53 protein-coding genes, 1 tRNA gene and 1 other RNA gene (2 of these 55 only partly in view) are annotated in these 55,375 nt (G+C 71.0%); 24 read left to right on the forward strand and 31 right to left on the reverse strand.

The features are described 5' to 3' along the window. The 10 genes from AB6A69_RS07325 to AB6A69_RS07370 all read right to left on the reverse strand — a co-directional run. A protein-coding gene (locus tag AB6A69_RS07325) for a DUF3772 domain-containing protein (protein ID WP_371060279.1) crosses the window boundary here: on the reverse strand, positions 1-353 show its start. The gene continues 2,038 nt to the left of window position 1, outside the view; only the first 353 of its 2,391 coding nucleotides appear in the window; it begins with the start codon at positions 351-353; the stop codon falls past the left edge of the window. Between the two features lie 4 nt (positions 354-357). Beyond that, a complete protein-coding gene (locus AB6A69_RS07330; protein WP_371037664.1) occupies positions 358-1,392 on the reverse strand; it encodes a cysteine synthase A in 1,035 nt (344 codons plus the stop codon). Between the two features lie 72 nt (positions 1,393-1,464). After that, positions 1,465-2,598: an NUDIX domain-containing protein gene (locus tag AB6A69_RS07335; protein ID WP_371060280.1), complete on the reverse strand. Its 1,134-nt coding sequence runs from the start codon at positions 2,596-2,598 to the stop codon at positions 1,465-1,467. After that, positions 2,595-3,035: a TrgA family protein gene (locus AB6A69_RS07340; protein WP_371037666.1), complete on the reverse strand. Its 441-nt coding sequence runs from the start codon at positions 3,033-3,035 to the stop codon at positions 2,595-2,597. The genes AB6A69_RS07335 and AB6A69_RS07340 overlap by 4 nt, the downstream gene beginning before the upstream one ends. Beyond that, positions 3,035-4,243, reverse strand: a complete 1,209-nt coding sequence (locus AB6A69_RS07345) for a class I SAM-dependent methyltransferase (RefSeq protein ID WP_371060281.1) — start codon at positions 4,241-4,243, stop codon at positions 3,035-3,037. Before AB6A69_RS07345 ends, AB6A69_RS07340 begins: the two co-directional genes overlap by 1 nt. A gap of 79 nt (positions 4,244-4,322) precedes the next feature. Continuing rightward, on the reverse strand, positions 4,323-5,744 hold the full coding sequence (locus AB6A69_RS07350; protein WP_371060282.1) for a deoxyribodipyrimidine photo-lyase: 1,422 nt from the start codon (positions 5,742-5,744) through the stop codon (positions 4,323-4,325). 51 nt (positions 5,745-5,795) lie between these two features. After that, complete coding sequence (locus AB6A69_RS07355) at positions 5,796-7,019, reverse strand: aminotransferase class V-fold PLP-dependent enzyme (protein ID WP_371060283.1); 1,224 nt, start codon at positions 7,017-7,019, stop codon at positions 5,796-5,798. A 132-nt stretch (positions 7,020-7,151) separates the two neighbouring features. Beyond that, positions 7,152-8,810 (reverse strand): BCCT family transporter, encoded by a 1,659-nt coding sequence (locus AB6A69_RS07360; protein ID WP_371060284.1) that lies wholly within the window; start codon positions 8,808-8,810, stop codon positions 7,152-7,154. Between the two features lie 66 nt (positions 8,811-8,876). Beyond that, positions 8,877-9,290, reverse strand: coding sequence for a universal stress protein (locus AB6A69_RS07365; RefSeq protein WP_371054371.1), 414 nt, complete (start codon positions 9,288-9,290; stop codon positions 8,877-8,879). A 260-nt stretch (positions 9,291-9,550) separates the two neighbouring features. Continuing rightward, complete coding sequence (locus AB6A69_RS07370) at positions 9,551-10,540, reverse strand: MDR family oxidoreductase (RefSeq protein WP_371060285.1); 990 nt, start codon at positions 10,538-10,540, stop codon at positions 9,551-9,553. Positions 10,541-10,763: 223 nt separating this feature from the next. Here AB6A69_RS07370 and ssrA point away from each other — a divergent pair. From ssrA to AB6A69_RS07395, 5 genes are all read left to right on the forward strand, one after another. Continuing rightward, positions 10,764-11,118: a transfer-messenger RNA gene (ssrA, locus tag AB6A69_RS07375) on the forward strand. A gap of 163 nt (positions 11,119-11,281) precedes the next feature. After that, positions 11,282-11,782, forward strand: coding sequence for an SspB family protein (locus tag AB6A69_RS07380; RefSeq protein WP_371054373.1), 501 nt, complete (start codon positions 11,282-11,284; stop codon positions 11,780-11,782). Positions 11,783-11,849: 67 nt separating this feature from the next. Then, positions 11,850-13,241, forward strand: coding sequence for a class II fumarate hydratase (gene fumC, locus AB6A69_RS07385; RefSeq protein ID WP_371060286.1), 1,392 nt, complete (start codon positions 11,850-11,852; stop codon positions 13,239-13,241). Next, positions 13,238-13,414, forward strand: coding sequence for a DUF4169 family protein (locus AB6A69_RS07390; protein ID WP_371060287.1), 177 nt, complete (start codon positions 13,238-13,240; stop codon positions 13,412-13,414). The genes fumC and AB6A69_RS07390 overlap by 4 nt, the downstream gene beginning before the upstream one ends. After that, positions 13,411-13,641 (forward strand): ribbon-helix-helix domain-containing protein, encoded by a 231-nt coding sequence (locus AB6A69_RS07395; protein WP_371060288.1) that lies wholly within the window; start codon positions 13,411-13,413, stop codon positions 13,639-13,641. The genes AB6A69_RS07390 and AB6A69_RS07395 overlap by 4 nt, the downstream gene beginning before the upstream one ends. Positions 13,642-13,660: 19 nt before the next feature. Here the strand turns inward: AB6A69_RS07395 and AB6A69_RS07400 are convergent, their stop codons facing one another. From AB6A69_RS07400 to AB6A69_RS07415, 4 genes are all read right to left on the reverse strand, one after another. Next, positions 13,661-14,560 (reverse strand): fructose bisphosphate aldolase, encoded by a 900-nt coding sequence (locus tag AB6A69_RS07400; RefSeq protein WP_371060289.1) that lies wholly within the window; start codon positions 14,558-14,560, stop codon positions 13,661-13,663. A 60-nt stretch (positions 14,561-14,620) separates the two neighbouring features. Continuing rightward, on the reverse strand, positions 14,621-15,973 hold the full coding sequence (locus AB6A69_RS07405; RefSeq protein WP_371060290.1) for a cytochrome P450: 1,353 nt from the start codon (positions 15,971-15,973) through the stop codon (positions 14,621-14,623). After that, positions 15,970-17,208: a hypothetical protein gene (locus AB6A69_RS07410; protein ID WP_371060364.1), complete on the reverse strand. Its 1,239-nt coding sequence runs from the start codon at positions 17,206-17,208 to the stop codon at positions 15,970-15,972. The genes AB6A69_RS07405 and AB6A69_RS07410 overlap by 4 nt, the downstream gene beginning before the upstream one ends. Positions 17,209-17,272: 64 nt before the next feature. Further along, positions 17,273-18,022 carry a cytochrome c biogenesis CcdA family protein gene (locus AB6A69_RS07415; RefSeq protein WP_371037680.1) on the reverse strand — a complete coding sequence of 250 codons (750 nt, stop codon included), beginning with the start codon at positions 18,020-18,022 and terminating at the stop codon, positions 17,273-17,275. 93 nt (positions 18,023-18,115) lie between these two features. On the opposite strand from AB6A69_RS07415, the gene AB6A69_RS07420 reads away from it, so the two are divergent. Next, positions 18,116-18,340 carry a sulfurtransferase TusA family protein gene (locus AB6A69_RS07420; RefSeq protein WP_371037973.1) on the forward strand — a complete coding sequence of 75 codons (225 nt, stop codon included), beginning with the start codon at positions 18,116-18,118 and terminating at the stop codon, positions 18,338-18,340. A gap of 10 nt (positions 18,341-18,350) precedes the next feature. Here the strand turns inward: AB6A69_RS07420 and AB6A69_RS07425 are convergent, their stop codons facing one another. From AB6A69_RS07425 to purC, 7 genes are all read right to left on the reverse strand, one after another. Continuing rightward, on the reverse strand, positions 18,351-20,987 hold the full coding sequence (locus AB6A69_RS07425) for a ribonuclease E/G (protein ID WP_371060291.1): 2,637 nt from the start codon (positions 20,985-20,987) through the stop codon (positions 18,351-18,353). A gap of 420 nt (positions 20,988-21,407) precedes the next feature. Next, entirely contained in the window at positions 21,408-22,742 is a 1,335-nt protein-coding gene (locus AB6A69_RS07430) for a sigma-54-dependent transcriptional regulator (protein WP_371037682.1), read from the reverse strand. Between the two features lie 7 nt (positions 22,743-22,749). Next, positions 22,750-24,513 carry an ATP-binding protein gene (locus AB6A69_RS07435; protein ID WP_371060292.1) on the reverse strand — a complete coding sequence of 588 codons (1,764 nt, stop codon included), beginning with the start codon at positions 24,511-24,513 and terminating at the stop codon, positions 22,750-22,752. 36 nt (positions 24,514-24,549) lie between these two features. Then, positions 24,550-25,218, reverse strand: coding sequence for a phosphoribosylformylglycinamidine synthase subunit PurQ (purQ, locus tag AB6A69_RS07440; protein ID WP_371060293.1), 669 nt, complete (start codon positions 25,216-25,218; stop codon positions 24,550-24,552). An 11-nt stretch (positions 25,219-25,229) separates the two neighbouring features. Further along, entirely contained in the window at positions 25,230-26,273 is a 1,044-nt protein-coding gene (locus tag AB6A69_RS07445; protein ID WP_371054380.1) for an alcohol dehydrogenase catalytic domain-containing protein, read from the reverse strand. Continuing rightward, on the reverse strand, positions 26,273-26,503 hold the full coding sequence (gene purS, locus AB6A69_RS07450; protein WP_371037686.1) for a phosphoribosylformylglycinamidine synthase subunit PurS: 231 nt from the start codon (positions 26,501-26,503) through the stop codon (positions 26,273-26,275). The genes AB6A69_RS07445 and purS overlap by 1 nt, the downstream gene beginning before the upstream one ends. Positions 26,504-26,677: 174 nt before the next feature. Further along, positions 26,678-27,439, reverse strand: a complete 762-nt coding sequence (purC, locus tag AB6A69_RS07455; protein WP_371037687.1) for a phosphoribosylaminoimidazolesuccinocarboxamide synthase — start codon at positions 27,437-27,439, stop codon at positions 26,678-26,680. A 156-nt stretch (positions 27,440-27,595) separates the two neighbouring features. Here purC and AB6A69_RS07460 point away from each other — a divergent pair, with 156 nt between their 5' ends. Both AB6A69_RS07460 and bmt read left to right on the forward strand, forming a co-directional pair. Then, a complete protein-coding gene (locus AB6A69_RS07460; protein WP_371037688.1) occupies positions 27,596-27,910 on the forward strand; it encodes a DUF1476 domain-containing protein in 315 nt (104 codons plus the stop codon). Between the two features lie 100 nt (positions 27,911-28,010). Beyond that, the gene (gene bmt / locus AB6A69_RS07465; RefSeq protein ID WP_371060294.1) at positions 28,011-29,027 is read left to right on the forward strand and encodes a betaine--homocysteine S-methyltransferase; all 1,017 of its coding nucleotides are present in this window, start codon (positions 28,011-28,013) and stop codon (positions 29,025-29,027) included. A 42-nt stretch (positions 29,028-29,069) separates the two neighbouring features. Here bmt and AB6A69_RS07470 read toward each other — a convergent pair whose 3' ends face one another. Then, complete coding sequence (locus AB6A69_RS07470; RefSeq protein ID WP_371060295.1) at positions 29,070-30,161, reverse strand: PA0069 family radical SAM protein; 1,092 nt, start codon at positions 30,159-30,161, stop codon at positions 29,070-29,072. A 194-nt stretch (positions 30,162-30,355) separates the two neighbouring features. Between AB6A69_RS07470 and AB6A69_RS07475 the strand changes: the two genes are divergently transcribed. Further along, positions 30,356-31,063, forward strand: a complete 708-nt coding sequence (locus AB6A69_RS07475; RefSeq protein ID WP_371037690.1) for a corrinoid protein — start codon at positions 30,356-30,358, stop codon at positions 31,061-31,063. Between the two features lie 122 nt (positions 31,064-31,185). Next, complete coding sequence (locus tag AB6A69_RS07480; RefSeq protein ID WP_371060296.1) at positions 31,186-31,854, forward strand: DUF1638 domain-containing protein; 669 nt, start codon at positions 31,186-31,188, stop codon at positions 31,852-31,854. Between the two features lie 98 nt (positions 31,855-31,952). Here AB6A69_RS07480 and AB6A69_RS07485 read toward each other — a convergent pair whose 3' ends face one another. After that, the gene (locus AB6A69_RS07485; RefSeq protein ID WP_371037692.1) at positions 31,953-32,360 is read right to left on the reverse strand and encodes a SufE family protein; all 408 of its coding nucleotides are present in this window, start codon (positions 32,358-32,360) and stop codon (positions 31,953-31,955) included. A 134-nt stretch (positions 32,361-32,494) separates the two neighbouring features. On the opposite strand from AB6A69_RS07485, the gene AB6A69_RS07490 reads away from it, so the two are divergent. Beyond that, positions 32,495-32,989, forward strand: a complete 495-nt coding sequence (locus AB6A69_RS07490) for a hypothetical protein (protein WP_371037693.1) — start codon at positions 32,495-32,497, stop codon at positions 32,987-32,989. A 9-nt stretch (positions 32,990-32,998) separates the two neighbouring features. Here the strand turns inward: AB6A69_RS07490 and rnd are convergent, their stop codons facing one another. The 4 genes from rnd to AB6A69_RS07510 all read right to left on the reverse strand — a co-directional run bounded on the left by rnd (position 32,999) and on the right by AB6A69_RS07510 (position 36,550). Continuing rightward, positions 32,999-34,165 (reverse strand): ribonuclease D, encoded by a 1,167-nt coding sequence (gene rnd / locus AB6A69_RS07495; protein WP_371060297.1) that lies wholly within the window; start codon positions 34,163-34,165, stop codon positions 32,999-33,001. Positions 34,166-34,265: 100 nt separating this feature from the next. After that, positions 34,266-34,856, reverse strand: coding sequence for a phosphoribosylglycinamide formyltransferase (gene purN / locus AB6A69_RS07500; protein WP_371060298.1), 591 nt, complete (start codon positions 34,854-34,856; stop codon positions 34,266-34,268). Next, positions 34,853-35,896, reverse strand: coding sequence for a phosphoribosylformylglycinamidine cyclo-ligase (purM, locus tag AB6A69_RS07505; protein WP_371060299.1), 1,044 nt, complete (start codon positions 35,894-35,896; stop codon positions 34,853-34,855). The genes purN and purM overlap by 4 nt, the downstream gene beginning before the upstream one ends. Before the next feature lie 93 nt (positions 35,897-35,989). Next, complete coding sequence (locus AB6A69_RS07510) at positions 35,990-36,550, reverse strand: peptide-methionine (R)-S-oxide reductase (RefSeq protein ID WP_371060300.1); 561 nt, start codon at positions 36,548-36,550, stop codon at positions 35,990-35,992. Between the two features lie 339 nt (positions 36,551-36,889). Between AB6A69_RS07510 and AB6A69_RS07515 the strand changes: the two genes are divergently transcribed. Together AB6A69_RS07515 and AB6A69_RS07520 are read left to right on the forward strand one after the other, a co-directional pair. Continuing rightward, the gene (locus tag AB6A69_RS07515; protein WP_371060301.1) at positions 36,890-37,243 is read left to right on the forward strand and encodes a hypothetical protein; all 354 of its coding nucleotides are present in this window, start codon (positions 36,890-36,892) and stop codon (positions 37,241-37,243) included. A gap of 119 nt (positions 37,244-37,362) precedes the next feature. Next, positions 37,363-37,439: transfer RNA gene (locus AB6A69_RS07520), tRNA-Ile, on the forward strand. Positions 37,440-37,916: 477 nt separating this feature from the next. Here AB6A69_RS07520 and AB6A69_RS07525 read toward each other — a convergent pair. Continuing rightward, a complete protein-coding gene (locus AB6A69_RS07525; RefSeq protein WP_371060302.1) occupies positions 37,917-38,291 on the reverse strand; it encodes a hypothetical protein in 375 nt (124 codons plus the stop codon). A 135-nt stretch (positions 38,292-38,426) separates the two neighbouring features. Continuing rightward, a complete protein-coding gene (locus AB6A69_RS07530; protein WP_371060303.1) occupies positions 38,427-38,972 on the reverse strand; it encodes a transcription termination/antitermination protein NusG in 546 nt (181 codons plus the stop codon). 215 nt (positions 38,973-39,187) lie between these two features. Between AB6A69_RS07530 and AB6A69_RS07535 the strand changes: the two genes are divergently transcribed. The 9 genes from AB6A69_RS07535 to AB6A69_RS07575 are packed head-to-tail and all read left to right on the forward strand — an operon-like array spanning position 39,188 to position 50,939. Beyond that, positions 39,188-40,546 carry a nucleotide sugar dehydrogenase gene (locus AB6A69_RS07535; protein ID WP_371060304.1) on the forward strand — a complete coding sequence of 453 codons (1,359 nt, stop codon included), beginning with the start codon at positions 39,188-39,190 and terminating at the stop codon, positions 40,544-40,546. A gap of 6 nt (positions 40,547-40,552) precedes the next feature. After that, on the forward strand, positions 40,553-41,689 hold the full coding sequence (wecB, locus tag AB6A69_RS07540) for a non-hydrolyzing UDP-N-acetylglucosamine 2-epimerase (RefSeq protein ID WP_371060305.1): 1,137 nt from the start codon (positions 40,553-40,555) through the stop codon (positions 41,687-41,689). A gap of 5 nt (positions 41,690-41,694) precedes the next feature. Then, positions 41,695-42,924, forward strand: a complete 1,230-nt coding sequence (locus AB6A69_RS07545) for a glycosyltransferase family 4 protein (protein WP_371060365.1) — start codon at positions 41,695-41,697, stop codon at positions 42,922-42,924. Continuing rightward, entirely contained in the window at positions 42,921-44,615 is a 1,695-nt protein-coding gene (locus AB6A69_RS07550) for a heparinase II/III family protein (RefSeq protein ID WP_371060306.1), read from the forward strand. The genes AB6A69_RS07545 and AB6A69_RS07550 overlap by 4 nt, the downstream gene beginning before the upstream one ends. Beyond that, positions 44,612-46,744: a bi-domain-containing oxidoreductase gene (locus tag AB6A69_RS07555; protein ID WP_371060307.1), complete on the forward strand. Its 2,133-nt coding sequence runs from the start codon at positions 44,612-44,614 to the stop codon at positions 46,742-46,744. Before AB6A69_RS07550 ends, AB6A69_RS07555 begins: the two co-directional genes overlap by 4 nt. Next, positions 46,741-47,565, forward strand: a complete 825-nt coding sequence (locus AB6A69_RS07560; RefSeq protein ID WP_371060308.1) for an FkbM family methyltransferase — start codon at positions 46,741-46,743, stop codon at positions 47,563-47,565. Before AB6A69_RS07555 ends, AB6A69_RS07560 begins: the two co-directional genes overlap by 4 nt. Next, positions 47,558-48,715 carry a glycosyltransferase gene (locus tag AB6A69_RS07565; RefSeq protein ID WP_371060309.1) on the forward strand — a complete coding sequence of 386 codons (1,158 nt, stop codon included), beginning with the start codon at positions 47,558-47,560 and terminating at the stop codon, positions 48,713-48,715. Before AB6A69_RS07560 ends, AB6A69_RS07565 begins: the two co-directional genes overlap by 8 nt. Then, on the forward strand, positions 48,712-49,821 hold the full coding sequence (locus AB6A69_RS07570) for a glycosyltransferase family 4 protein (protein ID WP_371060310.1): 1,110 nt from the start codon (positions 48,712-48,714) through the stop codon (positions 49,819-49,821). The genes AB6A69_RS07565 and AB6A69_RS07570 overlap by 4 nt, the downstream gene beginning before the upstream one ends. Next, on the forward strand, positions 49,818-50,939 hold the full coding sequence (locus AB6A69_RS07575; RefSeq protein WP_371060311.1) for a glycosyltransferase: 1,122 nt from the start codon (positions 49,818-49,820) through the stop codon (positions 50,937-50,939). The genes AB6A69_RS07570 and AB6A69_RS07575 overlap by 4 nt, the downstream gene beginning before the upstream one ends. Before the next feature lie 31 nt (positions 50,940-50,970). Here AB6A69_RS07575 and AB6A69_RS07580 read toward each other — a convergent pair whose 3' ends face one another. Further along, positions 50,971-52,254 carry a DUF2793 domain-containing protein gene (locus AB6A69_RS07580; protein ID WP_371060312.1) on the reverse strand — a complete coding sequence of 428 codons (1,284 nt, stop codon included), beginning with the start codon at positions 52,252-52,254 and terminating at the stop codon, positions 50,971-50,973. Between the two features lie 53 nt (positions 52,255-52,307). Between AB6A69_RS07580 and AB6A69_RS07585 the strand changes: the two genes are divergently transcribed. Both AB6A69_RS07585 and AB6A69_RS07590 read left to right on the forward strand, forming a co-directional pair. After that, positions 52,308-53,624: an oligosaccharide flippase family protein gene (locus tag AB6A69_RS07585; RefSeq protein ID WP_371060313.1), complete on the forward strand. Its 1,317-nt coding sequence runs from the start codon at positions 52,308-52,310 to the stop codon at positions 53,622-53,624. Then, positions 53,621-55,162 carry a hypothetical protein gene (locus AB6A69_RS07590; RefSeq protein ID WP_371060314.1) on the forward strand — a complete coding sequence of 514 codons (1,542 nt, stop codon included), beginning with the start codon at positions 53,621-53,623 and terminating at the stop codon, positions 55,160-55,162. Before AB6A69_RS07585 ends, AB6A69_RS07590 begins: the two co-directional genes overlap by 4 nt. Here the strand turns inward: AB6A69_RS07590 and AB6A69_RS07595 are convergent. Further along, a protein-coding gene (locus AB6A69_RS07595; protein ID WP_371060315.1) for a Wzz/FepE/Etk N-terminal domain-containing protein crosses the window boundary here: on the reverse strand, positions 55,150-55,375 show its 3' portion. Its footprint extends 1,889 nt past the window's final position; 226 of the gene's 2,115 nt are visible here — the last part of the coding sequence; its start codon lies beyond the right edge, outside the window; its stop codon occupies positions 55,150-55,152. The genes AB6A69_RS07590 and AB6A69_RS07595 overlap by 13 nt on opposite strands.

Here is a 55,375-nt window from a genome sequence, read left to right on the forward strand (position 1 = left end):
CGCAACTCGGCGCGCCGCGCGGCGATCTCATCGCTTTCGGTGCCGTCCTCGGGCACGGGGCCGAGCGCGGCGAGCTGGGTGCGCAGGGTCGCGATCCGCGCGGCATTCTGGTCCTGCGCCTCGATGAAGCGCATCCGCCACTCCGCGATCTGCCCGCGAAGATCCTCCAGCGCTTCGTTCGACGCGCGCCCGGCCTCCACGACCTGTTCGGCGCGATCGGCCACCATGGCCCAGCTTTCGTAATCGATGGGGCCCACCGGGGCATCCTGCGCAAGCGCGCCGACCACCATCCAGAAAAGGACGGCCGCGGCAAGCGCCGTGGCGCGGATCATCCCGAACGCGGATCTCGACATGCGCTCACTTCCCTTCGAATACCGACGGCAGCGACGCCGGCGCGCGCGTCAGGAAGCCCGGCATCGGCAGATCCTTCTCGCGCAGGAACTCGGGGTTGTAGAGCTTGGACTGGTAGCGGGTGCCGTAGTCGCACAGGATCGTCACGATGGTATGGCCCGGGCCCATCTCACGCGCCATGCGCATGGCGCCCGCCACGTTGACGCCCGAGGAACCCCCGAGGCACAGCCCCTCCTGCTCCAGCAGGTCGAAGACGACCGGCAGCGCCTCCTCGTCGGGGATCCGGTAGCAGAAATCGGGCGTGAAGCCCTCGAGATTGGCGGTGATCCGCCCCTGCCCGATGCCTTCGGTGATCGAGCTGCCCTCGGCCTTGAATTCGCCCGTCGTGTAGTAGCTGTAAAGCGCCGCGCCCATCGGGTCGGCAAGGCCCATCTTGACGCCCCTGGGCTGCAACGCCTCTGCCACGCCTGCCAGCGTGCCGCCCGAGCCCACCGCGCAGATGAAGCCGTCGACCTTCCCCTCGGTCTGCGCCCAGACCTCGGGCCCGGTGCTCTCCACATGGGCCTGGCGGTTGGCGGTGTTGTCGAACTGGTTGGCCCAGATGGCGCCCTGCGGTTCCGACTGCGCCAGCCGTTCGGCCAGGCGGCCGGAATAGCGGACGTAATTGTCCGGGTTGCGGTAGGGCGCGGCCGGGACCTCCACCAGCTCCGCCCCCGCAAGGCGGATCATGTCCTTCTTTTCCTGGCTCTGGGTTTCGGGGATCACGATGACGGTGCGAAAGCCCATCGAGGCGCCCACCAGCGCAAGCCCGATGCCGGTGTTGCCCGCCGTGCCCTCGACGATGGTGCCCCCGGGGCCGAGCGCGCCCCGCTCCACCGCGTCGCGGATGATCCAGAGCGCCGCGCGGTCCTTGACCGACTGGCCGGGGTTCATGAACTCGGCCTTGCCCCAGATCTCGCAGCCGGTGGCCTCGCTCGGGCCGTGGAGCCGGATGAGCGGCGTATTTCCGATCGCATCGGCGAGATTCCCGGCCACGCGCATGAGGCACCCTCCCTTCACGCTGTTTCGCCCTGTCTATGGGCGGCTCGCCGCGAACTCAAGCGGCCCCGAAGATCACGCCTGCGTGCGCAGACGCGCCCGGTGCCGCGCCAGCCAGTAAAGCGCCAGCAGAAGCGGGCCGACATCGAGCTCCGCGGCCTCGGCGAGCGCCATCGCGGTCTCGAACGGCATCACGTGGCGGCGGATGTCCTCCGCCTCGTCGTCGAGCCCGCCGGTGCCCTCGACCCGCTCGGGCAGGCGGCAGATCCCGACATAGACGTGGAAGTATTCGGTGGTGCTGCCGGGGCTGGGATAGTTGCGCGACACGAATTCAAGCCGGTCGAAGGACAGGCCGGCCTCTTCCGCGCCCTCGCGCAGGGCGGCCTGCTCGGGCGTCTCGCCGCCATCCACGCGCCCGGCCACCGGTTCAAGGCACCAGGGCCGGGGATCGCCGCGGAAATACGGGGCCGGCCGGAACTGTTCCAGCAGCATCACCCGGTCCGAGACCGGATCGTAGGGCAGCACGATCGCGGCATCGGTGCCCATCAGCGCCGCGCGCGTCACCACCGGGCCGTAACCGCCCTCGAAGCGCGGGTAGGAAAGGTCGCGCTCCTCGACCGAATAGAACCGCGCGTAGGGGATGCGGCGCGCCGTCTCGCGCACGGTGTCCGCGCCGAAGCCCTGCGGGGCGCGATCCGGCGCGGGCGCCTCAAGCGCGTTCAGCCGGGCCTGCGCGCGGGCGCGGATCATCGGAAACATCGCCGCGACGCTGTCGGCGTCCCGCTCCTCGCGGTGGATCATCACCTCCTCGGCGGCCGCCACGCTGAGCGCCCCCCACCGCGCGGCCCACGCGTCGAGGCGGAAAGGCGCCCCGGGCGTATAGCGCCCGGGCGGGCAGGCATAGAGCTCGGCCCTGCGCGGCCCCTGCCCCGTCTCGACCGTCACCTGCCGGCGCGCGAAATCGAAGCCGCCCTCGTAGAAATCGAGCCGGGCGCGCCCCTCCGCCGAGAGCCGCTCGAGCAGAAGCCCCTCGGCCCGGGCGCCCAGCTCCTCCAGCAGCATCGGGAAGGGTTCGTCCTCGACCCGACGCACCGCGTGATCGTGCAGAGCGGCAGGCACGGCGCCCGAGTCCCCGGCGGGCGCGCCCAGCACCGTCTCGAGCAGGGGCGGATGGCGCAGCGTTCCGTAAAGGAAAAGCGGCGCGCTCATCGCCAGCGGCGCGACGCGAATTCCGCGACAAGCCCCGACAGAAGCGCCCCGGCAAGCAGGGTCCAGATCACCTGCCCGTCAAGCAGGTAGGCGCCGTATTCGACCAGAAGTTCGAAGACCGCCGCGATCGCCTCCATCGGGCCGTCGTAAACCCGGCGCAGCGACAGCCGCACCATCTCGTTCACCGCTTGCAGGAACAGCGCCCAGAACACCAGCGCCGCACCCCCGGTCAGCCCGTTGCCGATCGCGGCCGAGTAGCCGCGCCCGGCGCGGCTGCCGACTACGATCCAGCCGCAGAGCGCGCCCAGCACCGTGTTGATCAGCGTCAGCCAGCCGAAATCCATCTCCTGCTCGATGACGGATTTCACGATTTCCGAGGCCAGGAATCCCGTCGCGGCGAGGATCAGGGCGGCGACGAGACGCGCGGCGGTCGGCATCAGACAGGCCTTCGGATCGAGATCTGCGTGACGTCACAGATACCGCTGTGAAACAGCGCCGCGCAAGAGGTGAGGTAATAGTTCCACATCCGGCGGAAGCGGTCGTCGAACCCGGTGGCCGCGATCCGGTCCCATTGCGCGTTGAACGTCTCGTGCCAACGGCGCAGCGTCAGGCTGTAGCTTTCGCCGAATTCGCGGCTGTCGTCGAAGGCCAGACCCGCACGTTCCACCTGCTGGCGCAGCACCGTGGGCGATGGCAGCATGCCCCCCGGGAAGATGTATTTCTGGATGAAATCGACGCTCTTGCGGTAACTCTCCCAGCGGCGGTCCTCGACGGTGATGATCTGCAGACCCGCCGAGCGTCCGGGCTTGAGCCGCTCGCGCACCGTGTCGAAGTAGACCGGCCAGTAACGCTCGCCCACCGCCTCGAACATCTCGATCGATGCGACCCCGTCGAACTGCCCGCGGATGTCGCGGTAATCCTCGAGCCGGAATTGCACGCGATCGGAAAGTCCTGCCTTCGCGATCCTTTGCTGGGCGTAGTTGAACTGTTCCCGGCTGATCGTGACCCCGGTCACGCGCAGGCCCCGCTCGCGCGCGGCGTATTCCGCGAAACCGCCCCAGCCGCACCCGATCTCGAGCACGTGCTCGCCGGGCTTCACGCCGATGCTGTCCACCAGCGCGGCGTATTTTGCCTCCTGCGCGCGCTCGGTGCTTTCCTGGCCCGTTTCGAAGAGCGCCGAGGAATAGGTCATCGTGTCGTCGAGCCAGAGCGCGTAGAAATCGTTGCCGAGATCGTAATGGGCAGAGATGTTGCGGCGCGCCTGCCGCTTCGTGTTGGACTGAAGCCAGAAGCGCAGCCGCTCCAGAGCGCGCACCAGTCCCATGCCGGGAAAACCGTCGTAGACGACATCATTGTCGTTGTGCACGAGGTCCATGAAGGCCTGAAGGTCCGGCGTGCTCCATCCGCCCTCGAAATAGGCCTCGGCGAAGCCCAGGTCGCCGTCGCGCAGAAGGCGCGCGAAGATGTCCGGGTCATGGACATGCAGTTCGGCCACCGGGCCCGGGTTGCGCCCCTCTGCGCGAAAGCGTCGCCCGTCCGGCAGCACGAAATCGGCGCGCCCGTTGTTCATCCGGCAGGCCATGGCGAACACCCGCGCGAAATAGAGCGGCAGGCCGGTCTGGTCCTCGGTGGTGGTCAGGATCATGCGCGTCTCCATCGGGGATTATCCGGAACAGCTATGCCGAAACAGGCCGAAGCGGCAAGCGCGGGCATGTGGATACCGGTCAGAAATCCTTGTTTTCATAGGCTTCCAGGGCAATCTTGCGCCCTTCGGAGGCATCGACCACCGGATCGGGATAGTCGTCGTCCGGCGAAAGCGCCCAGGATCGCGGCACGGCGTCGAAATAGGCCAGCGCATCGGCCGGCGGGTCGTCCTGACCCTCCGCGATCCAGCGCCGCAGATAGGCACCGTCGGGATCGAACCGCTTGGCCTGCGTGAGCGGGTTGAAGACCCGGAAATAGGGCGTGGCGTCGGGGCCGGAGCCCGCGGACCACTGCCATCCCATCGCGTTGGAGGCCGGGTCCCAGTCGATCAGGTGCTCCTCGAACCAGCGCATCCCGATCTTCCAGTGCGTCAGCAGGTGCTTGGTGAGATAGCTCGCCACGACCATCCGGGCGCGGTTGTGCATCCGCCCCGTGACATACATCTCGCGCTGGCCGGCATCGACGAAGGGAATGCCGGTACGCCCGCGGCGCCAGGCGGTCACGCGCGGATCGTCCTCGTCCTCGTTCCAGGGAAAGGCATCCCACTCTTCCCGCCAGTTCGAGGTTGCGAGGCGCGGGGTGTGATGGAGCAGGTGATAGGCGAACTCGCGCCAGACGAGCTCCTTCATGAAGGTTTCCGCGCCCGGTTTGCCCTCCTCGCGGGCGCGGATCGCGGCGTGCCAGCACTGATGCGGGCTGATCTCGCCCAGCGAGAGGTTCTCGGACAGCGCCGATGTGCCGTCCTCGGCGGGCAGATCGCGGCTGTCGTCGTAGCCCGCCACGATCCCGTCCATGAACTGCGCGAGCCGGTCGCGCGCGGCGGCCTCGCCCACGCGGGCGAAGCACGCCACCACCTCCGCGCCGCGCCTCATGGCGCGCCCCAGTTCCCAGTCCGAAAGGCTTTCGCTTTCGGGCCAGGCGTCCGGGGCCGGCACACGGCCCGGTGCGGGGTGCGGCGCGTCCACGTCGCGGCCCGACACGGCGCGCCAGAAGGGCGTGTAGACCTTGTAAAAGCTGCCCTGCCCCGTCTCCACGGTCCAGGGCTCGAACATCAGGTGGCCGCCGAAGCTGCGCGCCTCCATCCCGTCCTCGCGGAGCGCCGCCTTGACCTCCTTGTCGCGCGCCACGCTGTCGGCATCATAGGCGCGCGTCCACCAGACCGCGGCGGCCCCCGTCTCGGCGGCGAGGGCCCGCAGCGCGGGCAGCGCGGCGCCGGCGCGCAGAACGAGGCGGCTGCCGGCATCCTGCAACTCCGCCGCGAAGCGTTCCAGCCCGAGGCCGAGGCGGAACTTCGGCGCGGCGCCAAGCCGATCGACCAGATCGTCCCGCAGGAAGACCGGGATCACCGGCCGCCGCGACGACACGGCGGCGTGAAGCGCGGGGTGATCGGCCATCCGCAGGTCGCGGCGAAACCACAGAATGATGGGCGCGTTGTCGCTCAAGACGCTCTCCGGCTCAGGTCAGAGCGGGAACATAGCCCGCGCGGGGCGGGATCAAAGGGCCGCGTCGAGCGCGGCGATCAGGCGGTCGACCTCCTCCGCGGTGGTGTAGTGCACGAAGCTCACGCGCAGCACCCCGTGTTCGGGATCGATCCCCATCGCGCGAAGCGGCCGGTGGGCGTAGAAATCCCCGCCGCCGGCCATGATGCCGTGCGGCGCAAGCCGCGCGGCCGCCTCCGCGCCCGGCCGCTCCAGCGCCACCGCGACCGTGGGCGCCCGCGCTTCGGCGCGGGCCGGACCCAGAAGGCGCATGTCGTCGCGCCCGGCCACGTGATCGAGCAGCGGCTGAAGAAGCGCCGTCTCGTGGGCGCGGAAAAGATCGTGCACCGCGGCGGCGCGATCGGCCGCGCGCTCCGCGGTCACGCCGTGATGGGCGGCGAGCGCGTCCCAGTAATCCGCGATCCCGGCGCAGGCCGCCACCTGCGCATGATCCGGCCCGGCGGGAACGAAGCGTTTCTCGGGAACGTCCGCGTTGAAATGATGCCCCTGCACCGGCAGCAATTGCGCGAGCGCGCGCCGGATCACCATGGCGCCCTGGTGCGGCCCGTAGGTCTTGTAGGTCGAGAAGAGGTAGATGTCGGGTCCCAGCCGGCCCACATCGGGCAGCCCGTGGGGCGCATAGCTCACCCCGTCCACGCAGACGAAGGCGCCGGCGGCATGGGCGATGGCGCTGATCTCGACAACGGGGTTCACCTCGCCCACCACGTTCGAGCAGTGGGGAAAGCAGACGAGCCGCACCTTCTCGTCGAGCAATGCGGCCAGATCGTCGGGGTCGAGCCGTCCGGTTTCGGGGTCGACAGCCCATTCGCGGATCTCGAAGCCCTCCTCGGCCAGGCGCCGCCACGGGCCGGAATTGGCCTCGTGGTCCTGGTCGGTGACGACGATCGCCTCGCCCTCGTCCATGAACCCCGCGAAAGCGCGCGCGAGCACATAGGCGTTCTGGGTGGTGGAGGGCCCGAACGACAGCTCGTCCTCGCCGACACCCAGCAGGGCGGCCATGCGGCCGCGCGCCTCGTCCATCTCATCGCCCGCCAGCCGGCTTGCCTCGAACGGGGCGTAGGGCTGAACCTTGCGCGCCCGGTAGAACCGCGTGAGGCGCTCGATCACCGGGGCGCAGGCGTAGGACCCGCCCGCGTTCTCGAAGAACGCCTGACCCTCGAGCGAGGGCTCGGCGAAGGCGGGAAACTGCGCCCGCGCGAAATCCACATCCAGCATCATGGGGCGCACTCAAAGCGTGTCGGGCGCGCACCGTCAAGCGCGCGCCCGATCCTTGTTCTCAGCCGGGTCCTGTCTCGGGCCCGGCGATGCCGGGCGGGACGCGAGGGGACGAACGCCCCCTCGCGTCATGTCTCAGCCCCGGGGCTCGGACATGAGCCCGCGAAGGATCGCGTAGCAGATCATCAGCAGGATCAGCGTGAAGGGCAGACCGGTGGAAATCACCATCGCCTGCAAGGCCGTCAGCCCCCCGCCGACAAGCAGCGCGATCGCCACGAGCCCCTCGAAGGTGCACCAGAACACCCGCTGCGGCACCGGCGCGTCGACCTTGCCGCCGGCGGTGATCGTGTCGATCACGAGGCTGCCGGAGTCCGACGAGGTGACGAAGAACACGATCACGAGCACGATCCCGATGGTCGAGGTGATCGCCGCCAGAGGCAGGCTTTCCAGCATCGCGAAGAGCGAAAGTTCAGGCGAATAGCTGTCGATCACGTTGGCCTTCACCGCGCTGGTGTCGGGGTTCGCGATCATGTCGCTGATCGCCGAACCGCCGAAGACCGCCATCCACAGGATGCAGACGAGCGACGGGATGATCAGCACGCAGGTGATGAATTCGCGCACCGTGCGGCCGCGGCTGACCCGCGCGATGAACATGCCCACGAAGGGCGACCAGCTGATCCACCAGGCCCAGTAGAAGGCCGTCCAGCCCTGCATGTAGCCGGTGTCCTCGCGCCCGAACGGGTTCGACAGCGGCACGACCTCGCGCGCATAGGCGCCAAGACCCGCGACGAATTCCGAAAGGATCGTCGCCGCGCCGGCCGTGAACAGCACGAAGATCAGCAGCAGCGTCGCGATGCCCATGTTGATCTCGGACAGCACCTTCACGCCGCCGTCGAGGCCGCGCAGCACCGAGATGAGCGCGATGCCCGTGATCGCGACGATCAGGAACACCTGGAAGCCGACGCTGCCCGGATCCTCGGGGAAGCCATAGACGTAGGACATGCCCGCGGCCGCCTGCTGCGCCCCGATGCCGAGCGACGTGGCAAGGCCGAAGAGCGTGGCGAAAACGGCCAGCGTGTCGATCGTGTGGCCCCACCAGCCCCAGACGCGCTCTCCGAGGATCGGGTAGAAGGCCGAGCGGATCGAGAGCGGAAGGCCCTTGTTGTAGGAGAAGAGCGCCAGTGCGAGGGCCACCACGGCGTAGATCGCCCACGGATGCAGCGCCCAGTGATAGGACGTGGCCGCAAGCGCCATGCGCCGCGCCTCCTCGACGTTGGCGGCGATCAGGTTGCCATCGTCGTCGAAGGGTCGGACGGTGCCGAGCGGCGCATCCCCCCAGGGCGTGCCGAAGTAATAGGCGGGCTCGAGCACGCCGAAGAACATCAGCCCGATCCCCATGCCGGCGGCGAACAGCATCGCGAACCAGCCGAGATAGCCGTAATCCGGCGTGGCCTCCGCCCCGCCGAGGCGTACTGCCCCCCAGGGCGACACGATCAGGAACAGGCAGAAGATCACGAAGACGTTCGCCGAAAGCAGGAAGAACCAGTCGAAGGTCGAGGTCAGCGTCGGGCGCAGCCAGCCGAAGAAGTCCGAAGCCTGCTGCGGCAGGATCAGCGCGTAGGCCACGAAGGCCACCACGACGAGGCCCGAGATCACGAAGACCGGGTTGTGAATGTCGAAACCGAAGGGACCGACCTTCCCTTCGATGTTGTCCTGACCGATCTCGTATTCGGTCTCGATGATGTCCGATTCGCCTTCCGGCGCGGGGACACCCTGACTTGTTTCGTCGGCCATTTCCGGCCTCCCTTGGTTGATGTCGTTTCTTGCCGACCGGCCACGCGTCCGCGTGGCCGTGCCGCCCTAGCGGACGAGGAAGACGGACGCTTTCGCATGCTCCGCCACGTAGCCGCCATTCGACGGCCAGACGTAGTCGCTGAAATTGGGCGGATGGGTCGCCATCACGACGAGGTCCGCTCCGGTCTCGTCCACCGCCTTGAGAAGCGTGGGATCGAGGTCGATGGTCGGATCATGGCTCGTCAGCGCATGGGACGACGTTTCGATCCCGTGCGTGTCGGCCTGTTCCTTCGCGAACGCCTCGAGCTTCTGCGCGAACTCCTGCGGCGTGTGGGCGATCTTGCTGGGCTGCCCGGTCGTCACGGCGACATAGACCACCTGCGCCTTGTAATGCGTGGCTAGGTCGGCCGCGCATTGCAGCGTCTTCTCCAGCGTTTCGACATGGGCCAGGTCCACTGGCGTCATGATCTTGCTAAACACGTCGTCACTCCCTCCTGTGCGCGCCGTGGCAGAAACCGGCAACGGCCCTCGGGCAGGCGCTGACCGGCGCGTCGCGTATCGTGTGGACCCGCAGCCTTGGCTGCGTGGATCTTGAGACGTAAACGTTAGCGCGTTCTGGCCGCGGAAAGCAAACCGCGTTCCGCGGCCCTGATCAAAAAAAACGCGCAAGTCGAACCGTCAGCGTTATTGACTTTTCAACGCCTTGCGACCCCGTCGCGTCTTGCGGCCCATGTGCGCGCCTAAAGATCGATCACCACCCGGCCCTTGACGCGCCCGGCGAGGATCTCGGCGCCGAGGCGCGGCAGATCCTCTAGGCCGGCCGGCTCGATCATCGCCTCCAGCTTTTCCATGGGCAGATCGCGCGCGATTCGCTCCCAGGCGCGCACCCGGTTGTCGTAGGGCTGCAGGACCGAATCGATTCCCAGCAGGTTCACCCCGCGCAGGATGAACGGCGTGACGAGCGCCCCCTCGATCGCCGCGCCGCCGGCAAGCCCCACGACCGCGACCGAGGCGCCGTATTTCATCTGCTTGAGCACACGTCCCAGCATGGGCCCGGCCACGGCGTCCACGCAGCCCGCCCAGCGTTCAGACTCGAGCGGCTTGCGCGTCACCTCGGTCAGTTCCTCGCGCGGCACCACCTCCGTCGCGCCGAGACCCCTGAGATAGTCGGCCTGCTCCGGCCGGCCGGTGACGGCCGCCACCTCACGCCCGAGCTGCGCCAGGATCGCCGTGGCGACCGACCCCACGCCCCCCGCGGCGCCGGTCACCAACACGGGCCCTTGATGGTCGGCGAGCCCGTGATCCTCGAGCGCCTGGATCGCCAGCATCGCGGTCAGGCCCGCGGTGCCCACCGCCATGGCCTGCCGCGTCGTCATGCCCTCGGGCAGCGGCACCAGCCAGTCGGCCTTCACCCGAGCCTTCTGCGCGTAACCGCCCCAATGGGCCTCGCCCACGCGCCATCCGGTCAGCACCACCTTGTCGCCGGGCTTGTAGCGCGCGTCCGAAGAGGCCTCGACGGTGCCGGCGAAATCGATGCCCGGCACATGGGGATAGTGCCGCACGAGGCCGCCGCCCGGGCCGATGCAGAGCCCGTCCTTGTAGTTGAGCGTCGAATGCTCGACGGCGACCGTGACCTCGGCGTCGGGCAGATCGCTCTCGGAAAGCTGCTTCACCTCGGCATGGGTCTTGCCCGTGTCCTCGTCCTTCTCCACCACCAGCGCGTCGAACATCGGTCTCTTCCTCCTTCGCGGGGCGCGATGCCCCCGGGGTTTCTCGTGAGAGGCCCCGCCGGGCCCCGTCGCGTCACCCTGCGCCACGGGGGCGCTCGAAGCCAAGGCCCCTCTTTCGGCAGAAGGCAGGGATCGGCGGGCGCGGTCGCATGTCCCGCCGTGATCGGCTGGGCGTGGATGACCGAGGGCGGCGGGTCGCGTGCGCGGGAGGGGCGGCGGAATCCCCCTTCAAATGCCCGCCGCGCGCTCCTATATTGGCTGTGTCTCGCAAGAGACTATGGACATAAACGCGCGCGGAATAAGCGGTTCGGACCCGGGGGCGGTACCCGGCGGCTCCACCATAACCCTGCCTCGTTGGGGCGGACACGAGGGGCCGAAACAGGATCGACGAACGTGTAAAGGCGTGGCTTTGTCCCGGTGAGGTACCACCGTTATCGGTCCGTAACGCATAGTTGCCAACGACAACCGTGCTCCGGTCGCGCTCGCTGCGTAAGCAGCGCGCAAGACCGAAACTTAAGTCCTAGCCTCTAGCAGGGTTAGGCGGGGTTCGCAGGCACCTGGCAACAGAAGCCTGCACTTTCCCCACTCCGCAGCGGCCCGCGCACCTTCTGCGACCCGGACTGCCCCTTTCGAGGCCCCCGAAGGCCCGCCTGCGCGCCGCTGGGGCGCGAACACACGCGTGCCCTTCCGTTTCTGTCCGAATCCCTTATGGTCAAGGCGAAACCGAGCCGGGCAGAGGCCATGACCGACAGCATCGACTACGGCAAGCTCATGCACAACGCCATGCGCGGCCTGATCCGCGAGGTTCTCTCGGTCGTGGCCGAGCATGGGCTGCCCGGCGAACACCATTTCTTCATCACCTTCGACACGCGTCACGCCGACGTCGATATCGCGCCTTGGCTCTGCGAGCGGTATCCCGACGAGATGACCATCGTCATGCAGCAGTGGTTCGACGCGCTTCAGGTCGGCGAGGACGGCTTTGCGGTCACGCTGAACTTCGGCGATCAGCCCGAGCGCCTTCACGTCCCCTACGACGCGATCCTGACCTTCGTGGACCCTTCGGTAGAGTTCGGCCTGCGCTTCGAGGCGCACGCGGAACCCGAGGCATCCGAAGGCGGCGAGGAAGAGGCGCCCCACCTCGCGGGCGAGGAAGACGGCGCGGCGGACATCCACGTGGCCGAACCGGAAGACGCGCCGAAGAAGGACGCGGACGTCGTCAGCCTCGACAAGTTCAGGAAGTAGCCGCGGCGTTGTCTTGCGCGGCGGGGGCGGCTAAAGGTATGCGACCGCATGCCAGAGGAGCCCGCGCATGACCGACACCCGCACCGAGAGCGACAGTTTCGGCCCCCTCGCAGTGCCCGCCGACAGGTATTGGGGCGCGCAGACCCAGCGATCGATCATGAACTTCCCGATCGGCTGGGAGCGTCAGCCCGTGGCCATCGTCCGCGCCCTGGGCGTCGTCAAGCGCGCCTGCGCCGAGGCGAACAAGGCCAGCGGCAAGCTCGACGCGGACCTCGCCGACGCGATCATCGCCGCCGCGCAGGAGGTGATCGACGGAAAGCTGGACGACAATTTCCCCCTCGTGGTCTGGCAGACGGGCTCGGGCACGCAGTCCAACATGAACGCCAACGAGGTGATCGCGAACCGCGCCATCGAGATGTTGGGCGGCGAGATCGGCTCAAAGGCCCCGGTGCACCCGAACGATCACTGCAACATGGGCCAGTCGTCGAACGACACCTTCCCCACGGCCATGCACATCGCAGCGGCGACGACTGTGCACGACACGCTTCTGCCCGGGCTGGAGAAGCTCGCGGAGGGGCTGGAAGCCAAGTCCGAAGAGTTCCGGGACATCATCAAGATCGGCCGCACCCATACGCAGGACGCGACACCGCTGACGCTGGGCCAGGAGTTCTCGGGCTACGCGCACCAGGTCCGGAAAGGGATCGAGCGGATCAGGCTGGCACTGCCCGGCATCTACGAGCTGGCGCAGGGCGGCACGGCCGTGGGCACGGGGCTCAACACCGCGAGGGGCTGGGATACCACGGTGGCGGCCAACATCGCGGCCATCACCGGCCTGCCCTTCGTCACCGCGCCCAACAAGTTCGAGGCGCTCGCCGCCCATGACGCGATGGTCTTCATGTCTGGCGCGATCAAGACGGCGGCGATGGCCTGCTACAAGATCGCCAACGACATGCGCTTCCTCGGGAGCGGCCCACGCTCGGGGCTGGGCGAGCTGATCCTGCCCGAGAACGAGCCGGGATCCTCGATCATGCCCGGAAAGGTGAACCCGACCCAGGCCGAGGCGCTCACGCAGGTCTGCGCGCATGTCCTCGGCAACGACGCGGCGATCTCCTTCGCGGGCAGCCAGGGCCATTTCGAGCTCAACGTCTACAACCCGATGATGGCCTACAACCTGCTGCAATCCATGACGCTTCTGGGCCAGGCGGCCGACAGTTTCACCGAGCGGATGCTCATGGGCACGAAGGCGAATGTCGAACGGATCGACAAGCTGATGCGCGAAAGCCTGATGCTGGTGACGGCGCTCGCCCCCGAGATCGGCTACGACAACGCCACGACGGTGGCCAAGACGGCGCACAGGAACGGCACCACGCTGCGCGAGGAGGCGGTGCGCCTCGGCTTCGTGGACGAGGAGACCTTCGACCGCGTCGTGCGCCCCGAAGAGATGATCGGGCCGAAATGACGACGCCGGTGAACCTCAACCGCTACCGCAAGGCCAGGGCGCGGACAGAGGCGAAGGCCCGCGCCGACGAGAACGCGGTGAAGTTCGGGCGCACGAAGGCCGAGAAGCAGGCCGCCCGCGCCGAGGCCGAGCGGATCGTCCGGGCGCTCGAGGGGCTGAAACGCGAGGAATGAGCGCGCGGCCCGTCAAGCGCTCGCTGACGCTGCGGGGCCACCGCACCTCGGTGTCGCTCGAGGAGGAGTTCTGGCGCGCCTTCCGCGAGATCGCGGCCGAACGCGAGCAGAGCGTGAACGGCCTCGCCGCCGAGATCGACGCGGCACGCGGGCTGGAGACGGGGCTCGCCTCGGCCATCCGCGTCCATGTTCTGGAACACTACCGGCAGAAGGCGCGCGACGGCTGATCGTGCCGGCCGGCCCCGCTCAGACAGAGGCGCGGTAGATCTTGTCGATGTTCGCGCCGAGGGCCGCCTCGAACTCCGCGTCCGACATCTGCTTCGTCAGCCCCTCGGTGAGCGCGCGCGAGAAGGAGGCGATCATCCCGGTGTTCCGCGCGAGCCGGGCGCAGGCGTCCTCGGTGGAGTAGCCGCCCGAAAGCGCCACGACGCGCAGTACGCGCGGATGGGCCATGAAGGGCGCGTAAAGATCGTCCTGCGACGGGATCGTGAGCTTCAGCATCACCGGCGCCTCGCCGGGCAGCGCGTCGAGATGCGCGGCGATGCGGTCGCGCAGGATCGCCTCCGCCTCGGGTTTGGTCTGCGAATGGATGTCCACCTCGGGCTCCACGATCGGCACCAGCCCATGGGCCATGATCTGCCGCGCCACCTCGAACTGCTGGTCCACAACGGCCTCGATGCCGGCGGCGTCCGCCTCTTGGACGACCGAGCGCATCTTGGTCCCGAAGATGCGTTTTTCCACCGCCGTCTTCAGAAGCGCGTCGAGATCGGGCATCGGCTTCATGAGCTGCACGCCGTCGGCCTTCTCCGCGAGGCCCTTGTCCACCTTGAGGAAGGGCACCACCCCGCGCTCCTGCCAAAGGTAGCCGGGCACGGGCTTGCCGCCCACCTCGCCGTTCATGGTCCGCTCGAAGAGGATCGCGCCCAGCACCTTGCGGCTGTCGAAATCCGGGGCCTGCATGATCCGCGCGCGCATGGCGTGGATCTCGGCGAACATCTCCTCCTCGCCGGAATAGGCGTCTTCCGGCACGCCGTAGAGGCGCAGCGCCTTGGGCGTGGAGCCGCCCGACTGGTCCAGCGCGGCGATGAAGCCCTGCCCCTCGGCGATCTGGCGGCGCTGCTCTGTCAGGCGGTCGGCGTCGGTCATCGGGGCTTCCTCCGGGCTCTTGCGGGTGTCGACGGGTCATGCCGCGCCGCCGCGCGCCCGTCAATCCCGGCGCCGCACCCGCAGCCAGATACCGTCGCGCGCGCGCACCGTCAGATGGGCCACCGGCACGGGCGGCGGGCGGTCGGCGAGCTCCACCCGGACATCGCGCAGCAGCCGCGACAGAAGCAGCACCCCTTCCATCATGGCAAAGCCCGCGCCGGTGCAGACCCGAGACCCCGCCGAGAACGGCATGTAGGCCACCCGCGCCGAGGCCCTGCCCTCTTCGGTCTCCCAGCGGGCGGGGTCGAACCCGTCCGGGTCGTCCCAGAGCCGCGTGTGCCGGTGCTGGTGCCAGGGCGACAGCACGATCTGCGCGCCGGGGGCCACGTCGCGGCCGCGGAAATGTTCGGGCCGCGTGGCCTCGCGCACCATCATCGGGACAGGCGGATAAAGGCGCAGCGTCTCGCGGAAGACGTCGCGCGCCACGCGAAGCCGCGAGACGCAGGCGAAATCAGGGGCGAGATGGGCGCGGGCCTCCTCGGCCACCTTGTCCTGCCAGTCGGGAAAGGCCGCCATGAGGTAGAGCGCCCAGGCCAGCGCCGAGGCCGAGGTCTCGTGGCCCGCGAGGAAGAAGATCGCGACCTGGTCCACCATCTCGGCCTCGGTGAAGGTCTCGCCCGTCTCGGGATCGCAGGTGGTCATGATCTTGGTGGCAAGGTCGTCCGGCGCCTCTCCCGCCGCGATGGCCTGCATCCGCCCGGCGGTGAGCTCGGCAAGAAGGGCGCGGATGGCGCGCGCGGCACGGCGCGTCCCGCCTCGATGACCGCGCGGCGCCCAGCGCGGCAGGCGCAGGAAGGCGGCGGCGTTCAGAATGGGCTGGCTGCGCTGGTAGGCGCGGAACTCACGGAAGACCCGGGTGGCGATCCGGTCCTCGATCGGGATGGAAAAGAGCGTGCGAAAGATCACGTCGGCGGCCGCGTGGCTTGTTTCGGCTTCGATCTCGACAGTGTCGCCCGCCCGCGCGGCGAGCCGCGCCGCCGCCGCCTCGCCGGCATCCCACATCGCCGGGAAGGTCTCGCGCAGGCGCCCACCGTCGAAGGCCGGGTCGATGATCCGGCGCTGGCGCTTCCACGTGGCGCCGTTGGTGAGGAACACGCTCTCGCCCAGAAGCGGGCGCAACCCCTCGGAAACCCGCGCGGATTTCGGGAAGTCGTCGGGGCGTTCCTTCAGCACGAGGTCCACAAGCGCAGGGTGGTTCACGAGGTAGGAGCGGAAGAAGGGCGTGCGGAACTCCGCCATCCAGGCGCGGTAGAGACGCGCGGGCTGCGCCGACAGGATGTCCTGCCGGAAAAGCCGGAGATAGCGCCATGGCGAGACGCGATCGGGCCGGGCGGCGGGCTTCGGCGGGATCATGCGGCGCGGCCGCGATAGCCGGACACCGCCCGTTCGATCCGCGAGCGCGAGGGCCGCCGCCCGGCGAAGCGCTGCGCGAGCGTCTTCGGCCCGGCGGTGATGCGGAAATAGTCGTAGTCGCCCGGACGGTCGAAGGCGCAGAGATACTGGAAATGCAGCCGAAAGAACCGCCAGCGCAGCGCCTTCCAGCGCGCGGGCGACAGCGTCTGGGTGAAGGCCGCCGAGATCACCAGCGGCCAGCGCTTGCCCGGGGCTGCCACGCCCGAGACCGCGACGGGGTCGCAGAGCGCGAAGGCACAGCCGTCGCCGGGCGCCGAGACGTCGACCCAGGTGATCTCGTCGCGCGCCGAGAGGAAGGCAAGGTCGGCGCGAAGGCGATCGGCGCCGGGCAGGAAGGAGACCATGGGCACCACCTGGCCGAGGCTGAGAAAGGACAGCGCCGGCCCCTCCGCGGGCACCCGGCCCTGCCGGACGAGGTCGGCGAGCGCGGAGACGGCGAGATGCGCGCCAGACGAATGGCCGACCACGAGCAGCTCGTCCACATCCTCTGCGAGCGCCTCGGCGATCCGGTCGGCGAAATCGGCAAGCCGCGCCTCGAGCGCGGGCGGATTGGCGCCGCGACACCGCGCGGCGAAGGCAAGGTCGTGCATCAGGTAATAGGCGTAGAGCTTCGCGTCCCGGGCGCGGAACCACCGCAGCACGAACCAGCCGGCGAGCGCGCCCGGCAAGGCGCCGGCAAGCGCGCCCCATCCCTCCGGCGCGCCGCCCGCCGACCACAGACGCGCGACCGCCCCCGACATCAGAACGCCCGCCGCGACGGCGAGCACCAGCTGCAAGAGCAGCATCGCGACAGGGTAGAACCCGGCGATGACCGGCCCCTTCCGCAGACGCATCAGCCGGAAGAGCGCCCCTGTCGAGATATAGACCCAGGCCGTGCGCAGAAGCTGGGCGTAGGTGCCGGCGATGGAGTGCGACATGCTCTCCTGCACGATATCCGACCAGACGAACACCTCGATCGCGGCCTCGCTCCGCGCGCCGTCCATCTCGGCCGTCACCTGCCAGCCAGGGGCCTGCCCGCCGCCCGGCAAGAGCGCGATGGTGTAGCCCGAGATCCCCGCCTGTCGCGCGGCCTCCTTGCGGTAGAGTTCGCGGTAGCGGCGCGGCGGAAAGGGATCGTAGCCGGGGATGTAGAACACCCGCCGACGCGCCACCTTCCCCGCCTGAGCCGCGCGCATCGTCATGGATGTCGAGTGTAGCCGCCCATGCGGGCGAGAGTAAGGCCGCGCCGGGGCGTGGCCCTCAGCCGAGCGCGGCGAGCGCCGGGAAGGTTTCGAGCAGCCAGAACGAGAAAGCGGAGAAACCGCCCGTCAGCATCATGAGCCCGATGGTCCAGAGCAGAAGGCCCATCACCCTCTCGATCCGGTCCATGTGCCGCTTCATCCACGCCATGAGTCCGCCCATCCGCGGCAGGAAGGCCGCCACCAGCAAAAACGGCACGCCGAGCCCGATCGCGTAGACGGCAAGAAGGGTCGTGCCGCGCGCCACGTTCGCCTCGGACGCGGCGAGCGACAGGATCGCGCCCAGCTGAGGCCCGATGCAGGGCGTCCAGCCGAAGGCGAAGGCAAGCCCAAGTATGTAGGCGCCGAAGGCCGTCCCCCCGTGATCGCCCGCGTCGATCCGCGCCTCCATGTCGAGAAAGCCCAGCCGGTAGACGCCCACGAAATGCGCCCCGAACGCCATCACCAGCAGTCCCGCGACGGTATTGAACCAGCCCTGGTAGGCCAGAAACACCTGCCCCACAGCGGAGGCGGTGAAGCCCAGGAAGAGGAAAACGGTCGACAGGCCCAGCACGAAGAAAAGCGCGGGGAAAAGGGCCCGGTTGCGCCCCTCGCCCGCGCTCAGCTCGGTCACCGTCACGCCGCTCATGTAGGCGAGGTAGGGCGGCACGATGGGCAGCACGCAGGGCGACAGGAAAGAGATGACGCCGGCGAACATGGCCACGAGCATCGCGGGCAGCAGGCTGGCGTCGATGATTTCTATTCCGAACATCGTTCCTCACATAGGCGATCGGCGCGGGGCCGTCACCCTCTGGGTCCTCACATCCGCGTGGACAGAACGGCGCAGGCCGCCTATGCCACCGCCATGACCGAGGAGCTGGACGCCCGCGGGCTCAAATGCCCGCTTCCCGTGCTGAAATTGCGCAAGCGCCTCGCGGCGCTGCCGCCCGGTGCGCGCCTGCGCCTGCTTGCCGACGACCCCGTCGCTGTGGTGGACGTTCCGCATTTCTGCCGCGAAGCCGGGCACAGCCTGGAAGAGACCGCCGAGGCGGACGGGGCGCAAAGCTACCTCATCCGCCGCGGCGACTGACACCCGGGGCTCAGCGTCCCAGCGACCACCAGCCGCGCCGCCGGGGCTTCGACCGGTCTTCCTCGGTCGTCTCCTCGGCGCCCACGGGTTCGGGCGTCTTGTCATCCTCGCCCGGCTTCGGCGCGGGTTCGGCCGGCGTCTCCGCGGCGGGCGCGGGCGCCTCTTCGGCGGGGTCGGGCGTCTCGGCGGCCGCCGGGGCGGGCTCACCGGCATCTTCCGCCGCAGGCGCGGGCGCCTCCGCCTCGGCAGGTGCGGGCGCCTCGTCCGCGGGCGCGGGCGCGGGCGTTTCTTCCGCCGCAGCCGCGGGCGCCTCGGTTGCGGGCGTTTCTTCCGCCGCGGCTGCGGCCGCGGGCTCCTCCTGCGCAGGCTGAGCCTTGGGCTTTCCGCGCGAGCGGGTGGTCGGCTTGCGCCTGGGCTTGGCCGGCGCCTCCGCGGCGGCGGGTTCCTCCGCGGCCTCCCCGGCCGCGGGCGCGGCGCCGGATCCGGCCCCCGCCCCTGCGGCGCGCTCCTCCGCGGCCTCTTCACGAGGCTCGGTCGCGGGCTGTTCCCCGGCTTGCGGGGCCTCGCCCTCGCCCGATTTCGACGATTTGCGCTTGCGCCGGCGCCGGCGCTTCTTCTTGGGCTTCTCCTCGGACGCGGCCGGGGCTGGCGCCTCTTCGGGCGGCAGGTTGTCCGGGGCCGCCTCGTCTTCCTCGTCGATGGTGTCCATGAGCGAGGCGTTGGCCGACACGACCGGCGCGGTGACCTCGGGGACCGTTCGGGTCGCCGTCTTGAGCTTCTCGACGGTGAAATCGGGGCTCACCAGCATCGGGTCGCCCTCGACGCGGACGGACAGGCCGTAGCGCGCCTCGATCTGTGCGACGTGCTCGCGCTTGTGGTTCATCAGGAAATTGGCGATGCCGACGGGGCATTTCACCACCACCTCGCGCGAGCGGCCGCGCACGCCCTCCTCCTCGATATGGCGCAGGATCGACAGAGCAAGGCTGTCATCCGACCGGATGAGGCCGGTGCCGTGGCAGGCCGGGCACGGCTGCGTCGTGGCCTCCAGCATGCCGGGACGCAGGCGCTGGCGGCTCATCTCCAGAAGACCGAAGCCCGAGATGCGGCCGACCTGGATGCGGGCGCGATCGGACTTCAGCTTTTCCTTGAGCTTCTTCTCCACGGCGGCGTTGTTCTTGCGCTCGTCCATGTCGATGAAGTCGATGACGATGAGCCCGGCGAGATCGCGCAGACGCAACTGTCGGGCGATCTCCTCGGCCGCCTCGAGATTGGTCTTGAGGGCGGTCTCCTCGATCGAGCCTTCCTTGGTCGCCTTGCCCGAGTTCACGTCGATCGCGACCAGCGCCTCGGTCACGCCGATCACGATGTAGCCGCCGGAGCGCAGCTGCACGGTCGGGTTGAACATCGAGGCGAGATAGCTTTCCACCTGGTAGCGCGCGAAGAGCGGAAGCGGATCCTGGTAGTGCTTCACGTTCTTGGCGTGCGACGGCATGATCATCTTCATGAAGCCCTTGGCGATGCGGTAGCCCGCCTCGCCCTCGACCAGGACCTCGTCGATCTCGCGGTTGTAGAGGTCGCGGATCGACCGCTTGATGAGGTCGCCCTCCTCGTAGATCTTCGCCGGGGCGATGGATTTGAGCGTGAGCTCGCGGATCTGCTCCCACAGGCGCTGCAGATACTCGTAATCGCGCTTGATCTCGGTCTTGGTGCGCTGCGCGCCCGCGGTGCGGATGATGAGCCCCGCCCCGGCCGGAAGCTCGATCCCCGAGGCGATCTCCTTTAGCTTCTTGCGATCGGCCACGTTGGTGATCTTGCGGCTGATGCCGCCGCCGCGGGCGGTGTTCGGCATGAGCACGCAATAGCGCCCCGCCAGGCTGAGATAGGTGGTCAGTGCCGCGCCCTTGTTGCCGCGCTCTTCCTTGACGACCTGGACCAGCATGATCTGCCGGACCTTGATCACTTCCTGGATCTTGTATTTCCGCGGGCGCGGCTTGCGCGGCGGGCGGATGTCCTCCTGGTCGTCGTCGTCGGACACCGCCTCGATGCTGTCGTCGCGTTCAGCGGCGTGATCGGCGGCCACGAAGGGCTCGTCGTCCTCGTCCCCGTCCGCAGCGGCGTGGCCGTTGTCACCGTTTTCCGGTTCCTCGACGGGCGTGTCCTCCACGCGCTCCATCGGAGAGCGGCCCTCTTCGTCCGCCTCCTCCGTTGCGGCCGACGCCTCGCCGGCTTGCGTCTCGACCGGTTCGGAGGCGATCACGGCGTCCTCGGCCTCGGTCTTGGCGGGCCGCGCGCCGCGACGGCGGCGCGTCGGCTTGGGCTTGTCCTCCTCGGCCTCGGCCTCGGCGCGCATCGCCTCGGCGTAGGCGCGCTCCTCCTCCATCAGCGCCTCGCGGTCCGCGACGGGGATCTGGTAGTAGTCGGGGTGGATTTCCGAGAAGGCCAGGAACCCGTGGCGATTGCCGCCGTAGTCCACGAATGCCGCCTGAAGCGACGGTTCGACCCGCGTCACCTTCGCAAGGTAGATGTTGCCCGCTAGCTGGCGCTTGTTCTCCGACTCGAAGTCGAATTCCTCGACCTTGTTTCCGTCCACCACCACGACGCGGGTCTCTTCCGCGTGGGTGGCGTCGATAAGCATCTTGTTTGCCATGTTATCCGTCTGCACGCAGCCGGCACGCCCCCCTGCAAGAGGCGGCGTGAGCGGCGGCCGTGTCTGGTCTGGGCGATGATCGCCGCGCTGACGGAGCAAGCCCCGGGGGCTTCGCTCTCATGATGTGCCTGTCGCGCGCGCGTCATCGCGTTTCTTCTCCGACATCCCGCTCGGGGACATCCGTTCAAAGCCCGGCGCGTCAAGCGCGGCGCGGGCAATCCTGTGCTGGCCCGAGGGGCCGGTCGGTCTGCTCCGGAGCGCCGGGCCGGATGGCCCGCGACTGTCAGAAACAGCAAAACGTCTGGCGGCCGCCGCAAAACTGCATGATGCGGCCTGCCTGACACCATAAGAGGAGTGCGCCGGCAATGACAATGGAGAAAACGCGCGGGCGCGGCGCGCCGGGCCGGCCGGCGCGGCCTTTCACAGGTAATCCGCCCGCTGAAGCCCGTATTTCGCCATCTTCTCGTTGAGCGTGCGCCGCGGCAGCGACAGTTCCTCCATCACCGCCGCGATGGAGCCCTTGTGCCGGCGCATCGTGTTGTCGATGAGCATGCGCTCGAAGGCCTCCACGTATTCCTTGAGCGGCTTGCCCTCGGTCGTCATCACCGGCTGCATGTCTTCGTGGTCGTTCATCAGGAGCGACGCGATGGAGCCCTGGCCCCGCCGCGCCTGCAGCACCGCGCGCTCGGCGAGGTTGATGAGCTGGCGCACGTTCCCCGGCCAGGGCGCCTGAAGAAGCTGCGCGGCCTCCTGCGCGGAGACCTCGGGCACCTCGCAGCCGTATTCCTCCGCGAACTGCTCGATGAGCCGGGTGAAGAGCGTAAGGATATCCTCGCCCCGCGCGCGCAGCGGCGGCACGGTGATCTTGAGCGCGGCCAGCCGGTAATAGAGGTCGGGCCGCAGCGCGTCCTCGCAGGTGCGCCCCTCGTCCTGCAGGTTCGAGATCGCCACGATCCGCGTCTCGGCGGGCTGGCCCTGGTCGTTGATCGCCGACAGAAGCCGCGCCTGCGCGGCCTCGGTCAGCGTCTCGATATCCTCCAGCACCAGCGTGCCGCCGCGCGCCTCCTCGAAGGCCGGCAGCCGCCCGTCCTCCGGCAGCATCGGGCCGAAGAGACGCCGGATCAGCGCGCTTTCCTCGAAGGCCGCGCAGGGCACCAGCACGAATTTCTTTCCCGCCCGCGAGCCCACGGCATGAAGCGCGTGCGCCACCAGCGTCTTGCCGGTCCCGGTCTCGCCGTCGATCAGGACATGCCCGTCGGCCTGCCCGAGATCGAGGATATCCTCGCGCAGGCGCTCCATCGCCGGGCTGGAGCCGATGAGCTTCTTCATGATCTGCCCGCCATCGGCAAGCTCACGGCGCAGCGCGCGCGCGTCCAGCGTCAGCCGGCGCGCGTTCGACGCGCGCTTCGCCAGCTCGGTCATCCGGTCGGGGTTGAAGGGCTTTTCGAGGAAGTCGAACGCGCCGAGGCGCATCGCCTCCACCGCCATCGGCACGTCGCCGTGGCCGGTGATCATGATGACCGGCAGCGCGCTGTCGGCGCCCATCAGCTTTCGCAGGAACTGCATGCCGTCCATGCCGGGCATCTTGATGTCGGTGATGACGATGCCGGGATAGTCCGGGCCGAGCGCCTTCAGCGCCTCCTCGGCCCCCGCGAAGGTCTCCGTGTCGTAGCCCGACAGCGCAAGCCACTGGCTGATCGACTGGCGCATGTCCCGCTCGTCGTCGATGATCGCGATCTTCATCGCCTTGGTCATGGCACGCTCACTCCGCGGCTCTTGGTTCTTCGGTCAGGACCGGCAGCTGCATCTCGAACACTGCGCCGCCCGCCTCGGCGTTGCGCGCGGTCAGCCTGCCGCCGAGATCGGCGACGATGCCGGAGGAAATGGCAAGCCCCAGCCCGACGCCCTCGCCGGGCTGCTTCGTCGTGTAGAAGGGTTCGAAGAGCGCGTCGAGATCCTCGATGCCCGGCCCGTTGTCGCGCACGGTGAACACCGCGGTCTCGCCGCTGGCGAGAATGATGTCGATCTCGGGCGCCGCCTCCCCGCGGGTGGCGTCGATGGCGTTGCGCATGAGGTTGACCATCACCTGCTCGATCCGCACCCGGTCCCCCATGACGATGACCGGCTGGCGCGGCAGGACCCGGTTGATGCGGATATTGCCCTGCCTCAAATGCGGCTCCATCATCGACAGGACCGAGGCCAGCGCCTCGCCGAGATCGACCGGCGCGAGACCCTGGTCCCCCTTGCGGGCATAGGATTTCAGCTGCCGCGTGATCGCGCCCATCCGCTCGATCAGGTCGTCGATGCGGTGAAAGGCGGCCACCGCCTCGTCGGGCCGGTTGCGCCGCAGCAGAAGCCGCGCGCCGGCGAGATAGGTCTTCATCGCGGCGAGCGGCTGGTTGAGCTCGTGGCTGACCGCGGCCGACATCTCCCCCAGCGCGGCGAGCTTGGAGGACTGCGCCAGCGTCTGCTCGGCCACGGCGAGGGTCTCCTGCACGCGCTCGCGCTCGGCGATTTCCCGCTGAAGCCGCTGGTTGAGCGCGCGAAGTTCCGCCGACTCACGCTGGAACAGCGCCATGCGGAGCGCCGTCTTGCGCGACAGGAAGTAGAAGCTCAGCGCCAGCAGGATCGCGAAGCCCATGATCTCCAGCGCGAGAACGGCGTTCACCCGCTCGCGCACCGACGCGTAGGTGGTGAAGCTGGCCATGCGCCAGCCGCGGAACGGCAGGCGTGTCTCGGTGCGCATCACCGCCTGCCCGCCCAGGTAGGCGTCGGCGGGCAGCGCGGTCCAGTCGGCCGTGGCCTGGATCGCGCGCTCGATCGCGCTGTCGGGGGGCTCGCGCTCGAGCGCCGCGTCCTCGGTCAGCCCGCGCCAGCGCGGCTCGGTCGACAGGATGATGCTGCCCTCGCTGTCGGTGACCAGAACCGCGTCCGAAATGCCGGCCCAGGCGCGCTCGAACTTGGCGAGATCGACCTCGACCACGATCACGCCGAGCACGCCGCCCTGCCCCTCGACCCGGCGCGAGTACATAAACCGATAGCCGCCCGCCTCGCGCGGCAAGGTGGTGAAGACCGTGCCGGACGCGCGCAGCGCTTCCACGAAATAGGGCTCAGAGCGATGCGTCGCGCCCAGCTGGTTGCGGTCCGTCGCTGCCACCGTCCGCCCGTCGCGGTCCAGCAGAGTGAGCGATGCCGCGCCGATCTCGTCGACGAAGCCGATGAGCCGCTGGGTGGACTGGCTGTAATCGCTCGAACTCAGCGCGTTGATGAGCGCGGGATCCCGCGCGAGAAGCTGCGGGACGATGGCGTTGCGCCGAAGCTCCGACAGAAGGTTGCCCGAGTAGAGCGCGAGCCGCAGTTCGGCACGGTTGCGCGTCGTCTCGGTGAACCGCTCGGTGAGCAGGTGGTTGGTCAGCCAGACGGTGATCGCCGCCAGGCCGAGCAGCAGAAGAAGCGCCAGGCGCACCTTCCACCCGATGGGCCCGGTCCGGCGACCGAGCGACGTCATGGGCACGAGCTTCGTCATGTGCCGAGATTACGGGGCGGGGCCCGGCCGCTCAAGTCAGGCCGCCGCGAGCGCGCCCACGAGCGACGCGAAGAGCGCCCGCCCGTCGGTGCCGCCATGGGCCGGGTCCACGGCGCGTTCGGGATGCGGCATCATGCCCATCACGCGGCGGTTCTCGGAAAGGATGCCCGCGATGCCGCGCGCGGAGCCGTTGGGGTCGTCGAGATAGGTGAAGGCGATGCGATCCTCCCCCGCAAGCCTGTCGAGCGTGGCCCCGTCGGCGGAGTAGTTGCCGTCGTGGTGGGCCACCGGCACGACGATCTCCTGCCCCTCGGCGTAGTCGCGGGTGAAATCGCTCTCGGTCGTGGCGACGCAAAGCCGCTCCGGCCGGCAGACGAACTTCAGGCCCGCGTTCCGCATGAGCGCGCCGGGCAGAAGCCCGGTCTCGGTCAGCACCTGGAAGCCGTTGCAGATGCCCAGCGCGTAGCCGCCCCGCCCCGCATGCTCGACCACGGCCCGGCAGATCGGCGCGTTGGCGGCGATGGCGCCGCAGCGCAGGTAATCGCCGAAGGAAAAGCCGCCGGGCAGCGCCACGAGGTCGATCCCCTGCGGCAGTTCGGTTTCCTTGTGCCAGACCATGCTCACCTGCGCACCGCCGGCGGCGAGCGCCACGGCGAGGTCGCGGTCGCAGTTGGATCCGGGAAAGACGATGACGGCGGCGCGCATGGCGTGGTTCCTCAGCTGGCGAAATCGGTGATGACCGCGACCCCCGGCGGCGCGGGCCGGTCGAAGGCGGCAAGTTCCTCAGTGACGGAGGACAGCGCGATGTGCCGCGTGACGAGTGCCGAAAGATCGACGCGCCCCGCCTCGACGAGGCTCAGAAGCGACGGGTAGCGCCACGCCGGCATCCCCCGTGTGCCGTAAATCGCAAGCTGCCCGGAATAGACCGCGTCCATCGGCAGCGTCATGGCGACGTTGGCGCCGGCGGGCATTCCGACCAGCACCATCCGCCCCATCTTGCCGAGGCTCTTCAAGGCGCTTGCCGTGGTTTCCTCGATCCCGAGCGCCTCGACGGCGAGATCCGCGCCGCCGCCCGTGATCTCGCGCACGGCGAGGGCCGCGTCCGTCTCGCGGGCGTCGACCACCGCCTCGGCGCCGAGGGCGCGGGCGAATTCCAGCTTCTCGGGGACCACGTCCACCACGATCACCCGCGCGCCGAGGGCGCGGCCCAGAAGCAGGGCCGAGATACCCACCCCGCCGCCGCCGAAGACGGCGAGCCATTCGCCGGGGCCGAGCGCGGCACGGCCTGTCAGCGCCTGCCAGGCGGTGGTGACCCGGCAGCCGAGCCCCGCGGCGAGATCGGGGGCCACGGCAGGCGGAAGCGCGGTGAGGTTGGCGTCGGCATGGGCCACGGCGACATATTCGGCGAAGGCGCCCGGCACGGTGAAGCCCGGCAGGACCTGGCGCGCACAGGTGGTCTGGCGGCCCGCCGCGCAGGCCGGGCAGGCGCCGCAGGCCAGGATGAAGGGCGCGATCGCGCGATCGCCCTCGCGCCAGCGGGTCACGCCGTCGCCCACCGCGACGACCTCGCCGCAGTATTCGTGCCCGGGAATGTGGGGCAGCGCGACGTCCGGGTCGGCGCCCGTCCAGACATGCCAGTCGGATCGGCAGACGCCGCAGGCAAGCACGCGCAGCACCACGCCGCCCGGGGGCGGCGCCGGATCGGCCTCCGCGACGATGTCGAGAGGCGCGCGCCAGCCGGTGAGCCGCGCCGCCCGCATCAGCCCATCTCGATGTCGTAGCGTTCGATCACGGTGTTGGCGAGCAGCGCCTCGCACATCCGCTCGACGGTCTCGCGGTCGGTGCCGGGCGCGAGATCGAGTTCGATCACCTTGCCCTGGCGCACGCCCGTCACGCCCTCGAAGCCGAGGCTGCCCAGCGCATGGCGCACCGCCTCTCCCTGGGGGTCGAGCACGCCCTCCTTGAGCATGACATGCACCCGTGCCTTCATCGCGTCTCTCCCGTCTCGTTCGCCCCGGGCCCGTCGCGCCCGTCGTGCCGCCGCCCCCGGTTCGCGCCGGACCCCGCCCCGGTGACGCTCACCGCGGCGACGCGGCACGCGCCGGATCTCTGCCGAAGCGGGTCCTTGCGGTGAAGAGGGCCGAACATGCGCGCCGGGCCGGGGTCAGTTGATGAGGTGCGGTTTCGTCATCTGCCCGCCCTGCCTGGGCATCACGCCCAGCCGCCGGGCGACTTCCGTGTAGGCGTCCGACAGGTTCCCCAGATCACGGCGGAACACGTCCTTGTCGAGCTTCTCGCCGCTTTCCATGTCCCACAGCCGGCAGCTGTCGGGGCTGATCTCGTCGGCCACGATGAGGCGCTGGTAATCGCCCTCGTAGACGCGCCCGATCTCGATCTTGAAGTCCACCAGCCGGATGCCGACCGCCATCATCACCCCCGACAGGAAATCGTTCACCCGGAGCGCAAGCCGCACGATGTCGTCCATGTCCTGCTGCGAGGCCCATCCGAAGGCGTGGATGTGTTCCTCCGTCACCAGCGGGTCGCCCAGCTTGTCGTCCTTGTAGTAGTATTCGACGATGGGCTGTGGCAGCGGCGTGCCCTCCTCGATGCCAAGCCGCTTCGACATGGAGCCGGCGGCGAAGTTGCGCACCACCACCTCGAGGGGAATGATCTCGCAGGCCCGCACGAGCTGCTCGCGCATGTTGAGCCGCCGGATGAAATGGGTCGGCACGCCGACGTTGTTCAGCCCTGTCATGAAGAACTCGGACAAGCGGTTGTTGAGAACCCCCTTGCCCTCGATCACCTCGTGCTTCTCGGCGTTGAAGGCGGTCGCGTCGTCCTTGAAATACTGGACGAGCGTTCCGGGCTCGGGGCCTTCGTAGAGGATCTTCGCCTTGCCCTCGTAGATCTTCTTGCGGCGCGCCATGGGAATCCTTGCAGGTTGCGCCGAAAATGCGTTCCGGCGCCGATGCGCTCTCTTAGTGCATGGGGCCCCCGCCCGCAAGCCGCGCGACCCTTGCGGGCGAAGCCCCGGGCAGGCATATCTTGACCGAGCCCCGGACAGCCAAGGGAATCCCGAACCATGACCACCTTCAACGATCGCGAACGCGCCTTCGAGAACAAGTTCGCTCACGACGCCGAAATGCAGTTCAAGGCCGAGGCGCGGCGCAACAAGCTGCTCGCCTACTGGGCCGCGGAGCTTCTGGGCAAGTCGCCCGAGGAGGCAGCGGACTACGCCAAGGAGGTCATCAAGGCCGACTTCGAGGAGGCGGGCCACGAGGACGTGGTCCGCAAGGTCGCCGGGGATCTCGGCGACAAGGCCACGCCCGAAGAGGTGCGCGCCAAGATGGCCGAGCTGCTCGCCGAGGCGAAGGCGCAGCTTCTCGAGGAACACTGACACCGCGCGCCCGGCTCATGCTTAACATGAGCCGTTTGCGTTTGCCCGGCCCGGCGCTTCCGTGACAGGAAGGCCGGGCCATTCGCACGGAACGATCCGCATGACCGACGCTCTCTCCCGCCTGCTCGACGCGCGCCCGTGGCTGCTGGCCGACGGCGCGACCGGCACGACCCTTTTCAACATGGGGCTGCAATCCGGCGACGCGCCCGAGCTCTGGAACGTGGACCATCCCGACCGGATCCGCGCGCTCTACTCCGGCGCCGTCGAGGCGGGCAGCGATCTCTTCCTCACGAACTCCTTCGGCGGCAACGCCTCGCGGCTGAAGCTGCATTCCGCGCAGGACCGCGTGTTCGAGTTGAACAGGGCCGCCGCCGAGATCGGCCGCGAGATCGCCGACAAGGCCGGGCGGCCGGTCGTGGTGGCAGGCTCGGTCGGGCCCACGGGCGACATCATGGAGCCCGTCGGCACGCTCACCCACGCCGACGCGGTGGAGATGTTCCACGAGCAGGCCGAGGGGCTGAAGGCCGGCGGCGCGGACGTGCTCTGGCTGGAGACGATCAGCGCGCCGGAGGAGTATCGCGCCGCCGCCGAGGCGTTCCAGAAGGCGGACATGCCCTGGTGCGGGACCATGAGCTTCGACACCGCGGGGCGTACGATGATGGGCGTGACAGCGCCGGACATGGTCGCGCTGGTGGAGGGCCTGCCCAACCCGCCCATCGCCTTCGGGGCGAATTGCGGGACCGGTGCGGCGGACCTGATGCGCACGGTGCTGGGCTTCATGGAGGCCGGCCCGAAACGGCCCGTGATCGCCAAGGGCAACGCCGGCATCCCGAAATACGTGGACGGCCACATCCACTACGACGGCACCCCGGCGCTGATGGCCGATTACGCGGTGCTCGCACGCGACGCGGGCGCGCGGATCATCGGCGGCTGCTGCGGCACCATGCCCGAGCATCTGGAACGGATGCGCGAGGCGCTGGAGACGCGCCCGAAAGGCCCCGTGCCCACGCTCGAGCAGATCACCGCGGCGCTTGGCGACTTCTCGTCCGCGAGCGACGGCACCGGCGAGGACGAGCAGGGCGCGGCACCGCGCCGCCGTCGCCGCCGCCGGGGCTGAATGGCCCCGAGGCGCATCGAGCCCGGCCCGCCCTCGGCCCTGTCAGAAGAGCGAGGGCTGCGCCGGATCGCCCGATCCGGGCGGCGGTGCGAAGAGATCGGTGCGCAACTCCGGCAGCGCCTCGGCCAGCCCCTCGCGCCGGCAGGCCAGCGCGAAGCGCTGCGCCACGAGCGCGGCGTAGGGCCCCTCGCCCCGCATGCGCCGGCCCCAGTCGGAGGCGTAGTCGCGCCCGCCATGCATCTCCCGCAGCCGCGCCATCACGCGCCCCGCGCGATCCGGGTAGTGCTCGGCCAGCCAGTCCCGCCAGAGCTCGGAAACCTCCCGGGGCAGGCGCAGCATGACCCAGCTCGCCGCGACGGCGCCCGCCTGCCGCGCGGCCGCGAGGATCGACTCGAGCTCGGGGTCGGTGAGGCCGGGCACGACCGGCGAGACCATGACGCGCACCGGGACGCCCGCCTCGGACAGGCGCCGGATCATGGCGAGGCGCCGCGCCGGCGCGGGCGCGCGCGGCTCCATCCGGCGGGCGAGGCCCGCATCGAGCGTTGTGAGCGAAATGCCCACCCGCACCAGCCCCCGCGCCGCAAGGCGCGCGAGGATGTCGATGTCGCGCTCCACCACCGTGCCCCGCGTCACCACACCCACCGGATGCGCGAAGCGGTCCAGAACCGCGAGGCAGGCGCGCGTGTGCCCGCGGTCGCGCTCGACGGGTTGGTAGGGGTCGGTCGCGGTGCCGAGGGCGATCGTCGCGGGCCGGTAGGACGGGCGGGAGAGCTCACGCTCCAGCGCCGTGGCGATACCGGGCCGCGCCACGAGCCGCGTCTCGAAATCGAGCCCGGGCGAGAGGCCGAGATAGGCGTGGGTGGGCCGCGCGAAGCAGTAGACGCAGCCATGCTCGCAGCCGCGATAGGGGTTGAGCGAGCGGTCGAAGGGGATGTCGGGAGAGGCGTTGCGCGTGATCGCGCGCCGCGTCGCCTCTTCGGTCACGACCGTGCGCAGGACCGGCGTCTCCTCGGCGATGTCCCAGCCATCCTCCACCGCGACCCGCGCATGGCGCTCGAAGCGGCCCGCGCGGCAGCTCGCGGCGCCGCGGCCGGGGCGGCGGGCAGGATCGATGAGAGGCACGTCGCGCTCCATGGGGCGAGCGTAGAACACAAGAAGAACATTCGCAACGATGCGCGCGGGCGCGCCCGCGCCGCTCACAAAGCGCGGCCGCGTCGGTGCAGGCGCGGCGCATGTCGCAATCCGCCAAGTGCGGCTGCGACGAATTGACCAAACAGCACGAAGCAATTCCGCCGCGCCAGACTGCGGCGGCGTCAGGGGAACGCGACATGGCCGAAGAAGAAGACGACATCATCCTGTCCGAACTCGACGACGAGGAACTCGTCCAGCAGATGCACGACGACCTCTACGACGGTCTCAAGGACGAGATCGAGGAAAGCGTGAACATCCTGCTCGAGCGTGGCTGGCAGCCCTATGGCATCCTGACCGAGGCGCTCGTGGCCGGCATGACCATCGTGGGCAAGGACTTCCGCGACGGCATCCTTTTCGTGCCCGAGGTGCTTCTGGCCGCGAACGCGATGAAGGGCGGCATGGCGATCCTCAAGCCGCTGCTGGCCGAGACCGGCGCGCCGCGCATGGGCAAGATGGTGATCGGCACCGTGAAGGGCGACATCCACGACATCGGCAAGAACCTCGTCTCCATGATGATGGAGGGAGCGGGCTTCGAGGTGGTGGATCTCGGGATCAACAACCCGGTGGAGAACTACCTCGAGGCGCTGGAGGCCGAACAGCCCGACATCCTCGGCATGTCGGCCCTGCTGACGACCACCATGCCCTACATGAAGGTCGTGATCGACACGATGGTCGAGAAGGGCATCCGGGACGACTACATCGTGCTCGTGGGCGGCGCGCCGCTGAACGAGGAATTCGGCCGCGCGATCGGGGCGGATGCCTATTGCCGCGACGCCGCCGTGGCGGTCGAGACGGCCAAGGACTTCGTCCTGCGCAAGCACAACCAGATGACCGCGGGCGCCTGATACGCTCCTGTCTTTCGCTGCCGGCGCGCGCCACCCAAGGGGCGCGCCGGCCTTGGCCCGCGCGGCTTGGCGGGGCGGGGCGGCACCTTCCCGCGGGCCGGCAGGCAGACTAGGTTGGTCCCATGACGCCCGAGACGCCCGCCACCCTGCCCGACGACGCCACGCTCACCCGCGAGGGGCGGACCGTGCCCGCGCGGGCGGGGCGAGTGCTGCTGATCGCCTGCGGCGCCCTCGCGCGCGAAATCCTGGACCTCAAGGCCGCGAATGGCTGGGAGCACCTGGAGCTGCACTGCCTGCCGGCGATCCTGCACAATCACCCCGACCGCATCCCCGAGGCGGTGCGCGAGGCGGTCGCCCGCCACGGGAACGGTTTCGCACGGATCTGCGTGGTCTATGCCGATTGCGGTACCGGCGGCCATCTCGCGGCGGTCTGTGAGGAGCTCGGCGTGGAGATGGTCGCGGGGCCGCACTGCTACAGCTTCTTCGAGGGTAACCGCGCCTTCGCGACCCGCGCCGAGACGGAATTCACCGCCTTCTATCTCACCGATTTCCTCGTCCGGCAGTTCGACGCCTTCGTCTGGGAACCGCTCGGTCTCGACCGCCACCCGGAATTGCGCGACAGCTATTTCGGCCATTACGAAAAGCTCGTCTACCAGGCGCAGACCGACGATCCGGCACTGACCGACCGCGCCCGCGACTGCGCCGTGCGGCTCGGGCTGCCGTTCGAACGCCGGTTGACGGGATACGGCGACCTGGAGGGAACGCTCGCCCACTGGGCGCGGCAGGGCTGACGGGCGGCGCGTCCGGGGCGGCTGCGGCGCCGCGCGACAGTCCCACGGCACCCCGCACGCTCCAGGACTGCGCGGGGCTTTGCCGTGCGCGGTGCCCCTTACATCCCGGCCGCGCTTTCGCGGATGCGCTCGATCATGGCGCGCAGCCCGTTCGAGCGCTGCGCCGAAAGATGATCGTTCAGTTCCAGCCGCGCCAGTTCCGCCCGCGCATCGACGGCGGGCACCTCGTCCACGGGCAACCCGTTGTAGAGTTGCCGCAGCACCGCGATCAGCCCGCGCACGATCAGCGCGTCGCTGTCGCCGTCGAAATAGAACCGGCCCTCCTCGGCCCTGGGATGCAGCCATACCTGGCTCGCGCAGCCGTCGACCTTGGTGGCCGGCACCTTGAGCGCCGGGTCGAGCGGATCCATCGCCTTGCCCTGCTCGATCACGTAGCGATACCGGTCCTCCCAATCGTCGAGGAACTCGAAATCCGCCACGATGTCCTCGAAGGCCCCACTCGCCATCGCCTGATCCCCTGCATGTGCCATCACCCATGACCTAGGCGCGCCGGGCGGGCGGGTCCAGCCCCGCCTTGCCGCTTTTCAAGCCCGCGACGATGCGCTACTCGGAGGGAAAGGCGGGAAAAGGGGCAGTGTCCATGCGCAGATCGGTGACCGTGCTCGTGCTGGCGGCGACCCTCCTGGCGGGCTGTGCGACCGTGCGCGAGTCGCGCCTCAACCCGTTCAACTGGTTCGGCCGCTCCGTCCCCGTCGAGGCCGCGGGCGACACCAACCCGCTGATCCCGCAGCGGCGCGCCTTCGCCCGTCCCGAGGACGTCTATCGCGGCGTGCCGATCGACCAGATCACCGAGCTGCGCGTGGAGCCGATGCCGGGCGGCGCCATCGTGACGGCCACCGGCCTCGCCGCGCGCCAGGGCCCCTACGAGGTGCGGCTCGTGCCCCTCGGCGATCCCGACCGCGCGGATCTGCGTGCCTACAGCTTCAACGTGATCTATCCCGCCTACCGCACCGCGGTGGGTCCGGCCCGCTCGCGCGAGGTGACGGTGGCCACGTTCCTCTCGGACGGCGAGCTCGAGACCGTGCGAATGATCCGCGTGCAGGGCGCGCGCAACGCGCGCGAGTCGCGGCGCTGAAGGACCGGCTCAGCCCTCGGGCAGGTCCACCACGGCCACGTTGCGCCCCTTCGCGGCCAGCGCGATGCCCCCCTCGCAAAGCCGCAGCGCGTCGGCGCCGAACACCTCGCGCCGCCATCCCCTGAGCGCGGCCACGTCGCGCGCGCCGCCCGCGAGCGCGTCGAGATCGGCGGCCGAGGCGATGAGTTTCGACGCGACGCCCGCCTGCTCGGTCTTGGCCTTCAGAAGCACCCGAAGCAGATCGGCCAGTGCCGGATTGGCCTGCAGCTTGTCGCGTCCGCGCTCGGGCTGCGGCAGATCCTGCTGGGGGCATTCCAGACCCACGCGGACGGCCGTCAGGATCCCCTCGGCGATCTCGCCCTTGCGCGCCTCGCGCAACAGCAGGCGCGCGCGCGACAGCTCCTGCTGGTCGCGCGGCTTGGTCGAGGCAAGCTCCAGCAGCGCGTCGTCCTTGAAGACGCGCGAGCGCGGGATGTCGCGCGATTGCGCGTAGCCTTCGCGAAAGCGGGCAAGCTCGCGCACCACGGCAAGGAAGCGGGGCGAGTCGTTCCGCGTCTTGATACGCTTCCACGCATCCGAGGGGTGCAGCTCGTAGGTGGCCGGATCGGTGAGCGTCGAAAGCTCCTCCTCGACCCAGCCGGTGCGGCCGGTCTCCTTCAGTCGCCGCGCCAGATGCTCGTAGATCTGGCGCAGATGGGTCACGTCGGCCAGCGCGTAGGTTTTCTGCGCGTCGGTGAGCGGGCGGCGCGACCAGTCGGTGAAGCGCGAGGACTTGTCGAGCGGCGCCTTTGCGATCTTGCGCACCAGCGTCTCGTAGCCCACCTGCTCGCCGAAGCCGCAGACCATCGCGGCGACCTGCGTGTCGAAGAGCGGCTTCGGGATCACGCCCGCGTCCACGTAGAAGATCTCCAGATCCTGCCGCGCGGCATGAAAGACCTTCACCGTGCCCTCGTGGCGGAAAAGCTCGTAGAGCGGCGCGAGATCCAGATCGCCCGCGATCGGATCCACCAGCACCGCGTCGGCGTCGTCCTCGCCGGGCATGGCGAGCTGCACGAGGCAAAGCTTCGAGTAATAGGTCCGCTCGCGCAGGAACTCCGTGTCGACGGTCACGTAGGGGCGCGTCATCGCCTCGCGGCAGAAGGCGGTCAGCTCTTCGGTGTTGGTCAGTGTGCGCATGAAACCCTGTCGCTTGAAACCTTCGCTCGTGGCCTGCCCGTCCTCGCGACCGGGCGGCCGGGTGGTCGTAAGCCATGGCGGCGCGGATGAAAAGCGCCGCTCACGGCAGACGTACCGGCGTCGTGTCGCCGGCCGCGAAACGCCGAAGCACCGCGGGATAAAGGCGATGCTCGGCGGCCAGCACCCGCGTGGCCAGCGTGCCGGGGGTGTCGTCAGGCTCCACCGGTACCCGCGCCTGCCCGAGGATCGGGCCGTCGTCGAGCGCGGCCGTGACCTCGTGCACGGTGCAGCCATGCGCCTCGTCGCCCGCGGCGAGCGCGCGGGCATGCGTGTCGAGCCCGCGGTATTTCGGCAGAAGCGAGGGGTGGATGTTGAGAATCCGCCCCGCCCAGCGGCCCACGAAGCCTTCGCTCAGCACGCGCATGAAGCCCGCGAGGCAAAGAATGTCGGGCCGGGCCGGGGCGAGCGCGGCGTCGAGCGCGGCCTCGAAGCTTTCGCGGTCGGGAAACCGCGTGTGATCCACCACCGCCGTGGGCACGCCGAGCGCCTCGGCCCGCGCGAGCCCGCCCGCGCCGGGGCGGTTCGACAGGACCAGCACGGGGCGGGCGGGATGATCGCCCGCCATGCTTTCCACGAGGCGCACCATGTTGGAGCCGCCGCCCGAGATCAGGATGGCGACCCGCCGCGTCACCCGAGCGCGCCCCGGTAGCCGACCCCCTGCCCCGCGGTGACCCGGCCGATCCGGTGCACGGTCTCGCCCTCGGCGCGCAGCAGCGCGGCCAGCGCGTCGGCCCGGTCGGGCGCGACCACCGCCACCATGCCGATACCGCAGTTGAAGCTGCGCAGCATCTCGGCGCCGTCCACGCCGCCCTCGGCCATGATCCAGCCGAAGACCGGCGGCAGCGCCCAGGCGGCAAGATCGATCTCGGCGCCGAGCCCCTCGGGCAGGACGCGCGGCAGGTTCTCGGTGAGCCCGCCCCCGGTGATGTGGGCGAGTGCCTGAACGCCGCCCGCGCGCCGCGCCGCGAGCGCGGGTTTGACGTAAAGCCGCGTGGGGGTGAGAAGCGCCGCGCCGAGCGATCCCGCGCCCCAGGGGCACGGCGCGTCCCACGCGAGCCCCGCGCGCTCGGCCACCAGGCGCACGAGCGAGAAGCCGTTCGAATGCACGCCGTCCGAGGCGAGGCCCAGCAGCACGTCGCCCTCCGAGACGCCCGACGGAAGCGCCTGACCGCGTTCCATGGCGCCCACGGCGAAGCCCGCGAGGTCAAAGTCGCCCGCCGCGTACATGCCCGGCATCTCCGCCGTCTCGCCGCCGATGAGCGCCGCGCCCGACCGCGCGCAGCCCTCGGCGATTCCCTCGATCACGTCGGCCGCCGCATCGGGCTCGAGCCGCCCGGTCGCGAAATAGTCGAGAAAGAAGAGCGGCTCGGCCCCCTGGCAGACGAGGTCGTTCACGCACATCGCCACGAGATCGACCCCCACGCCCGCGAGCGTGCCGGTGTCGATGGCGATGCGCAGCTTGGTGCCCACCCCGTCGGTCGCAGCCACGAGGACCGGGTCAGCGTAGCCCGCCGCCTTGAGGTCGAAGAGCGCGCCGAACCCGCCGAGCCCGGCCATGACGCCCGGCCGCGCGGTGCGCGCGGCGGCGGGCTTGATCCGCTCCACCAGCGCCTCCCCGGCGTCGATATCGACGCCCGACCGGGCGTAGGTCAGTCCGTTCTTCTGGGTCATCGGCTGTGCTCCGGGCCGCTCGCGGGTGTGCGATGGCGTATCCCAACGCTCCGGACCCCGCAACTCCCGCGGCCGCGCCATTCACTCGCCCGATCAGGCGTCTTTCGGCTCGAAAACGAGGCTCGTGCCGTTGATGCAGTGCAGCACCTGCCCCTCGACCAGCAGGATATGGCCAAGATGGCTTCCGCAGCGGCGGCAATGCGCCTCGATCTCGGGTTTGGCGACCGGCTCGTCCTGCGATGTTCCGGCGCTCATGTCCGTCACCTGCACCTCGAAATACTGGATCCCGGTGAGGACGGCGTTGGGCTCGCTGTGGCGGAAGAAGACCCAGCCCTTGTCGAGCGGCTCCTTGTACCGCGCGTCGTAGGCGGGCAGGTCGCACCCCCGGCAGCGGTAGCGGCCGGCGCGGCCCTCGGTCATCAGGGGGCTCGTGTGCGGGCGCTCGGTGACTTCCTCGCGCAGAACGCGGAATTCCGCGTCGTCGAGCATGGCGCGCCACTCGGCCTCGCTGCGCTGGATCTCGAAGGCGAAATCGTCGCCGGCGGTGGCGGCATCCGCGGAACGCGGCCGGCCGGCCGCCAGCGTCGCGGCCGTCGCCGCCGCGGATCCCAGAAAGCTGCGGCGGCCCAGCCTGGCGTGATGTGCGTCGGTCATGGCATCTGTCTCCCTCTTGCGTGTCCGCACAGGCTACACCCGCCGCCCGCTCACACGCGACGAAACCCGTCGTGAGCCGGACGCAGGCCGCGCGCACGCCGCCGTGCGCAAGGCTGCGGTGACTCGTCGCGGCCCTGTAGGGTGGTCGTGAACGCCGCCGGCAAGCCACGCGTCGCGGACCAGGGCGCGCCCGGACACCGAGGCCGTTAAAGGCCATGATCGCAGGCGCAAGGCGCCGGTCACGGGACGTTCACCCGTGATCCTCGCAAGGTGTTTTGTGCGTGAACGGCCCGTGGACCTAGCGTCATCCCTGCCTGAACATCAACGAAGGAGGGCAACATGAAACTGAAGCTGAAAACCGTCATCTCCGGCCTCGTCGCCGCGAGCGCACTTTCCACTTTTGCCGTCGCTCAGGGCAGCGGCGACATGGAAAGCAACATGCAGGAGGGCGACTACCGCATCGAGATCATTGCCAAGGGCGACGCGCCGGTGGGCTATCGCATCTTCGCGGACGGCAACATCGTCCAGCTGCACGAATGCGGCATCGGCATGGAGGACTCGGTCTACGACAACAACGCCGCCGGGACCGTGTTCGACGGGCGCGACTGCTTCCAGGTGAGCGGGACCCTGCGCAACATCCAGGTGACCGACCGCGCGAACGCGACCATCCTCGTGAACGGCGAGGAAGTGTGAGGCCCCGGGCTCCTGCGGGGCGCGGCGGCACCGCCGCCGCGCCCTGCCTCGCCCCGCACGCGGTCCCGCCGCCGGGCGGACTTGACCTGACCACCCGCCCCTGCCAATCAGATCGCGGCGGGCCTGTAGCTCAATCGGTTAGAGCAGAGCGCTCATAACGCTTTGGTTGGGGGTTCGAGTCCCTCCGGGCCTACCATCGGTTCCCGAGGGGGTGGGGTGGTCCTGTTTCGCGGCAAACACGCCGGCCGGCCATTCCCCTTTGTCATCCTTGGCAGGCTGCCCAATCCCGATCGACCGCACTCGCACAAAAGCAGGCGCGCGCCCGCAATCTGGTGCGACCCTCGTGCCCGGTGTTTCCGGTTCGCGGGACCGAACCAGTACGCCGGCTCGGGGTGAGATGCCGACGGCGCCGGGATTGCGGCGCAGGAAGAAGGGGGGGGCCACGGCTGCCGCATGGCGTGAAGCGGCAACGGTGCTGACGATCCTGCAAGGCCTCGCGCTTTTTCGGCGCGAACAAGGACATGGTCGATGCCCAAGCTGGCCGGCGGGGCGCCTTCCTCCGGGGCCGTTTTCCACCTGATGAAGGCGCAGTGACGCCAGCCTTTTCCGTCCGGCGGGCGCGCGCTCCGACCGCTTGCGTCAGGGACGCGCAAGCATGGCCGGTGCGCGGCGGTCAGCGGCGCGAACCTGCCCCGTTGCCACCACCATGGCCGCCATTACCGTTACCACCACCATGGCCGCCACCACCATGGCCGCCACCGCCGTGGCCGCCATCGCCGCCGCCATTGCCGGAGCCGCCATGGCCGCCGCCGCCACCACCACGACCGGACCCGTCCGCGTCGAGCTTGCCATTCGCGTTTCTGGCCAGCGCGCCGCGCATCTCGTCTTCGCCCGGGGTATCGGCGCTGCGCGCCTGGTTCGCGTCGTGATACTTGGACAGGACGGTATCGTCCTCGCCCGCCCAGGGATTGCCGTGGTCCGCCTGCAGCGGTGCGCCAAGGCATAGCGTTGTTGCGACGAAGGTCGCGGCCAGTGTCGATCGTTTCATGAAAGTCTCCTCGCTCAGGTCAGCCCCCCACCTGGAACGGGAAGATATCACACATAACGCAATCGTGATATATCAAATATGGAATTCGTTGCGGCCTGCGCAGGAAACCGCCGGCACGGTGCGGCGGCGTCCGGCTCAACGCAGCGGGTGCAGGTTTTCGGCCGGCACCGTCGCGCGCACCTCCCGTCCCATCATCGAGAACAGGACCCGCAACCGCGCCGGTTCATCCATCGCCTCGATCCGGCCCGCGAGATCGGTAAAGGGCCCGGCCACCACGCGCACCCGGTCGCCCTCCGCGAGGCAGGGCGCGCCGATCAGCCGGCCCTCTTCATCGCAGCGCGCGCGCAGCACGTCCACGAAGCCCGCAGGCAGCGGGCTCGGCCCGCGCTGGGCCGTCTGCACCAGACGCGCCACGCCGCGCGTGCCCTGCACCGCGCGCCAGGGGCCCGCCCGGGGCGTCGCGCGGACGAAGAGGTAACCGGGAAACAGCAGGCGGCGCAGGCCGCGCAGCCGGCGGCCCCGGCGGCTCGTCTCGAGGCGCCAGGGGGCGAAGGTGTCGAAACCCTGCCGGCCGAGATGGGTGACGGCCATGGAAAGACCGTTCGGCTTGAGCTGCGCGACGAACCACCCATCGCTTTCCACCCGGGTGGCGCAGGTGTCGGCGACGGCGTGCAAGCTCATGTTTTCGGGCCACTCCTGTGCGTGTGGGAAGGCTCCGGAAAACTGGTTAAGACACCGTTAATGGGCGATATTAAAAATGAATTGACCCGCATGGCGGGAATCCGCGAAGGTCGTGCCATGACCGCGCCGCGGATATCACGGGCGCCCTGACCGGGCGACTTCCGCTGCGGTAGCCATGGCGCGCCTGCCCCCCCCCACGCGCCGCCTTTCCGATCATGAACGACGCCCGCCCCATCGACGCGCCGCCCCATGCCGCGCTTCTTCGCCGCCGGATCGCGTCGCGCGACGCGATTTTCGGCGTGGTGGGCCTTGGCCATGTCGGCCTGCCGCTCGCGGCGGTGGCGGCCGGCGCGGGACTTTCCACGCTCGGCTTCGACATCGACGACGCGACCTGCGCGGCGCTCATGCGCGGCGAAAGCCATTTGCGGCACTTCCCCTCCGAGGGGATCTCCGGACCCGTCGCGGCGGGGCGGCTTCGGGCCACCACCGATGTCGCGCGCCTCGCGGAGCCCGACGTGCTGGCGATCTGCGTGCCGACGCCGCTCACCGACGCGCGGGAGCCCGATCTCGGCCCGCTGACCCGCGCCGCGCGGGACATCGCCGCGCGGCTGCGGCCGGGGCAACTCGTGATCGTCGAGTCGACCACCTATCCCGGCACCACCGAGGAGGTCGTGCGGCCCATCCTCGAGGCGGGCGGCCTCGTCTGCGGGCACGACGTCTTCCTCGCCTTCGCGCCGGAGCGCGAGGATCCCGGCAACACCGCCTTCGGGACGCGGAACACCCCCAAGGTGGTCGGCGGGTCCTGCCCGGAGGCGCGGCGGCTCGCCCGCGACCTCTACGGCCTTTTCACCGACCGCGTCGTCACCGTGTCCGACACCCGCACCGCGGAGGCGGTGAAGCTGGCCGAAAACGTGTTCCGCGCCGTGAACATCGCGCTCGCGAACGAGCTCAAGGACGTGCTGGAGCCGATGGGCGTGGACATCTGGGAGGTGATCGAGGCCGCGGCCACCAAGCCCTTCGGCTACATGCCCTTCCATCCGGGGCCGGGCCTTGGCGGGCACTGCATCCCGGTGGACCCCCACTACCTTGCCTGGAAGGCGCGCGCGCACGGGCGGGCCGCGCGGGTCGTCGAGCTTGCCGCGGAGATCAACGCGGCGATGCCCGGCCGCGTCGCGGACCGCGTCGCCGAGGCGCTCGCGCGGCGGGGCGGGACGGGCGTGCGCGGCGCACGGATCCTCGTTCTGGGCGTGGCCTACAAGAGGAACGTGGCCGATGTGCGCGAAAGCCCCGCGCTTCGGATCATCGAGCGGCTCGAGGCGATGGGCGCGGCCGCGGATTTCCACGACCCGCAGGTCGCGCGCCTGCCCGCCCTCGCCGCGCATCCCGGCCTCTCGGGCCGCGCGGGCGTGGCGTGGCGCGACGACCTCGCCGCGGGCTATGACGCGGCGCTCGTCGTCACCGACCACGACGCCGTGGATTACCGCGCGGTGGTGCGCCATGCGCCCCTCGTCGTGGACACGCGCAACGCCTGCCGCCGCGCCGGGGCATCGGGCGCCAACCTCGTGCTCGCCTGAGACGAGATGGCCGGAGGCTCCCGGATCGACTGCGTGGTGGGCGCCCGGCCCAATTTCGTGAAGATGGCGCCGATCCTCCGCGCGCTCCGCGCCGAGGGCATCTTCGCGCCGCGGCTTCTGCACACCGGCCAGCACTACGACCCCGAGATGGACGCGGTGTTCTTCGAGGAGCTCGGGCTGCCGCGCCCCGACGTGCATCTCGGCGCGGGCGGCGGCACGCAGACGGTGCAGACCGCCCGGATCATGGAGCGGCTCGACGCCGCTTTCGCGACCGATCGCCCGGCGCTCGTGCTGGTCGTGGGCGACGTGACCTCCACCCTCGCCGCCGCGCTCGTGGCCGCCCAGCACCGGATCCCGCTCGCCCATGTGGAGGCGGGGCTTCGCAGCGGCGACCGCGCCATGCCCGAAGAGATCAACCGGCTCGTGACCGACCGGCTCTCCGATCTGCTTCTGACCACGGAACGCACGGCGCAGGGCCGTCTTGAGGCGGAGGGCGTGTGCAGGACGCGCATCCGCTTCGTCGGCAACGTGATGATCGACACGCTGTGCGAGGCGCTGCCGCGGACCCGCCCGGCGGCCGAAACCATCGCCGCGCAGGACGGCGCGGGACGGTTCGGCAGTGCCTGGCGCGCGGCCTTCGGCGTCGTCACGCTGCACCGGCCTTCGAACGTGGACGACCCCGCGCGGCTTTCCTCCGGTCTCGCCGCGCTGGAGCGGATCGCGGCGCGGCTTCCGCTGGTCTGGCCGCTTCACCCGCGCACCCGCGCGCGCCTCGCGGAGACGGCGCTCCTGCCGCGCCTCGAGGGCTGCAAGGGGCTGCTCGTCACGCCGCCGCTGGGCTACCTGTCGATGCTGGGGCTGCTGCGCGAGGCGCGGCTCGCGATCACCGACAGCGGCGGGGTGCAGGAGGAGACCACGGCGCTCGGCGTGCCGTGCCTCACGCTGCGCGACAGCACCGAACGGCCGGTGACCATCGCAGAGGGCACCAACACGCTGTTGGGAACCGACCCTGCCGCCCTCGGCCCGGCGGTGGCGCGGGCGCTCTCGGGAGGGGCCGGGCCGGTCCGCCGCCCCGAACTCTGGGACGGGCGCGCGGCCCCTCGCGTCGCCCGTGCCGTGCGGGACTTCCTGATCCCGGCCTGAGCGTGATGCGCATCCTGCTGCTCTGCCACTACTACCCGCCCGAGACGAACGCGCCCGCCGCGCGCAGTTCGGAACACGCGCGCCACTGGGCCGCGGCCGGGCACGAGGTGACGGTCGTGACCTGCGCGCCGAGCCATCCGCGCGGGCGGCTCTACCCGGGCTACCGGAACCGGCTCTTCCAGCAGGAGAGCTCGGAGGGCGTGCGGTTGGTGCGCGTCTGGAGCCACATCGCCCCCAATGCCGGCGTGTCGCGGCGCGCGGCGAGCCATCTTTCCTTCGCACTCTCGGCGCTGGCCGCCCTGCCACGCCTCGGCCGGCCCGACGTGATCCTCTCCACCTCGCCGCAGTTCTTCTGCGGGCTCGCGGGCCTGCCCGCGCGGCGGATGACCGGCGCGCGCTGGGTGTTCGAGGTGCGCGACCTTTGGCCGGAAAGCATCCTGGCGGTGAACGCCATGACGCGCGGCCGCGCGATCCGCGGGCTCGAGGCGCTCGAGGCGCGGGCCTATCGCGCCGCGGACCACGTCGTGCCGGTGGCCGAGGGGTTCGTGCCCCACATCGCCGACCGCCGCGGCGGGGCGGAGGGGATCACGGTGCTCCGCAACGGCGTCGACCTCGCGGCGTTCCACCCCGCCGCGCAAGAGGACGCGGCGGGTGCGAAGGCGCGCTTCGGGCTCGCGGGGCGCTTCGTGGCCACCTATGCCGGCACGCACGGGATGGCGCACGGGCTCGACGCGGTGCTCGACGCGGCCGCGCTTTTGCGCCACGAGCCGGGGGTGGGCTTCCTGCTGGTGGGCGACGGGGCGGACCAGGCGCGCCTCGCCGCGCGCGCCCGGGCGATGGCGCTGCCCAACCTTCGGGTGGCCGGCCCGCTCCCCCGCGCGGAGATGCCCTCCGTCCTCGCGGCGAGCGACGCGAGCCTCGTGCTCCTTCGGGACCGGCCCGCCTTCGCCCGGGTGCTGCCCTCGAAGCTCGCCGAAGCCATGGCGGCGGCGAAACCGGTGGTGCTGGGGGTGCGGGGCGCGGCGCGCGCCGAGCTCGAGGCCGCGGGGGCCGGCATCGCCGTGACCCGCGAAAGCGCCAAGGAGATCGCCGCGGCGGTGCTGCGCCTCGCCCGCGATCCCGCCGAGGCCGCCCGCATGGGGCGGCGGGGCCGCGCCCATGCCGAGCGCCATTTCGACCGGCGCCGGATCGCGGCCGAGTATCTCTCGCTGCTGGAGGAGGTGGCGGCGGCATGAGCACCCTTGCCGGGCTGGCCCGCGCCTGCGCCTTCGGGCGGCACATGCCGCTGGAGAAACTCGCCCGACGCGCCGAGCTTACCCTGCGCAGGCGCCTGGCAGACCGGCTTGGCCCGCGCGCGCCCGCCACCCCGGCCGCGCGGGTGACAAGGGCGGCGCCTGCACCCCTTTTCCCGCCGCGGGCGGGTTGCGCGGTGGCGCCGCGGGGCGCGGGCTTCGCGGTCACGCTCCTCAACCGGTGCGTGGAGATGCCGGGGCCCGGGATCGACTGGCAGGCTCCCGGCCCCGGACCGCGCGCGCAACTCTGGCGGATGACGCTGCATTACATGGAGTATCTCGAGGGCGCGGAGGACGCGCTCTGGGCGCGGCTGGTCTCGGACTGGCTCGACGCCAACGCGCGGCCCCGGCCCGGCGCCTGGGCGGATGCGTGGAACGCCTATGCGCTGGCCACCCGCGCCTGCGTCTGGATGGACGAGCTCGCGCGGCGTCGCGCGCGGCTGCCGGCGTCCCTCGTCGCGCGGGCCGAGGAGAGCCTTCTCGGCCAGCTCGCCTTCCTCGCGCGGCACCTCGAGACCGATCTGGGCGGCAACCACCTGATCCGCGACCTCCGCGCCCTGATCCGGGGGGCGGCATATTTCGAGGGCCGCGCGCCCGAAGGTTGGCGCCGCCGCGCCGTGGCGCGCCTGCGCCGCGAGGTCGCCCGGCAGATCCTGCCCGACGGGATGCATTTCGAGCGTTCGCCCTCCTACCACTGCCAGGTGATGGCGGACCTCCTCGATTGCCGCGCCGCGCTGGCGGCGGAAGGCGCGTGGCTCGACGGCCCGCTCGCCGCCATGGCCCTCGCGGCGGCGGACCTCGCGCATCCCGACGGCGGCGTGGCGCTTCTGAACGACGCGGGGCTTTCCATGGCGCGCCCGCCGTCCGAGTGCCTCGCAGCCTTTGCCCGCCTGATCGGCCCCGCCCCCGCGCCGCGCGGAAGCTTCGCCTTCCCCGACGCGGGCTGTTTCGGGATGCGCCGGGGCCCGCTCTACCTCGTGGCCGATTGCGGACGGATCGCGCCGGACGATCTGCCCGCCCATGGCCACGGCGACGCGCTCGGCTTCGAGTTCTCTGTCGACGGCCAGCGGGTGATCGTGGACCAGGGCGTGTTCGAATATGCCGAGGGTCCGCGCCGCGACGCCGCCCGGAGCACGGCGGCGCACAACACGCTGGCGCTCGCGGGGGCGGAGCAGGCGGAGTTCTTCGGCGCCTTCCGCTGCGGCCGGCGGCCCGAGGTGACGCTGGAGCGGTGGGAGGCCGGGCCTAAGGGCATCCGCCTCGAAGGGCGGCATGACGGTTATCGCACCGCGCCGGGCCGGCCGGTCCACCGCCGCCGCTTCGACGCGCACGCAACCGGCGTCACGATCGAGGACCGGCTGGAGGGCGGCCCGACGGCCGATGCGACGGCGGGCTTTCTCCTGCACCCCGACATCCGCGCCGAGCCGGGCCCGGACGGAAAGGCGGTGCGGCTTCACCTTGGCGGGCGCGCCCGGCTCGTGGTGGCCGCCACCGCCCCCATCCGCCTGGAGCCCGCCATCTGGTGGCCCGATCTGGGGGTCGAGCGGTGCACGACCCGCCTCAGCGTCCTGGCCGGGCGCGGACCGCTTCGCCTGATCACCCGCATCACGCTTCTGGAAGGGAACGCCCCATGAAACAGCTTCGCCAGGATTACCGCGGCGGCGCGCCCGAGGTCGTGGAGGCGCCCGCGCCCCGCGCCCTGCCCGGCCGCGTTCTGGTCGCCACGCGCGCCTCGCTCATCTCCTCGGGGACGGAACGCCAGATCCTGGAACTCGCGCAGGCGACGCTCGCCGGGAAGGCCGCCGCGCGGCCCGACCTCGTGCGACAGGTCGTCCGGACGGCGCGCCGCGAAGGGCTGCGGCGCACCGCCGAGAAGGTGCGCGCCAAGCTCGACGATCCCGTGGCGCCGGGTTACAGCCTTGCCGGCGAGGTGCTGGAGATCGGTCGCGGGGTCGCGGGGCTGGCCGTGGGCGACCGCGTGGCCTGCGCCGGTGCGGGCTTCGCCAGCCACGCCGAGATCAACGCCGTGCCCCGCAACCTCTGCGCGCGGATCCCGAAAGGCGTGAGCGACACGGAGGCGAGCTTCGCCACCGTGGGCGCGATCGCGCTTCAGGGCGTCCGCCGCGCCGCGCCTACGCTCGGCGAGCGGGTGGCGGTGTCGGGGCTCGGGCTTCTGGGGCTTCTGACCGTGCAGTTGCTGAAGGCCAACGGCTGCCGGGTCCTGGGATACGATCCCGACCCCGCGCGCGCCGCCCTCGCGCGCGAGCTTGGCGCCGAACACGCCGTCAGCGCGGATCTCGAGGCCGCGGCCGCGGCCTTCACCGGCGGCGCGGGAGCGGATGCCGTGATCGTCACCGCCGCCACACGGTCGAGCGCACCGGTCAACGCCGCCGCCGCGATCAGCCGGCTCGGCGGGCGCGTGGTCCTCGTGGGCCTGACCGGCATGGAAATCGACCGCGACCTCTTCTACCGGCGCGAGCTCGACCTGCGCCTCGCGCTCTCGACCGGTCCCGGCCGCCATGACCCGGATTACGAGATCGCGGGCCGGGACTATCCGCTGCCCCATGTCCGCTGGACCGGGCAGCGCAACATGGAAGCGTTCCTGGATCTCGTGGCCTCGGGCCGGCTGACGCCCGCGCCGCTCGTCAGCCACCGGTTCGCCATCGCGAACGCGGCGCAGGCCTACCACCTGCTGGGCGGCGGTGGGCCGCACCTCGCCATCCTGCTCGACTATCCCGCCCCATCGCGGGCCGCGCCCGCGCGCCGCCTCTCGCTGTCGCGGACGGCGACGGACACGCGCCCGGGCGTGGGCTTCATCGGCTTCGGCAGCTACGCGCGCGGCACCCTCCTGCCGGCCCTGCGCGCCGCCAGCGGTACGACGCTCACCGCCGTGGTCACCTCGCGCGGCCTCTCGGCGCGGGCCGCGGCGGACAGCGCGGGCTTCGCCTGTGCCGCCACCGAACCCGGCGCGGTTCTGGAAGATCCGGGAACGCAGGCGGTGGTGATCGCCACGCGCCACGACAGCCACGCGGGCTACGCGGCCGCGGCCCTGCGCGCGGGCAAGCATGTGTTCTGCGAAAAACCCCTCGCGCTCGATCGTGAGGGGCTCGACGCCGTGCGCGCGGCGGCGGCGGAGGTGCCCGGGCTCCTGACGGTGGGCTTCAACCGCCGCTTCGCGCCGCTCATGGGCGAGATGAAGGCGGCGCTCGCCGGCATGGCGGGACCGCTCCAGATCCTCTACCGGGTCAACGCGGGGCCGCTGCCGCCCGAAAGCTGGATCCACGGCACGGAGGGGGGCGGACGGCTCCTCGGGGAATGCTGCCATTTCCTCGACGCGATGGCCCATCTCGCGGGCGCGCCCGCCGTTTCGGTCCAGGCCGTCGCGGCAAGCGGCGCGGGCGACGCGGTGTCCGCGCTTCTGCGTTTCGCCGACGGTTCCACCGGCGCGCTCGTCTACGCGCCCATGGGCGACCCGGTCCTGCCGAAAGAGCAGGTGGAGGTCTTCGCGGCCGGCCGGGCGCTCCGGCTCGAGGATTTCACGCGCCTCGAGATCGCAGCCGGCGGACGGCGAAAGGTCTTGCGCCGCAAGCAGGACAAGGGGCAGCGGGCGCTCATGGCGGCCTTCGTCGCGGCGATCCGCGAGGGCGGCGCCCCGCCGATCCCCGAGCCCGAGATCTTCGCCGCCACCGAGGCGAGCCTCGCGCTCGAACAGGCGGTCCGCACGGGCCGTGCCGTGCCCCTTCAGCGGCAGGACGGGACATGAGCGCGCCCGGCCGCCATCTCGCCTGGCGGGTCGGCCGGCGGGTCTACTGCGCCGCGCGCGGCGAGCAGCGCCGCGACACCATCGCCCGGAACGGCGAGGCGATGCTCCAGCGCCGCGCCATCGCGGCCACCGGAGCCGCGCGCCCCTTCGCCGTCCTCGACATCGGCGCGAACCGGGGCGCATGGACGGCAAGCCTGCTGGAGCAGCTTCCACCCGCACGGCGCGCGGCCGGGCGCCTTGCCGTGCACGCCTTCGAACCGGTCCGCGAGACCGCGGCGCTCTTTCGCGCCGAGATCGCGGCGCGCGCGGGGGCGGTCACGCTTCACGAGACGGCCCTGTCGGACACCGAGGGCCAGGCCGAGATCGCGCTGGAGGGGCCCGGCGCGGGGACGAACTCGCTCCACCCGCCGCGCCCCGGGCTGGCACGGCAACGCGTGCCGACCGCGCCGCTCACCGCCGTCGCCGACGCGCTCGGCCTCGCCCGGATCCACCTCGCCAAAAGCGACACCGAGGGCCACGACCTGCGGGTGCTCACCGGCGCGCGCCCGCTTCTGGCCGCCGGGCGGATCGACATCTTCCAGTTCGAGTACAACCACCGCTGGATCTACGGGCGGGCCTTCCTGCGCGATGTCTTCGACCTGATCGGCGGGCTCGACTATACGCTCGTCCGCGTGGATCCGGCCGCCTGCACCGTGTTCGAGGACTGGCATCCGGAACTCGAACGCTTCTTCCAGTCGAACTACGCGCTCGTCCATGCCCGCGCGCTCGACTGGCTTCCGCTCCGGCGCGGGCGCTTCGACCGGTTCAACGTGCATGGCTGACGGCGCGGCCCGGGCGCACCCGTCCGTCGCGGTGTTTTTCGGTGCCTCCGGTCGCGCCCAGCCCGCCTCGGGCGCGGTCCGGAGCCTCGAGGCGCTGACGTGCGATCTGTCGGACGAATTCGCTCTCACGCTCGCGGCAAGCGCCGATGTGTTCTGCGCGACCCCGCGCGGCCTTTCACGCGTGGTGCTGGCGCCGGGCGGCGCGCGTTGGCACCCGGTCCGGCGCCTTCTGGCGCGCGGCGATTTCGACCTTGTCCATCTCAACAGCCTGTTCGACCGGGAAACCACGCTGCCCGTGCTGGCGCTGCGCCGCGCGGGGCTGGTGCCGCGCATGCCGGTCTTGGTCTCGCCGCGCGGCGAATGCGCGCCGGGCGCGCTCGCGCAGAAGGCCGGCGCGAAGCTCGCCTATCTCACGGCGCTCCGCCGCCTGGGGCTCCTGGACGACGTGTGGCTCCACGCAACCGCGCTGCAGGAACGCCGGGACATCGCCGCGCTCGGTCTTCCCGCGAGGGGCATCCTCGACGCGCCCGACACCGCGCGGCTCGCCCCTCCGCCGAATAGTCTCGAGCGACCCAGACACCGCGGGGGACCGCTCAGGATCGTCTTTCTGGGGCGCGTCGCGCCCGTGAAGAACCTGGTCTTCGCGCTGGAGACGCTCGCGCGCGTCCGCGTCCCGGTCGACTTCGACCTGATCGGCCCCGTCGTCTGCGCGCGGCACAAGGCGGCCTGCGACGCGGCGATTTCGCGGCTGCCGCGCCATGTGCGCGCGACATGGAAGCCACCGATCCCGGCGGAGGAACCAATATCCATCCTGGAGGCTTATGACGCTTTCTTCATGCCCAGCCTGAACGAGAGCTACGGCCACGCCATCGCCGAGGCGCTGGCCGCCGGCCTGCCCGTCATCACCAGCGACCGCACGCCCTGGCGCGGTCTCGCCGAGGCACGGGCGGGATGGGACCTGCCGCTTGGCGAGCCCTTGCGCTTCGCCGCCGCGATCGATCGCTACGCCGCCCTGCCGCCCGAGGAACGGCAGCGCTGGCGGCAAGGCGCGCGCCGGCTGGCGGAGCGTCGCCATGCGGAGGCGGACGCGGCACGCGCCACCGCCGCCATGTTCCGCACCGCCATGTCGCCCGAGGCGCCGCGGCCGTGACGCCCGCCCAGAGCCCGCGCTGGCAAATCGGCGCAACGCTTGTCCGCCCGGGCCGGGGCGGCATCGCCGCCGTGGCGCGCATCACGCTCCGCGCGCTTGTCGAGGCGGGGGCGGATGCGGCCCTTCTGTCATACCTCGACGACCGCCCGGCAATCGCGGCGGGCCGGACCATGCGCGTTGCGCGAGGAAGCCGCGCCCGGTTTGCCGCAGGCCTGCTGGCCGCCGCCGCCCGCAGCGACCTCTTCCTTTACGATTCCGTCGGCATGGCGCGCGCGCATCCGCGACTGCCGGGCCTGCGCCGGCCCTATGCCGTCTGGGTGCACGGGGTCGAAGTCTGGAACGGGCTGACCCCGGGCCGCGCCCGCGCGCTTCGGGGCGCGGATCTGCTCCTTGCCAATTCCCGCTTCACGCTCGCGCGTCTGGAGGCCCGCCACGGCCCGTTGCGCGCCGCGCGCGTCTGCGAGCTGGGCACGGAGGCTGACCGGCCGCCCGCCCCCCGGCCGCCCCGCCCGCCGGACGCGCCGCCCGTGGTGCTCTGCCTCGGGCGGATCGACCGCGCGCAGATGTACAAGGGGCAGCGCGAACTCGTCGCCTGCTGGGCCGAGGTGGTGCAGGCGGTGCCCGGTGCACGGCTCGTGATCGCGGGCGGGGGCGACGGGGTGCCGCTCATCCGCGAGGCGGCCCGGCGCTCGCCGGCCGCGGGCTTCATCGAGGTGACAGGCCATGTGCCGGAAGGCGATCTCGAAGCGCTCTGGGCCCGCGCCGATCTCTTCGCCATGCCAAGCCGCGGCGAGGGCTTCGGCCTCGTCTATACGGAGGCGATGCGCCGGGGCATTCCCGTGATTGCCTCGCGCCAGGACGCGGGGCAGGAGGTCAACCGGCACGGCGAGACGGGATTGAACGCTGATCTCGACGCGCCGGGGGCGCTGAGCGCGGCGCTGATCGCCCTGCTGCGCGATCCGGGGCTCCGCGCCCGGCTCGGCGCGCAGGGCGCGCGGCACTGGCGGGCCCGCTTCCGGTATGGCGCGTTCCGCGACCGCCTGCTGCCGATCCTCGACGAGTTCGCCGCCACGACCTGCCCCACGCCACGAGGGGCCCGCGCATGACCGGGCCCGGCGCATCCCGCCCCGCCGCCCTGCCCGAGCATCGCCCGCCCCTTCGCATCCTCGCCGTGTCGGCGCAGTGGCAGGGCGCGAACGACTACGCGCTGGTGCGCGCACTGCGCCGCGCGGGCCACTCCGTCCGGGCGATCGCGGAAGCCGAGTTCCTGCCCGCCTGGCGCGCGCCCGCGCTGCGCGCGCTGCGCCGCGCGCTCCGCCCGCGCCTCGTGCGCGAGTTCAACGCGGCGCTCATGGCCGAGGCCGAAGCCCTGCGTCCCGAGATGCTCTTCGTCTTCAAGGGACCGATGGTGGCGGCGCGCACGCTCGAGCGGTTGCGCGCCAAGGGCGTGATCTGCATCCAGTTCTTCCCGGATGTGAGCGTCTTCACGCACGGGCCGGAACTGCCGCGCGCGCTGCCCTGCTACGACTGGGTGTTCACCACGAAAAGCTTCGGGCTGGCCGACATGGCCGAACGCCTCGGCATCCGCGACGCGTCCTTCCTGCCGCACGCCTTCGACCCCGAAACCCACGCGCCAGCCGACCTTACCGAGGCCGACCGCGCGCGCCATGCCTGCGACGTGTCCTTCATCGGCGACCGCTCGCCGGAGAAGCAGCGCCTGCTCGCCGCGCTCGCCGCGGCCTGCCCCGACCTCGACCTGCGGATCTGGGGTCCCGACCGCTGGCGGCGGGCGCCGCCCGCGCTTCGCCGGACATGGCAGGGCGACCGTGTCACGGGGCGGGAATACGCCAAGGCCATCGGGCTTTCGAAAATCAACCTCGGGCTTCTGACCGAGCGCCAGCCCGGCGCATCGAGCGGCGACGTGATGACGGCGCGCAGCTTCGAGATCCCCGCCGCCGGCGGCTTCATGCTGCACCAGCGCACGCGCGAGGCGACCGCCTTCTTCGAGGAAGGGCGCGAGGCCGCCTTCTTCGACGGCCCCGACGAGCTGGTGCACGAGGTGCGGCGTTACCTGGCCGAGCCGGAGGCGCGGCTTGCCATCGCGGCGGCCGGCCGGCGGCGCGTGATCGCCGACGGCCACTCCGCCGACGACCGCGTCCACGCGATCGTGGCGAGATATCGCGACCTGCGCGCCCGACGGAAGCCTTGTGCGCCATGGACCTGACGCGCGGCGTCACCGCCGGGCGCGGGGGCGCTCAGGGGATCGACGTGCCGTCCGCCGCGCGCCGCCAGACGGTCCCGTCCGAGAAGGCAAGCGCCGGCCCGCCGGTGTCGTCGGGCACGAATACGATGGCGCCCGCGCCGACCGCGACGGCATCGGGCAGCGCCGCGACGGAGAAACTGCCGACCCGCACGGGCCCTTCGGCGTGGATCGTGGCGCTCGGCGCGTCCGTGCCCACGCCGAGGCGCGGGCCTGCCGCATCCACCATCCAGCCGCCGGCGGTCGCGGCATGCCAGGCGCCGTCGTGGTAGTAGGCCGTCAGACGGAAACGCGCGGTCCCGCCCCCGTCCGCGCCACGAAACGCAAGCTGCCCGCGGGTTCCGTCGAAGGGGATGTAGTGGGCGAGCGCCGCGCTCGTCTCGCTGGCGAAACGCTTGCCGTCCGAGACGGCGAGCCCCTCGGGGAAGCTCGGCGGCGCGGCGCTTTTCGGCAGGCGCATCCGGTGCGTCGCCGGATCGGACAGATCCCCGCCATGCGCAACGATCAGGTGATCCTCGTAAAAGCCCGGCCGTCCGGGGGCGACCGACCATATCCCCGCGGGATCGAGCGCGTTTCCCAGCACCAGCGCGGCGTCCTCCCCCTCGGCGTGGAGCGGGCCCTGCGGCTGCGCCGCGCCCACCGCGACGTGCCCCGTGGCCGCGTCCACGGCAAGCGCGGGGCGCCAGCTCACGCCATCGGCCGAAACCTTCACGCGCCAGTTGTCGTCCCCCGCGAGGCCGAATTCCGCCCGGCCGGAATAGCCCGACTGGAACAGCACCGAGGCGGTAGCCGCGGCGTCCTGCTTGTTCAGCGTCAGCCGCACGCCGCCAGAGCCGGGCGTCACGTCGTCATGCGAGAAGAGAACGCCGTCGGACTTGACGGAAAGCCGGTTCACCGCGTCGGGCTCGGTATTCACGCCGAAAAGCGTCGCCATGTCGGAGCTCGCGGCGACGCGCCACGCCGCCCCGTCCCAGACCATAAGCCTGGCCTCGTCCGCGACCCAGGCAAGCCAGCCCGCCTTCGGCGCGAAGAAATGCCACGCCCCGTCGAGGAAGGCGGCGAGCGCCTCCTCCTGCCCGGCCCAGGCGCCGGCCGCGGGCGCGGCCACGATGTGGCGGGTTCCGTCCGCGGGCGCTGGCGGCGGGCTCGTCTCGCCCCGCGAGGCGACGCCGATCTGAACCACCGCGTCGAGCACGCGCAGCGCCTCGTTGTGGGTGACATGTTTCTGGGCCTGGTTGGGCAGGATATAGGGAAGCCCCAGCGCGGGCGACTGATCCATGGGACGGCTCCTGGCTTGCCGGACCCGCGGGGGCGCGGGCGCGGCGTGTTCGGGTGGCGGTGATCTCGCGCAGAAAACTTGAGACCGCCCTGCCCCACCGCACGCAGGCAACAGGGCTTCTGGGGGCGGGGGTGCGCCTCGCCGCCGTCCGCGCGGTCAACCTCGGCGCGGGGATCGCGCTGACCGTGCTGCTCGCCGGGGCGCTCGGGGCGGATGGCTACGGGCAATATCTCTTCGCGCTGGCGCTTGCGCAGATCCTCGCGATGCCGGTGCTTGCAGGGCTGCCCACTCTCGTCGTTCGCGAAACGGCGGTCGCGCGCGCAACAAACGACCGGGCCACGCTGCGGGGGCTGCGCCGCTGGGCATTCGGCCTCGTCGCCGGGACGAGCGGGTTGCTCGGGCTCGCGGCGCTCGGCTGGGCCCTCGTCGCGGCCCCCACCGGTGGCGGCGCGGGCGTGGCGCTTCTGGCCGTGCCGCTCGTCGCGGGCCTCGGATTTCTTCGCGTCGCGGCGTCCCTTCTGCAAGGGTACGAGAAACCCCTCGCGGGCGCCCTGCCCGACGGCGCGCTCCGCCCGCTTCTTCTTCTGGCTTTCGTCGCGCTGGCGCTGGCCGCCGGTGGCCTTTCGCCCGCGGGCGCCATGGCGCTTCACGCGGGTGCGGTGGCCGGGGCGCTTGCGTGGACGCTCCTTGCGATGGCGCGCCTTGCGCGGGCGCCGGCCGCTGCTCACCCCCGTTACGCCGCCCGCGCCTGGCTGCGAAGCCTGCTGCCGCTGTCGCTCATCACCGCCGCGGCCCTCGTCAACGCCCGTCTCGATCTCTTGATGCTGGGTGTCCTGGAGGGGCCCGAAAGCGTCGCCGTCTACGGGATCGCAGCGCAGATCGCGGGCACGGCGCTCATCGGCCGGCAGATCGTGGCGACGGTTCTTCAACCGCGCCTCGCCCGGCTCTGGGCGGCGGGGGCGCGGGACGAACTGCAGGCCCTCGCGACCCGCGCGGCGCGGCTCGCCGCCCTGTCGGTCGCCGGCGCCGCGCTTGCCGTGGCCCTCGCCGGCCCGCCGGCGATCGAGGCGCTGGTCGGCCCCGCCTTCGCCACGGCGGCGCCGCTTGCGGTCTTCCTCTGCGTCGGCCTGCTGGTCGTCGCCGCCACGGGGCCGGCCGACGCGCTTCTGAACATGGCCGGGCACGAGATGGCGACGGTGAAGGCGGTGGCGGCCGGCGCGGCGCTCAACGCGGCGCTCAACGCGGTCCTCATTCCCGCCTTCGCCACGCCGGGCGCGGCGGCGGCCTCTGTCGTCTCGCTCGCGCTCGCGCATCTGCTTCTCGCCCGCGCGGCCGCCACGCGCCTCGGCATCCGGACATGGGCGCGATGAACGACGCCTCCGCCCGGCACGCCGCGGCCCGGCTTCGGGCCGCCTATCTCGGAGCGCTTCTCGCGCTCTGGCCGCTCTCGGGCCTCTGGATCGGGCTCTCCGCCCTGACGCTTTCGCCGGGCGCGGCGGGCGCGGTCAACGGCACGCTACCGGTCCTCTTCATCCTTGTCCTTGCCGGTCTCGCCCGCCAGGTCGCCCGCACCATGCCGGAGGCGGTCTGGTCCGCCGCGTTCTGGTTTCCGGCGCAGGCGGCGGTCTTCTCGGGCTTCGGCCCGCTGGTGGAGGTCTACGGAACCGCCTCCACGCGCGCCGCGCTCGCCGCGCATCCGCTGTCGCTCTCGCCCGCGGGGCTGCTCGAGGCGGGCGCCCTGGCCGCCTTTGGGGTCACGCTGGTCCTGTCGGGCCTGTGGCTGCACATGATCGCCGCGCCGCGCGACTGGGCGCGCGGCCGCACGCGCGCGCAGGGAACCGCGCAGGGAACGGTGGACGCCCTGCGCCTCGGGCTCGCTTTCGTGATCGCGGGCGGCGCGCTCAAGTATCTTCTGATCAACCCGGGGCAATGGGGGCTGACCGGTCGCGTGGTGCCCGGCGCCGTGAGCAATCTCGGCGCGCTGACCGATGTCGGGTTCGCGCTTCTCGCCTTCGCCGCCGCCGCGGGGCATCGCGGCGCGCGGGCCGCGTTCTGGGCGCTATGGCCTTTGCACCTCGCCCTTTCGGCGCTGTCCTTTGCAAAGCTCGACATCATGCTCGCCCTGGTGCTGCCGGCGATCGGTGCGTTCCTCGCCCACCGCAAGCCCGGGCGGCTGGTGATCTCGCTCGCGATCGCCGGCGCGCTTTACACGGCCGCGCAGCCCTACGTGCATCACGGGCGCGCGGCCGTGGCGGACGCCACGGGAACGCTCAACGGCGCGGGCTACGCCGCGCGGGCGGGCATCGCGCGGGACTATCTGCGCGACCCTGGCGCCGGGGCGTCGGCCGCTGGGGCGAGCGGCCGGCAGGGCTGGTGGACACGCCTCAGTTTCGCAGGCCCCCAGGCCTTCGCCATCGAGGCCCGGGCACGCGGCCTGTCCTATCTGCCGCTGGCCGATGCGTGGGTCTATCTGGTGCCGCGGGTCCTCTGGCCGGGAAAACCGGTCCTTCCCGGCCCCGGTCTCGAGGTCCACCGGCTGGTCACGGGCGCGCCGGATGCCGAGAGTTTCCTGGCGCTCTCGATCTACGGCGATCTCTACTGGCAGTTCGGCTGGGCCGGGCTCTGGCTCGGCTGTCCCCTTGTCGGATGGCTCTTCGCCATGATGTCCACGCACGCGATCAGGGCGGTCAGAGCGCGCGCCTTCATCATGCTGCCCGCGGTTCTGCTCGCGCTCGAGATGGCGATCCTCGGGCCGAACCGCTTCGTGGTGACCGGCATCCTGGGCCCGCTCCCGATCTACCTCGCCTATATCGGCGCGGCGGGGGCGCTGGGCTGGCTCGCCCGGTGGCTCGGCCACGGCCCGGCGCCTATCAGCCTTGCCCGCCGGCGGCGCGCTCAGGGCTGGTAGTAGGCGCGCCCATAAGCGGCATAGGCGCCCGACCTGCCCGCATGGCCGAGACGCCGCATTCCGGCCGGATCGACCCGGCTCAGCACCATCCCCCGCGGCGCGGCGCGCACCAGGCCGAGTTGCCGCAGCCCCTCGTCGAGCTGCTCGCGCGTGGTGCGGTTCCAGCGCACGACGTAAACCACCGCATCCGCCAGCGGCGCCACCAGCCGCGCA

This window comes from Rhodosalinus sp. 5P4 (assembly GCF_041365695.1).
Lineage (GTDB): Bacteria > Pseudomonadota > Alphaproteobacteria > Rhodobacterales > Rhodobacteraceae > Rhodosalinus.

Coding starts and splice junctions, on each gene's coding strand:
- AB6A69_RS07330 (WP_371037664.1), bottom strand. CDS start 1,392: ATGCGCGTGGCCGGGAATCTCGCCGATGCGATCGGAAATACGCCGCTC.
- AB6A69_RS07335 (WP_371060280.1), bottom strand. CDS start 2,598: ATGAGCGCGCCGCTTTTCCTTTACGGAACGCTGCGCCATCCGCCCCTG.
- AB6A69_RS07340 (WP_371037666.1), bottom strand. CDS start 3,035: ATGCCGACCGCCGCGCGTCTCGTCGCCGCCCTGATCCTCGCCGCGACG.
- AB6A69_RS07345 (WP_371060281.1), bottom strand. CDS start 4,243: ATGATCCTGACCACCACCGAGGACCAGACCGGCCTGCCGCTCTATTTC.
- AB6A69_RS07355 (WP_371060283.1), bottom strand. CDS start 7,019: ATGATGCTGGATGTGGATTTCGCGCGGGCGCAGTTTCCCGCCTTCGCC.
- AB6A69_RS07360 (WP_371060284.1), bottom strand. CDS start 8,810: ATGGCCGACGAAACAAGTCAGGGTGTCCCCGCGCCGGAAGGCGAATCG.
- AB6A69_RS07370 (WP_371060285.1), bottom strand. CDS start 10,540: ATGTTCGACGCGCTGGTGGTGGAGAAGGACGAGGACACGGGCAAGACC.
- AB6A69_RS07380 (WP_371054373.1), top strand. CDS start 11,282: ATGACCGACAGCATCGACTACGGCAAGCTCATGCACAACGCCATGCGC.
- fumC (WP_371060286.1), top strand. CDS start 11,850: ATGACCGACACCCGCACCGAGAGCGACAGTTTCGGCCCCCTCGCAGTG.
- AB6A69_RS07390 (WP_371060287.1), top strand. CDS start 13,238: ATGACGACGCCGGTGAACCTCAACCGCTACCGCAAGGCCAGGGCGCGG.
- AB6A69_RS07395 (WP_371060288.1), top strand. CDS start 13,411: ATGAGCGCGCGGCCCGTCAAGCGCTCGCTGACGCTGCGGGGCCACCGC.
- AB6A69_RS07400 (WP_371060289.1), bottom strand. CDS start 14,560: ATGACCGACGCCGACCGCCTGACAGAGCAGCGCCGCCAGATCGCCGAG.
- AB6A69_RS07405 (WP_371060290.1), bottom strand. CDS start 15,973: ATGATCCCGCCGAAGCCCGCCGCCCGGCCCGATCGCGTCTCGCCATGG.
- AB6A69_RS07410 (WP_371060364.1), bottom strand. CDS start 17,208: ATGCGCGCGGCTCAGGCGGGGAAGGTGGCGCGTCGGCGGGTGTTCTAC.
- AB6A69_RS07415 (WP_371037680.1), bottom strand. CDS start 18,022: ATGTTCGGAATAGAAATCATCGACGCCAGCCTGCTGCCCGCGATGCTC.
- AB6A69_RS07420 (WP_371037973.1), top strand. CDS start 18,116: ATGACCGAGGAGCTGGACGCCCGCGGGCTCAAATGCCCGCTTCCCGTG.
- AB6A69_RS07425 (WP_371060291.1), bottom strand. CDS start 20,987: ATGGCAAACAAGATGCTTATCGACGCCACCCACGCGGAAGAGACCCGC.
- AB6A69_RS07430 (WP_371037682.1), bottom strand. CDS start 22,742: ATGACCAAGGCGATGAAGATCGCGATCATCGACGACGAGCGGGACATG.
- AB6A69_RS07435 (WP_371060292.1), bottom strand. CDS start 24,513: ATGACGAAGCTCGTGCCCATGACGTCGCTCGGTCGCCGGACCGGGCCC.
- purQ (WP_371060293.1), bottom strand. CDS start 25,218: ATGCGCGCCGCCGTCATCGTCTTTCCCGGATCCAACTGCGACCGCGAC.
- AB6A69_RS07445 (WP_371054380.1), bottom strand. CDS start 26,273: ATGCGGGCGGCGCGGCTCACCGGCTGGCGCGCGCCTCTCGACATCGTC.
- purS (WP_371037686.1), bottom strand. CDS start 26,503: ATGAAGGCACGGGTGCATGTCATGCTCAAGGAGGGCGTGCTCGACCCC.
- purC (WP_371037687.1), bottom strand. CDS start 27,439: ATGGCGCGCCGCAAGAAGATCTACGAGGGCAAGGCGAAGATCCTCTAC.
- AB6A69_RS07460 (WP_371037688.1), top strand. CDS start 27,596: ATGACCACCTTCAACGATCGCGAACGCGCCTTCGAGAACAAGTTCGCT.
- bmt (WP_371060294.1), top strand. CDS start 28,011: ATGACCGACGCTCTCTCCCGCCTGCTCGACGCGCGCCCGTGGCTGCTG.
- AB6A69_RS07470 (WP_371060295.1), bottom strand. CDS start 30,161: ATGGAGCGCGACGTGCCTCTCATCGATCCTGCCCGCCGCCCCGGCCGC.
- AB6A69_RS07475 (WP_371037690.1), top strand. CDS start 30,356: ATGGCCGAAGAAGAAGACGACATCATCCTGTCCGAACTCGACGACGAG.
- AB6A69_RS07480 (WP_371060296.1), top strand. CDS start 31,186: ATGACGCCCGAGACGCCCGCCACCCTGCCCGACGACGCCACGCTCACC.
- AB6A69_RS07485 (WP_371037692.1), bottom strand. CDS start 32,360: ATGGCGAGTGGGGCCTTCGAGGACATCGTGGCGGATTTCGAGTTCCTC.
- AB6A69_RS07490 (WP_371037693.1), top strand. CDS start 32,495: ATGCGCAGATCGGTGACCGTGCTCGTGCTGGCGGCGACCCTCCTGGCG.
- rnd (WP_371060297.1), bottom strand. CDS start 34,165: ATGCGCACACTGACCAACACCGAAGAGCTGACCGCCTTCTGCCGCGAG.
- purM (WP_371060299.1), bottom strand. CDS start 35,896: ATGACCCAGAAGAACGGACTGACCTACGCCCGGTCGGGCGTCGATATC.
- AB6A69_RS07510 (WP_371060300.1), bottom strand. CDS start 36,550: ATGACCGACGCACATCACGCCAGGCTGGGCCGCCGCAGCTTTCTGGGA.
- AB6A69_RS07515 (WP_371060301.1), top strand. CDS start 36,890: ATGAAACTGAAGCTGAAAACCGTCATCTCCGGCCTCGTCGCCGCGAGC.
- AB6A69_RS07525 (WP_371060302.1), bottom strand. CDS start 38,291: ATGAAACGATCGACACTGGCCGCGACCTTCGTCGCAACAACGCTATGC.
- AB6A69_RS07530 (WP_371060303.1), bottom strand. CDS start 38,972: ATGAGCTTGCACGCCGTCGCCGACACCTGCGCCACCCGGGTGGAAAGC.
- AB6A69_RS07535 (WP_371060304.1), top strand. CDS start 39,188: ATGAACGACGCCCGCCCCATCGACGCGCCGCCCCATGCCGCGCTTCTT.
- wecB (WP_371060305.1), top strand. CDS start 40,553: ATGGCCGGAGGCTCCCGGATCGACTGCGTGGTGGGCGCCCGGCCCAAT.
- AB6A69_RS07545 (WP_371060365.1), top strand. CDS start 41,695: ATGCGCATCCTGCTGCTCTGCCACTACTACCCGCCCGAGACGAACGCG.
- AB6A69_RS07550 (WP_371060306.1), top strand. CDS start 42,921: ATGAGCACCCTTGCCGGGCTGGCCCGCGCCTGCGCCTTCGGGCGGCAC.
- AB6A69_RS07555 (WP_371060307.1), top strand. CDS start 44,612: ATGAAACAGCTTCGCCAGGATTACCGCGGCGGCGCGCCCGAGGTCGTG.
- AB6A69_RS07560 (WP_371060308.1), top strand. CDS start 46,741: ATGAGCGCGCCCGGCCGCCATCTCGCCTGGCGGGTCGGCCGGCGGGTC.
- AB6A69_RS07565 (WP_371060309.1), top strand. CDS start 47,558: ATGGCTGACGGCGCGGCCCGGGCGCACCCGTCCGTCGCGGTGTTTTTC.
- AB6A69_RS07575 (WP_371060311.1), top strand. CDS start 49,818: ATGACCGGGCCCGGCGCATCCCGCCCCGCCGCCCTGCCCGAGCATCGC.
- AB6A69_RS07580 (WP_371060312.1), bottom strand. CDS start 52,254: ATGGATCAGTCGCCCGCGCTGGGGCTTCCCTATATCCTGCCCAACCAG.
- AB6A69_RS07590 (WP_371060314.1), top strand. CDS start 53,621: ATGAACGACGCCTCCGCCCGGCACGCCGCGGCCCGGCTTCGGGCCGCC.